The organism is Cognatishimia maritima, assembly GCF_900129685.1.
Classification (GTDB): Bacteria; Pseudomonadota; Alphaproteobacteria; order Rhodobacterales; family Rhodobacteraceae; genus Cognatishimia; species Cognatishimia maritima.
Genome location: NZ_FQWM01000009.1, coordinates 56371 through 112590, shown reverse-complemented (window position 1 = coordinate 112590; position 56220 = coordinate 56371). Strand labels below are relative to the sequence as shown.

General features: G+C 56.1%; 56 protein-coding genes, 1 tRNA gene and 1 pseudogene (2 of these 58 cut by a window edge). 27 read left to right on the top strand and 31 right to left on the bottom strand.

All coding sequences use genetic code 11. The features are described 5' to 3' along the window. The 4 genes from BUA39_RS15640 to egtD form a co-directional block, all read left to right on the top strand. Positions 1 to 89, top strand: the end of a protein-coding gene (locus BUA39_RS15640) for a hypothetical protein (protein WP_072794158.1). 391 nt of this gene lie to the left of the window's left edge; the window shows 89 of its 480 coding nt (coding positions 392-480); its start codon lies off the left edge, out of view; the stop codon is at positions 87 to 89. 120 nt (positions 90 to 209) lie between these two features. Beyond that, positions 210 to 611, top strand: a complete 402-nt coding sequence (locus BUA39_RS15635; RefSeq protein WP_072794157.1) for a DUF427 domain-containing protein — start codon at positions 210 to 212, stop codon at positions 609 to 611. Further along, positions 608 to 1870 (top strand): ergothioneine biosynthesis protein EgtB, encoded by a 1263-nt coding sequence (egtB, locus tag BUA39_RS15630; protein ID WP_072794156.1) that lies wholly within the window; start codon positions 608 to 610, stop codon positions 1868 to 1870. The genes BUA39_RS15635 and egtB overlap by 4 nt, the downstream gene beginning before the upstream one ends. Beyond that, entirely contained in the window at positions 1870 to 2829 is a 960-nt protein-coding gene (egtD, locus tag BUA39_RS15625) for an L-histidine N(alpha)-methyltransferase (protein WP_110721863.1), read from the top strand. Before egtB ends, egtD begins: the two co-directional genes overlap by 1 nt. Before the next feature lie 300 nt (positions 2830 to 3129). On the opposite strand, the gene BUA39_RS15620 is transcribed toward egtD, so the two are convergent. The 3 genes from BUA39_RS15620 to BUA39_RS15610 all read right to left on the bottom strand — a co-directional run bounded on the left by BUA39_RS15620 (position 3130) and on the right by BUA39_RS15610 (position 6793). Continuing rightward, positions 3130 to 4209 carry an L-dopachrome tautomerase-related protein gene (locus BUA39_RS15620; RefSeq protein WP_072794155.1) on the bottom strand — a complete coding sequence of 360 codons (1080 nt, stop codon included), beginning with the start codon at positions 4207 to 4209 and terminating at the stop codon, positions 3130 to 3132. Positions 4210 to 4259: 50 nt separating this feature from the next. Continuing rightward, positions 4260 to 5693, bottom strand: a complete 1434-nt coding sequence (locus BUA39_RS15615) for an NAD-dependent succinate-semialdehyde dehydrogenase (protein ID WP_072794154.1) — start codon at positions 5691 to 5693, stop codon at positions 4260 to 4262. 149 nt (positions 5694 to 5842) lie between these two features. Continuing rightward, a complete protein-coding gene (locus BUA39_RS15610; RefSeq protein ID WP_072794153.1) occupies positions 5843 to 6793 on the bottom strand; it encodes a LysR family transcriptional regulator in 951 nt (316 codons plus the stop codon). Positions 6794 to 6887: 94 nt separating this feature from the next. Here BUA39_RS15610 and BUA39_RS15605 point away from each other — a divergent pair, with 94 nt between their 5' ends. From BUA39_RS15605 to BUA39_RS15595, 3 genes are read left to right on the top strand one after another with little or no spacing between them, the layout of a single operon-like run. Further along, entirely contained in the window at positions 6888 to 7580 is a 693-nt protein-coding gene (locus BUA39_RS15605) for an RraA family protein (RefSeq protein WP_072794152.1), read from the top strand. Position 7581: 1 nt separating this feature from the next. Beyond that, positions 7582 to 8247, top strand: coding sequence for an RraA family protein (locus BUA39_RS15600; RefSeq protein WP_072794151.1), 666 nt, complete (start codon positions 7582 to 7584; stop codon positions 8245 to 8247). Between the two features lie 4 nt (positions 8248 to 8251). Continuing rightward, on the top strand, positions 8252 to 8938 hold the full coding sequence (locus BUA39_RS15595) for a 4-carboxy-4-hydroxy-2-oxoadipate aldolase/oxaloacetate decarboxylase (RefSeq protein ID WP_072794150.1): 687 nt from the start codon (positions 8252 to 8254) through the stop codon (positions 8936 to 8938). Positions 8939 to 9115: 177 nt separating this feature from the next. On the opposite strand, the gene BUA39_RS15590 is transcribed toward BUA39_RS15595, so the two are convergent. Next, a complete protein-coding gene (locus tag BUA39_RS15590) occupies positions 9116 to 10096 on the bottom strand; it encodes a haloalkane dehalogenase (RefSeq protein ID WP_084605039.1) in 981 nt (326 codons plus the stop codon). Between the two features lie 79 nt (positions 10097 to 10175). Continuing rightward, the gene (locus BUA39_RS15585) at positions 10176 to 10490 is read right to left on the bottom strand and encodes a hypothetical protein (protein ID WP_072794149.1); all 315 of its coding nucleotides are present in this window, start codon (positions 10488 to 10490) and stop codon (positions 10176 to 10178) included. A gap of 164 nt (positions 10491 to 10654) precedes the next feature. Here BUA39_RS15585 and BUA39_RS15580 point away from each other — a divergent pair, with 164 nt between their 5' ends. Further along, entirely contained in the window at positions 10655 to 11575 is a 921-nt protein-coding gene (locus BUA39_RS15580) for a LysR family transcriptional regulator (RefSeq protein ID WP_165610541.1), read from the top strand. Between the two features lie 19 nt (positions 11576 to 11594). Here the strand turns inward: BUA39_RS15580 and BUA39_RS15575 are convergent, their stop codons facing one another. Further along, complete coding sequence (locus BUA39_RS15575) at positions 11595 to 12515, bottom strand: LysR family transcriptional regulator (protein ID WP_072794147.1); 921 nt, start codon at positions 12513 to 12515, stop codon at positions 11595 to 11597. A 100-nt stretch (positions 12516 to 12615) separates the two neighbouring features. Here BUA39_RS15575 and BUA39_RS15570 point away from each other — a divergent pair, with 100 nt between their 5' ends. Beyond that, positions 12616 to 13698 carry an alkene reductase gene (locus BUA39_RS15570; RefSeq protein ID WP_072794146.1) on the top strand — a complete coding sequence of 361 codons (1083 nt, stop codon included), beginning with the start codon at positions 12616 to 12618 and terminating at the stop codon, positions 13696 to 13698. Positions 13699 to 13792: 94 nt separating this feature from the next. Beyond that, positions 13793 to 14080 carry a hypothetical protein gene (locus BUA39_RS15565; RefSeq protein ID WP_072794145.1) on the top strand — a complete coding sequence of 96 codons (288 nt, stop codon included), beginning with the start codon at positions 13793 to 13795 and terminating at the stop codon, positions 14078 to 14080. A gap of 355 nt (positions 14081 to 14435) precedes the next feature. Here BUA39_RS15565 and BUA39_RS15560 read toward each other — a convergent pair whose 3' ends face one another. Next, positions 14436 to 15059, bottom strand: a complete 624-nt coding sequence (locus tag BUA39_RS15560; protein WP_072794144.1) for an FMN-dependent NADH-azoreductase — start codon at positions 15057 to 15059, stop codon at positions 14436 to 14438. 115 nt (positions 15060 to 15174) lie between these two features. On the opposite strand from BUA39_RS15560, the gene BUA39_RS15555 reads away from it, so the two are divergent. Both BUA39_RS15555 and BUA39_RS15550 read left to right on the top strand, forming a co-directional pair. Next, positions 15175 to 15480: an antibiotic biosynthesis monooxygenase family protein gene (locus BUA39_RS15555; protein ID WP_072794143.1), complete on the top strand. Its 306-nt coding sequence runs from the start codon at positions 15175 to 15177 to the stop codon at positions 15478 to 15480. A 6-nt stretch (positions 15481 to 15486) separates the two neighbouring features. Beyond that, on the top strand, positions 15487 to 16173 hold the full coding sequence (locus BUA39_RS15550; RefSeq protein WP_072794142.1) for a helix-turn-helix transcriptional regulator: 687 nt from the start codon (positions 15487 to 15489) through the stop codon (positions 16171 to 16173). A 532-nt stretch (positions 16174 to 16705) separates the two neighbouring features. Here the strand turns inward: BUA39_RS15550 and BUA39_RS15545 are convergent. From BUA39_RS15545 to BUA39_RS15535, 3 genes are read right to left on the bottom strand one after another with little or no spacing between them, the layout of a single operon-like run. Next, on the bottom strand, positions 16706 to 18217 hold the full coding sequence (locus BUA39_RS15545) for a tripartite tricarboxylate transporter permease (RefSeq protein ID WP_072794141.1): 1512 nt from the start codon (positions 18215 to 18217) through the stop codon (positions 16706 to 16708). 1 nt (position 18218) lies between these two features. Then, positions 18219 to 18701, bottom strand: a complete 483-nt coding sequence (locus tag BUA39_RS15540; protein ID WP_072794140.1) for a tripartite tricarboxylate transporter TctB family protein — start codon at positions 18699 to 18701, stop codon at positions 18219 to 18221. A gap of 60 nt (positions 18702 to 18761) precedes the next feature. Further along, entirely contained in the window at positions 18762 to 19745 is a 984-nt protein-coding gene (locus BUA39_RS15535; protein WP_072794139.1) for a tripartite tricarboxylate transporter substrate binding protein, read from the bottom strand. Positions 19746 to 19853: 108 nt separating this feature from the next. Between BUA39_RS15535 and BUA39_RS15530 the strand changes: the two genes are divergently transcribed. From BUA39_RS15530 to BUA39_RS15520, 3 genes are read left to right on the top strand one after another with little or no spacing between them, the layout of a single operon-like run. Beyond that, entirely contained in the window at positions 19854 to 20522 is a 669-nt protein-coding gene (locus BUA39_RS15530) for a response regulator transcription factor (RefSeq protein WP_072794138.1), read from the top strand. Positions 20523 to 20556: 34 nt separating this feature from the next. Continuing rightward, positions 20557 to 21864: a sensor histidine kinase gene (locus BUA39_RS15525; protein WP_242648616.1), complete on the top strand. Its 1308-nt coding sequence runs from the start codon at positions 20557 to 20559 to the stop codon at positions 21862 to 21864. Beyond that, complete coding sequence (locus BUA39_RS15520) at positions 21843 to 22850, top strand: ABC transporter substrate-binding protein (RefSeq protein WP_072794136.1); 1008 nt, start codon at positions 21843 to 21845, stop codon at positions 22848 to 22850. Before BUA39_RS15525 ends, BUA39_RS15520 begins: the two co-directional genes overlap by 22 nt. 147 nt (positions 22851 to 22997) lie before the next feature. Here the strand turns inward: BUA39_RS15520 and BUA39_RS17010 are convergent. From BUA39_RS17010 to hmgA, 4 genes and pseudogenes are all read right to left on the bottom strand, one after another. Beyond that, positions 22998 to 23123 (bottom strand): annotated as a pseudogene (locus BUA39_RS17010) (integrase); the annotation flags it as partial. Positions 23124 to 23978: 855 nt separating this feature from the next. Continuing rightward, positions 23979 to 24054, bottom strand: a tRNA-Thr gene (locus BUA39_RS15510). A 121-nt stretch (positions 24055 to 24175) separates the two neighbouring features. Beyond that, complete coding sequence (fahA, locus tag BUA39_RS15505; RefSeq protein WP_072794135.1) at positions 24176 to 25435, bottom strand: fumarylacetoacetase; 1260 nt, start codon at positions 25433 to 25435, stop codon at positions 24176 to 24178. Between the two features lie 23 nt (positions 25436 to 25458). Beyond that, positions 25459 to 26820, bottom strand: coding sequence for a homogentisate 1,2-dioxygenase (hmgA, locus tag BUA39_RS15500; RefSeq protein ID WP_072794134.1), 1362 nt, complete (start codon positions 26818 to 26820; stop codon positions 25459 to 25461). Between the two features lie 144 nt (positions 26821 to 26964). Here hmgA and BUA39_RS15495 point away from each other — a divergent pair, with 144 nt between their 5' ends. The 3 genes from BUA39_RS15495 to BUA39_RS15485 all read left to right on the top strand — a co-directional run bounded on the left by BUA39_RS15495 (position 26965) and on the right by BUA39_RS15485 (position 29251). Further along, positions 26965 to 27420, top strand: coding sequence for a MarR family winged helix-turn-helix transcriptional regulator (locus BUA39_RS15495; protein ID WP_072794133.1), 456 nt, complete (start codon positions 26965 to 26967; stop codon positions 27418 to 27420). Next, positions 27404 to 28021 carry a maleylacetoacetate isomerase gene (maiA, locus tag BUA39_RS15490; RefSeq protein WP_072794132.1) on the top strand — a complete coding sequence of 206 codons (618 nt, stop codon included), beginning with the start codon at positions 27404 to 27406 and terminating at the stop codon, positions 28019 to 28021. Before BUA39_RS15495 ends, maiA begins: the two co-directional genes overlap by 17 nt. A 255-nt stretch (positions 28022 to 28276) precedes the next feature. Further along, positions 28277 to 29251: an NAD(P)H-binding protein gene (locus BUA39_RS15485; RefSeq protein ID WP_072794131.1), complete on the top strand. Its 975-nt coding sequence runs from the start codon at positions 28277 to 28279 to the stop codon at positions 29249 to 29251. A gap of 42 nt (positions 29252 to 29293) precedes the next feature. On the opposite strand, the gene BUA39_RS15480 is transcribed toward BUA39_RS15485, so the two are convergent. Genes BUA39_RS15480 through BUA39_RS15465 form a run of 4 tightly spaced genes read right to left on the bottom strand, consistent with a single transcriptional unit; the run spans position 29294 to position 31911 of the window. Beyond that, entirely contained in the window at positions 29294 to 29956 is a 663-nt protein-coding gene (locus BUA39_RS15480) for a MotE family protein (RefSeq protein ID WP_072794130.1), read from the bottom strand. 14 nt (positions 29957 to 29970) lie between these two features. After that, positions 29971 to 30333: a hypothetical protein gene (locus tag BUA39_RS15475; protein WP_072794129.1), complete on the bottom strand. Its 363-nt coding sequence runs from the start codon at positions 30331 to 30333 to the stop codon at positions 29971 to 29973. Further along, a complete protein-coding gene (locus BUA39_RS15470; RefSeq protein ID WP_072794128.1) occupies positions 30314 to 31267 on the bottom strand; it encodes a flagellar motor switch protein FliM in 954 nt (317 codons plus the stop codon). Before BUA39_RS15470 ends, BUA39_RS15475 begins: the two co-directional genes overlap by 20 nt. Positions 31268 to 31275: 8 nt before the next feature. After that, a complete protein-coding gene (locus tag BUA39_RS15465; RefSeq protein WP_072794127.1) occupies positions 31276 to 31911 on the bottom strand; it encodes a flagellar basal body-associated FliL family protein in 636 nt (211 codons plus the stop codon). A 148-nt stretch (positions 31912 to 32059) separates the two neighbouring features. On the opposite strand from BUA39_RS15465, the gene fliF reads away from it, so the two are divergent. The 5 genes from fliF (at position 32060) to BUA39_RS15440 (ending at position 36857) form a co-directional block, all read left to right on the top strand. Further along, positions 32060 to 33850, top strand: a complete 1791-nt coding sequence (gene fliF, locus BUA39_RS15460; protein ID WP_072794126.1) for a flagellar basal-body MS-ring/collar protein FliF — start codon at positions 32060 to 32062, stop codon at positions 33848 to 33850. Beyond that, entirely contained in the window at positions 33847 to 34509 is a 663-nt protein-coding gene (locus tag BUA39_RS15455) for a FliH/SctL family protein (RefSeq protein ID WP_084605035.1), read from the top strand. The genes fliF and BUA39_RS15455 overlap by 4 nt, the downstream gene beginning before the upstream one ends. A gap of 3 nt (positions 34510 to 34512) precedes the next feature. Beyond that, on the top strand, positions 34513 to 34890 hold the full coding sequence (gene fliN, locus BUA39_RS15450; RefSeq protein WP_072794124.1) for a flagellar motor switch protein FliN: 378 nt from the start codon (positions 34513 to 34515) through the stop codon (positions 34888 to 34890). A 7-nt stretch (positions 34891 to 34897) separates the two neighbouring features. Then, positions 34898 to 35719 carry a flagellar type III secretion system pore protein FliP gene (fliP, locus tag BUA39_RS15445; RefSeq protein WP_072794123.1) on the top strand — a complete coding sequence of 274 codons (822 nt, stop codon included), beginning with the start codon at positions 34898 to 34900 and terminating at the stop codon, positions 35717 to 35719. Positions 35720 to 35834: 115 nt separating this feature from the next. Beyond that, positions 35835 to 36857, top strand: a complete 1023-nt coding sequence (locus tag BUA39_RS15440) for a flagellar motor switch protein FliG (protein WP_072794122.1) — start codon at positions 35835 to 35837, stop codon at positions 36855 to 36857. Here the strand turns inward: BUA39_RS15440 and BUA39_RS15435 are convergent, their stop codons facing one another. From BUA39_RS15435 to BUA39_RS15425, 3 genes are read right to left on the bottom strand one after another with little or no spacing between them, the layout of a single operon-like run. Beyond that, positions 36858 to 37682, bottom strand: a complete 825-nt coding sequence (locus BUA39_RS15435) for a DUF1217 domain-containing protein (RefSeq protein WP_072794121.1) — start codon at positions 37680 to 37682, stop codon at positions 36858 to 36860. 8 nt (positions 37683 to 37690) lie between these two features. Beyond that, on the bottom strand, positions 37691 to 38113 hold the full coding sequence (locus BUA39_RS15430; RefSeq protein ID WP_072794120.1) for a flagellar biosynthesis repressor FlbT: 423 nt from the start codon (positions 38111 to 38113) through the stop codon (positions 37691 to 37693). Positions 38114 to 38116: 3 nt separating this feature from the next. Then, positions 38117 to 38515: a flagellar biosynthesis regulator FlaF gene (locus BUA39_RS15425; RefSeq protein WP_072794119.1), complete on the bottom strand. Its 399-nt coding sequence runs from the start codon at positions 38513 to 38515 to the stop codon at positions 38117 to 38119. A 315-nt stretch (positions 38516 to 38830) separates the two neighbouring features. Here BUA39_RS15425 and BUA39_RS15420 point away from each other — a divergent pair, with 315 nt between their 5' ends. Next, complete coding sequence (locus BUA39_RS15420) at positions 38831 to 39898, top strand: response regulator (RefSeq protein WP_072794118.1); 1068 nt, start codon at positions 38831 to 38833, stop codon at positions 39896 to 39898. Here BUA39_RS15420 and dld read toward each other — a convergent pair. The 7 genes from dld to BUA39_RS15385 all read right to left on the bottom strand — a co-directional run bounded on the left by dld (position 39895) and on the right by BUA39_RS15385 (position 50060). Continuing rightward, entirely contained in the window at positions 39895 to 41580 is a 1686-nt protein-coding gene (gene dld / locus BUA39_RS15415; RefSeq protein ID WP_072794117.1) for a D-lactate dehydrogenase, read from the bottom strand. The two genes, BUA39_RS15420 and dld, sit on opposite strands and share 4 nt — an antisense overlap. Positions 41581 to 41748: 168 nt before the next feature. Further along, positions 41749 to 43965, bottom strand: a complete 2217-nt coding sequence (locus tag BUA39_RS15410; RefSeq protein ID WP_072794116.1) for an NADP-dependent isocitrate dehydrogenase — start codon at positions 43963 to 43965, stop codon at positions 41749 to 41751. A gap of 199 nt (positions 43966 to 44164) precedes the next feature. After that, a complete protein-coding gene (locus BUA39_RS15405) occupies positions 44165 to 44647 on the bottom strand; it encodes a VOC family protein (protein ID WP_072794115.1) in 483 nt (160 codons plus the stop codon). 28 nt (positions 44648 to 44675) lie between these two features. Next, positions 44676 to 45047 (bottom strand): DUF1428 domain-containing protein, encoded by a 372-nt coding sequence (locus BUA39_RS15400; protein WP_072794114.1) that lies wholly within the window; start codon positions 45045 to 45047, stop codon positions 44676 to 44678. A gap of 64 nt (positions 45048 to 45111) precedes the next feature. After that, a complete protein-coding gene (locus BUA39_RS15395) occupies positions 45112 to 47016 on the bottom strand; it encodes an elongation factor G (protein WP_072794113.1) in 1905 nt (634 codons plus the stop codon). Positions 47017 to 47198: 182 nt separating this feature from the next. Further along, positions 47199 to 48293: a helix-turn-helix domain-containing protein gene (locus BUA39_RS15390; protein WP_072794112.1), complete on the bottom strand. Its 1095-nt coding sequence runs from the start codon at positions 48291 to 48293 to the stop codon at positions 47199 to 47201. A gap of 99 nt (positions 48294 to 48392) precedes the next feature. After that, positions 48393 to 50060 carry a BCCT family transporter gene (locus BUA39_RS15385; protein WP_072794111.1) on the bottom strand — a complete coding sequence of 556 codons (1668 nt, stop codon included), beginning with the start codon at positions 50058 to 50060 and terminating at the stop codon, positions 48393 to 48395. A gap of 207 nt (positions 50061 to 50267) precedes the next feature. On the opposite strand from BUA39_RS15385, the gene BUA39_RS15380 reads away from it, so the two are divergent. Next, on the top strand, positions 50268 to 51218 hold the full coding sequence (locus tag BUA39_RS15380; protein ID WP_072794110.1) for a LysR family transcriptional regulator: 951 nt from the start codon (positions 50268 to 50270) through the stop codon (positions 51216 to 51218). Here BUA39_RS15380 and BUA39_RS15375 read toward each other — a convergent pair. Further along, the gene (locus BUA39_RS15375; protein ID WP_072794187.1) at positions 51196 to 52194 is read right to left on the bottom strand and encodes a LacI family DNA-binding transcriptional regulator; all 999 of its coding nucleotides are present in this window, start codon (positions 52192 to 52194) and stop codon (positions 51196 to 51198) included. The two genes, BUA39_RS15380 and BUA39_RS15375, sit on opposite strands and share 23 nt — an antisense overlap. Before the next feature lie 174 nt (positions 52195 to 52368). Here BUA39_RS15375 and gap point away from each other — a divergent pair, with 174 nt between their 5' ends. Further along, positions 52369 to 53370: a type I glyceraldehyde-3-phosphate dehydrogenase gene (gene gap / locus BUA39_RS15370; RefSeq protein ID WP_072794109.1), complete on the top strand. Its 1002-nt coding sequence runs from the start codon at positions 52369 to 52371 to the stop codon at positions 53368 to 53370. Between the two features lie 240 nt (positions 53371 to 53610). Next, entirely contained in the window at positions 53611 to 55032 is a 1422-nt protein-coding gene (locus BUA39_RS15365; RefSeq protein WP_131814609.1) for an FAD/NAD(P)-binding protein, read from the top strand. A gap of 82 nt (positions 55033 to 55114) precedes the next feature. On the opposite strand, the gene BUA39_RS15360 is transcribed toward BUA39_RS15365, so the two are convergent. Then, the gene (locus BUA39_RS15360; RefSeq protein WP_072794107.1) at positions 55115 to 55750 is read right to left on the bottom strand and encodes a ChrR family anti-sigma-E factor; all 636 of its coding nucleotides are present in this window, start codon (positions 55748 to 55750) and stop codon (positions 55115 to 55117) included. After that, positions 55743 to 56220: the 3' portion of a sigma-70 family RNA polymerase sigma factor gene (locus BUA39_RS15355; protein WP_242648622.1), read on the bottom strand. Its footprint extends 59 nt past the window's final position; 478 of the gene's 537 nt are visible here — the last part of the coding sequence; the start codon falls outside the window, past its right edge; the stop codon is at positions 55743 to 55745. Before BUA39_RS15355 ends, BUA39_RS15360 begins: the two co-directional genes overlap by 8 nt.

Sequence of the window (56220 nt, the reverse complement as noted above, 5' to 3'; positions counted from 1 at the left end):
AGACGACGATTTGGTCCGGGGTAGCCTTCGCCATTCTGGGTACCGGGCTTTCGGTCGTTGCCATTCTTCCGAACGGCGAACGGACATGAATAGACCCGCCCGTTCTGACCGACCAAACGCTCATTGCCTAGGCTTTCACTGCGCTAGTCATTTGAAGGGATCAGTCGTGCCGCTTGGGAAAACCAACTTCAAGACACAGAGGAAACGCCATGTCTCACCCAGATATCACGCTTGCAGAAGATACGATACATAATCCATCTGAGCCGCGACATTACATGAGTGTTGAGAGTGTATCAAAACACATCTCGATACGGTGTGGAGAGGTGACCCTTGCGGACACCAGCAATGCGCTGCGTCTTTTAGAGATTGGACGACACATGTATGCGCCGGTCATCTACGTCCCCAAAGGCGACGTCGCATGCGCGCTCGAAGTCACAGCTCGTGAAAGCCACTGCCCCTTGAAGGGTGATTGCAGCTGGTTCTCAGTAAACGTTGCAGATGGCGAGGACATCGCGTGGAGCTACGAATCCCCTTTTCCGTTTGCAGCAGTAATTGCGGGCTATGTGGCTTTTGATGCCGAAAGGGTCACGATCGAGGAAAGCCCTAAATGAACCAGACACTGACCGCAGCTTCTCCGAACAATTTGATTGATCTCTTTCAAAGGACCCGCGCGCGAACGGATGCTCTTGTCGCGCCGCTGTGTCCCGAAGATATGATGCTGCAGAGCATGGAAGATGCGTCACCTGCGAAATGGCATCTGGCGCATACCACGTGGTTTTTCGAGGAGTTCATTCTGAAGCCACACGAGCCGGGCTACACCTCACTTGATGACAGGTTCGCGTTTCTTTTCAATTCCTACTACGTGCAGGCAGGCCCTCGTCACGCTCGTGACAAGCGCGGGCTGGTCTCGCGCCCTGATGGGCAGGCTGTTCGGGACTACCGCTCCCATGTAGAAGACAGCCTTGCCGCCCTGTTGAGCCGCAACCGGGAGGATGCCGACGAAATCGCGAGGTTGGTGGAACTGGGTTGCCACCACGAGATGCAGCATCAAGAGTTACTGGTCACGGACTTGCTTCATGGTCTCAGCTTCAACCCTTTGATGCCCACCTACAAAGACCCCGAGCCCGTTCAGGTAACCGAGGAAGTTCCTCTGACATACACCCGCCACCCAGGCGGAATGGACGAGATTGGTCACGCAGGCAATGGCTTCGCCTACGACTGCGAAGGTCCTCGTCACAAGCTGTACCTGCAAGACTTCGATATGGCGGACCGTCCGGTCACGAACGCCGATTGGATCGCGTTCATGGAGGATGGCGGGTACCGTGATGCGCGCCATTGGCTGATGGAAGGACACGCCGTTGCAACGCGCGAGGGGTGGCAGCACCCGCTCTATTGGTGGCGCCAGGATGACGAATGGTGGACCTACACATTGCGAGGTCCTCAGCCCGTGGCGCTGAACGCCCCAGTTGTTCATGTCAGTTACTACGAAGCCGAGGCCTTTGCGCGTTGGGCCGGTGCACGTCTGCCCACAGAAGCAGAGCACGAGATTGCCTTCCGAGATGTCCCAATTGAAGGGAATTTGATGGGGGAGGCTAAGGACACCGGCGCACTTCGCCCGCTCCCAGGTCAAGGGGTGTGGGGCGACGTCTGGGAATGGACGTCATCCGACTTCGCGCCCTATCCGGGATTTCGAGCGCCGGAGGGAGCCTTGGGCGAATACAACGGGAAATTCATGGTCAATCAGAGGGTTTTGCGTGGCGGTTCCTGTGCAACGCCGCGCGAACAGATGCGCCCGACATATCGTACATTTTTCTACCCGCACCAGCGTTGGCAAATGCTTGGGCTACGTCTGGCGAAGGACGTGGTGTGATGGACGGCGAATTTGATACCGGAACGGGGCTGAACGCTGGTCTAACTAACTTGGAGCTTGTCGCGGACGCGCTGGAAAGCCTGTCGCAATCCCTGAAAACGTTGCACCCAAAGTGGCTCTACGATGCCCGCGGTAGTTCACTCTTTGAGGAAATTACAGAGCTTGAAGAATACTACCTGACCCGAACAGAAACAGAGATCCTTCGCAGACACAGTTCCGATCTTGCCGCTCATGTCCCAGAGGGCGGAGCGCTTGTCGAACTCGGTGCGGGTGCATCAGTTAAGACGCGGATCCTCTTGGACGCTTGCGAAGGACTTGCTGCCTACGTTCCGACAGACATTTCTGCGCGGTTTTTGCAAGAGACGGCTGACGCGCTTGCGTTGGACTATCCAGGTCTATTGATTGCGCCAGTGGCAGGCGATTTTCTGAAACCGATCCTCTTGCCGGACTCTGTTGCCACGCTGCAAAAAACGTTGTTTTTCCCCGGTTCGACCCTTGGTAATCTCGATCCAGCTGTCGCCAAAGATTTGCTCAAGACCGCGCGTACCTTGTCATATGCTGGCGCCTTTATCCTTGGGATCGACCTTTTGAAAGAGGTCGAAACGTTGAAGGCCGCCTATGACGACACGAAGGGCGTTACGGCTGAATTCATTTCGAACATCCTGGTTCGTCTGAACCGCGAAGCCGAGGCAGATTTTGATCCAACGACCCTCCGCTACGAGGTGCAATGGAACGAAACGGACGCCCAAATTGAGATGCGCCTCATTTCGATCATTGCCCAAGAGGTCTCAGTTGGGGGACACCCGATCTGGTTCGAAAAAAACGAGCCTATCCTGGTCAGCGTCTCTAGGAAGTACACTTTAGATCGGCTGAGGGAACTCGTGATCGGAGCGGGCTGGTCGATCCACCGGATATTTACAGACGACGCCGAGCAGTTTGCAGTGGTTGTTTTGCGGTAACGTTGACCCGATGACGGACATCAAAGATGTCTTGTAGATTTTCGTCGAGAGAGTCGAAAGAAACGGCGGCTATGATGCCGTCTTTGATGGCTTGAAAGCACAGTATTCGCCGCCGAAAATTTGTAGACGTTCGAGATGAAAGATGGCTTGCGGGGTTGATGTGGCCACTCGCCAATGGAAATGACCCAATGCACACTACAGGCATTGGGTCATTTGATTCAGTTGTACGAGTTTCCGCACGACCACGTTGTTCAGTTCGTTCGGCTCGCCAAATTCCGCGACGGTCCGGGGACGCAAACGTTAGCGCCCGCTGATCGCCTCTTCGAGTGACTGAAACCGTACGATACTGTAGGCTCCGCTGGATTTGTCTACGCCGTTGTTCAGGACTGGAGAGCGCTGAAGTTGGTTTACGGTGGCATAGACGTAACCATCATGTCCCACAGCAAACCCATCCGGCCACGAAAGGCGCTCGTCAGATTGGTGCAGTACCTCGTATGTGCCATCCGCCTTGGTCACACCGATCGCGTTGTCCGTGATCGCAGTGATGTAGACATTTCCAGCGGCATCGACGGAAATCCCATCCGAGATGGCCTTGTCACCGTAGCGCTCGACACGTGCCTCCAAGTCAGAGTCGGAAAGCGAGGGGTCAAGTAAGTCACGTGTCCGAACGCGGTAGAGTGACTCGCTGGTCATTGGACCAAAATAAACCCAGGTGTTGGTTGGATCGACCGTTATCGGGTTGATGCCAACTCGCGCAGGCTGTCCGCCGAAGATGAGTTCTTTACCGTCGACCATCATGGGCAGGTCTTCGGGCAAGGTGAATCTGGACCCCTCCAGAACACGGCGGGCCTGTCCGGTTTTTGTGTCGAGAACCACAATAGCCGAGTTTTGTCCATCTCCGGTGTCGGCGATATAGATGGCCCCATGGTCTTTATCTACGGCGAGATCGTTGAGAAAAGAGGTCGGACGAGTCGCAGGCTGACCAAGGCTGTACACCGCATGAAGTGTTTCAGACTTTGTATCCCAACCGACAACGCGACCGACGTGATCTTCGCGTTGCCCGTCCAGCATCCAAAGAATTCCAGATCGATCAACCTGCAACCCAAGCACACCGTTCAGACCCAATCCTTTGCCATTGGGCGCGCGAGCCCAATCCTCATCGGGATATGGTCGCGTAGAGCCGTCGGCGAAAACTTCGGCCATCCGTAAATCGAGCCCATAGAACTCGTGCACCGAGATAAAAACCCGGCCTTCAGGACCTACGGCGATGTTTCCCGGAGGGATCTCTCGCCCCAATTCGACATAAGTCTCTAACTCACCAGCAAAAAGCTGGGTCCCAGACGCTACCAACAGGCACGCTGCGATTGTTTGCTTCAACATTTTCCTCTCCCTTTCCCCAGCTGATGGGGCCTCCAATAGGTGTTGCCGATTCAGAACTGCGCTGGTGATTGGGACACGAATTTGGTGGCAAGGTAGCTCTGAAGCCCCTCGATCCCGCCTTCGGACCCATGCCCGCTGTCTTTCAATCCGCCGAACGGCGTCTCGGCGGAAATGATCGCGTAGGTGTTCAGGCCAATTGCGCCGGCTTCCACTTCGTCGCCAATCTGCACAATTCTGTCCGCGTCTTTGGTAAAGGCATAGGCTGCCAGCCCATAACTCAATCGGTTCGCCTTCTCGATCGCTTGATCAGTGTTCTCGAATGGGCTGATCACGGCTAATGGCCCAAACGGTTCTTCATTCATGGCCGCCGCGTCATCGGAGACATCGGTCAGGATACTCGGCTGCCAAAAGAACCCGGCGTTCTTGATACGCGCGCCACCAAGCGCCAATTTTGCACCACTGTCGGTTGCTTGGGTGATCAACCGCTCCATGGTCGTTATCCTACGGTCATTCGCCAGCGGACCCATCTGCACCGTTTCGTTGCTGCCATCGCCAATCGTCAGTGCGCGCGCCGTCTCGGTGAACTTTTCGGTGAACCGATCAAAGGCGCTTTCTTGCACATAAAATCTGGTTGGCGACACACAGACCTGACCCGCATTTCGGTACTTGTTGCGTGCGGCAAGCTCTGCGACTGCGTCAACATCCACATCGTCAAAGACAAGCACCGGTGCGTGCCCGCCAAGCTCCATCGTGGTGCGGATCGAACGCTTTGCCGCAAGCTCGCCAAGGTGTTTTCCGACCGACGTCGGCCCGGTGAATGAAAGCTTCCGCACCTCAGGGGAATCCAGAAGATAGGTCGAGATCATGCTGGGCACGCCATACACCACATTCAGCACCCCACGTGGCAGGCCGGAGTCGTGCAACGCCTGCGTCAGCGCTTGTGCCGTCAGTGGCGTTTCCTCGGACGGTTTGATGATACAGGTGCACCCGGCGGCCAGGCTTCCGGCAATTTTCCGCATCGGCGCCGTCGCCGGAAAATTCCAAGGCGAGAATGCCGCAACAATTCCGACCGGCTCCTGAATAACCGATTGACGCCACCCCGGCGCGCGGGACGGCATCAGGCGCCCGTAAGAACGCCGCGCTTCTTCGGCAAACCAATCGAGAAGATCGGCGGCAGCGAGCACTTCGGCGCGCGCATCAGCAATGATTTTGCCTTGCTCCAATGTCAGAAGCTGCGCGATTTCTTCCTGGCGCTCGCGAATTAGGCTCGCGGCCCGCCGAAGATAGCTGCCGCGCTCAATCGGGCTTGTCCGCCGCCAACCCGGCAAGGCATCCGCAGCAGCGCTCAGCGCCAAATCCAGATCTGCAGTTGTTGCCACGGGCACCTTTGCGATTTCCAACCCGTTGGCTGGATTGAGCAATGGCAGGGCTTCGCGCCCGTCCAGCTTTTGCCACTGCCCTGCGATGTACTGATTTACATCCATTTTCGTCTCCTGACCTTCACGATTTCATCGCCAAACTCGGCGTTCAGATCGTAAGCTAGGAGCCGCAGTCGCATAACTCCAAGGCAATTATCGCCTAGCAGAAATGCTCGAGGGGTATGGATTGTATATAGTATTGGCAGATGCGTCCGTCAGTCCGGGATTTCCAGTTCAAAACCCCATTTGGCGGGTTCTTGCTGCAGGATTTCATGCGCGACGTGAACAACAGCGGCCTCGACAGCTTGCGCTGCTTTTGACAATGGGCGGTCAAAGGAAGTTGCAATCACTAATTTGCGGCGCATCGCGGGGTTTTTGATGGGTGCGGCGATCAATTGTCCGGCCTCCAATTCCCTGCGGAACAACGGCTTTGGCAAGATGGTCAACCCGAAACCGGAATGCACCAGCTCCTTGATCATCAGGACAGAATCGACCTCGATTGCCGAAGTAACCCGCGCTCCGGCCGCCAAGAACGCATCCTCGACAGTCGAGCGCAAGCCGTGTTTTGCGGTTGGCAGGATAAGATTGATCTTAGCGGCTTCGGCTGCGGATACGGCGCCATTTGTGGCCAAATGTTTGGGCCAGACCGCAGCGGATCCGATCAGAAACATCTCGTCGGTAGCAAAGGGTTTGGCGCGGATGTGGCTAGGGTTGATTGTTTTGGCATTCAGAATAGCAAGATCAACGTTGCCGGTTGATAGCCAATCTTGAACAAATCCCGAATAGCTTTCCTTCAGTTCCAGATCAATGTCCGGGTAGGCCGACGAACAGTAACGCATTAAATTTGGGGCAATTAGGACACCAAAGGAGGGCGGCAGACCAAGCGCAACACGTCCTTCGATCTGCCCGGCGCGAGACATAACCTGACTCTTGGCAAGTCTCAGGGAATCGAACACCGCATCCGACGCGCGGATAAGCTCTTCTCCCGCCTCGGTCAGGGTAACGCCTCGTCCATTCCGCTCTAGAAGGTCGACGCCCAACTCTTCTTCAAGCCCACGGATGGTGCGGCTGACCGCCGGCTGCGCCACGTTGAGGTATTCGGACGCCTTCGTGATCGAGCCATGCTCGGCGACATAGGCAAAGTATCGCAATTGTCGTAGATCCATTCATGCTCTGAAAGCATAACTGCAAGATCGGATCAACCATTTTTTGATACCGCATTGGCGGTCATCCTACGCAAAACGCAGGAGACCGAAATCGATGGATGATTTGACACCACTTCAAGAAATTGGGACGCCGACAATCTCGGACGCCCTGGAGGCGCTCGGGCTTCAGGGCGCGACAATCGGGATAACCCCCGCCTGGCCGTTCGGCAAAAGGGTCGTTGGGCGCGCCGTCACCGTCGGGCTAACCGCAGCGGGCGAAACGCCTCCAAGCAGCCATCTGGGCGTGAACGCGATTTCCGGGGCAAAGAAGGGATCGGTTTTGGTGATCGACAATGGAGGCCGGACGGATGTGTCAAGTTTTGGCGGAATTCTGGCCACGGCCGCCTCACTGAATGGTCTGGAGGGCGTCGTTATCGACGGCGCCTGTCGCGACATCGACGATTACGTTGGGCTGGACTTCCCCGTTTTTGCAAGAGGCAGCGTCGTTGCCACGGCACGGCGCAGGGTGATGGAACTGTCTACCAACAAACTTGTTCAGCTTGGCGGCCGTCAAGTCCGGCCAGACGATGTGATCGTCGGGGACAGGAGCGGGGTCGTTGTCGTTCCAAAGGAACATCTTGCAGCGGTCATCAGCAAGTCCTGCGAACTTGAAGCTCGAGAACAACAAATGGTTGCCGATCTCAGGGGCGGGATGGATCTGGCGGAGGTCGATGCAAAATACAGCTACGAGCAAATGCTCACCACCGATGCCAATGACGATACCCATTCAACCAGAGAGGACGATTGACATGACAAGCTTGGAAAACCGTATCAAGCCATTGGGCACGTCAACGATCTCAGATGCGTTGGACAAACTGGGCCTCGAAGGTGGGGTTTATGACATCAATCCGCTTTTTCCCGGCCAGCTGATCTGTGGGCCGGCCTTTACCGTGCGGTATGTCGCGCGTGGGACAAGTGGTGGGACCGTTGGCGATTTCATTGATGACGTTGCACCGGGTTCTGTCGTCGTGATCGACAATCAGGGGCGCACGGATTGTACGGTCTGGGGCGACATTATGAGCCGGTACGCTCACAAGGCGGGCATCGAAGGCACTGTCATCGATGGCGTGTGCCGTGATATCTCAGGGATCGGAGCAAGCGGACTGGCGGTGTATTCGCGTGGGTTTACGATGATCACCGGCAAGGACCGTGTCGCGATGGAACAGGTTCAGGTGCCGGTGTCACTGTCCGGTGTCCGCGTCCAGCCCGGAGATCTGATCTACGGTGATGACACCGGCGTTGTCGTTATTCCGCTGGCACATGCCGAAAGGGTCGTAGAAGCGGCCGAGCGCATCGCAGAGCGCGAGCAGATAATCAGCGAGATGGTCGATCAGGGCGTGCCGTTGCGCGAGGCGCGATCAAAAGCAGAGTATCACGCCCTTCAAAGCGCTGAGATCAAGCCGGTTGGAGCGTGACACAATGCCGACGGTCGTAACAGATATTCAACGCACAGGGCCAAAATTGCGTGACGCATTTGGCCAACTGGGCGTGGCAACCATCCACGAGGCCCAGAACCGGACAGGGCTGCTCTCAAGCGATATTCGCCCGATCCATCCTCAAGATGCAATTGTCGGGTCGGCAGTGACATGTTCTGTCGCGCCCGGAGACAACTGGATGATTCATTTTGCTATTGAACAGTGCCAAGAGGGTGACATCCTTGTCGTCGCGCCAACAAGCCCATGCACCGATGGGTTCATCGGCGAATTGCTGGCCGAAGCAATGAAATACCGTGGTGTCCGAGGTTTGGTCATCGACGCCGGAGTCAGAGATACCGCAGACCTCAGAGAGATCGGGTTTCCCGTTTGGGCACGCGCGATTTCGGCTCAGGGCACGGTCAAACAGACGTTAGGGGATGTGAACCTACCGCTGGTTTGCGGCGGCCAGCTGATCTCTCCCGGCGATCTGGTCGCTGCCGACAGCGATGGTATCGTTGTAGTAGCGCAGCAGAAATGCGAAATGGTTCTAGCGGAGGCGACCAAGCGACACCGGGATGAGATTCAGAAGAGAAGAGAAATTGTTGCGGGGGCAAGCACGCTGGATCTGTATGATTTGCGCCAAAGGGCGGTTGAGTCAGGCTTGGAATTCATTCCGCAGGTAAATCTCTGAGTTCCGAAATTCAGACGGCCTTCCAAACGTTGACCAAGGTTCACACACATCTCTGACGATGCATAATTGGCGGAGAAATCTCATAACCGCTGCACCTCGTCAGGTCGGAACCAAAACACATGCACGTTCTCAAAATCACTTTTGCCGGGCGAGAAGTAGTCCCGCCCGGCAAGAAGTTTAGTTTCTGCGAAGCCAATCAGAGATCGCCCGGCCAATTGCTTCTGGCTGATCTTCCTGAATGAAGTGAAGCCCCTGGCCGATATAGACGGCCTCCAAGTCGCCGATTAGATTGCTATAGAACGGGACCGCCTGCGGTGGGACAAGCACGCCGGGCTCTGCGTAAGTCAAGAGTACCGGCATCTCAGTCTCGGCCATGAACTTCTGGATGTCCTCCATCAATTCTACGTTTCGAGCAGGCTCTCCGCCGATCGGTACCTCGCGGGGCCACATCCATGTGGGCAAACGGCTTTCGACCGTTTCGTATGGGGCGCCATAAGCTTCTTGCGCCTCTGCGCCGAGTGATCGGTTAATCATCATGGGTAGGATACCCTCGACAAAGAAGTTGTCTTCCATGACCATTTTGTAGCCTTGCTCTTGGTCCCTCAGTGCACGGAACATGCCTCCCATGTCTTCGCCCATCGCCTCGTAGCTTGGCTGCGGCATAGCCGGTGGCAGGACGCCCTCCATGAAGGCAAGGCGGTTGACTTTGCCGGGGTGACGCATTGCGAAGTCCCAGGCAAGCGCAGCCCCCCAGTCGTGTCCAACCAGCGTGATCCCGCTCAGGTCCATTTCGTCGATGAATGCCTCGAGGTATTTTGCGTGGTCGTCAAACGAATAGGTGATCGTAGGCTTTCCAGAGCCTCCCATACCAATTAGGTCAACGGCAATTGCGCGGTGCGTGTCAGAGACATGCGGGATAATGTTGCGCCACAGATAGCTTGAAGTGGGGTTTCCATGGATGAAAAGGACCGGGTCGCCGTCTCCCGCCTCAAGATAAGTCATGGAAGAATCCAGGACGTCGACAGCCTGCGGCGACAACGCCAATTCCTCTGAGACATTTGGCAAGGGTAGCTTCGCATCCTGGCCGAACACGACCAAGGGAGTTGCTGCAAGAGCTGCCGCTCCGGCGAGCGAAAGAATATTCTGCTTGAATTTCATGTTGTGGTGTTCCTTCTGGTGGCTGTGCCGCAGATATCGAATGTCCAGAACTCTGAGTATCTACGACGATCCGGCTCACTTAGAGACGGCGGGTGGTGAGGATGATTGAGGCGTTTCCCAGATCGAAGATCGCGTCCCTCTCTTCGATGTGAGACTGGTATTCTGGGTCAGCGCCCATTTTCTTCATCGCACTCTCGGGATCTTCGGTCTCGAAGATGTTCACAAGATTTGCCTCTTGGTTTCCGCGGAGAATTCCCTGCACTTCAAAAGGGACATCGACCCGACGCAGGCCATTCCGCTCCATGGCTGGCCGCACCTTGTCAAAGTAGGCGGTTGCGTCATCCACGGTCTTGCCGCTTTTGATGGGAAGAATGTCGAACAAGACAAAGGTCATGATTTCGGCTCCATATTTTCTGTTCCTTGGTCTGCCTGCATTTCGCGATCCGTCGGTTAAGCACGAAGCCTAGCCGTTCGCGTGGTTTCTTGCGCAAGCAATGGAAAGTTATTAGGATCACCAATGCGACACAATTTGCCTAAATGATACATAGTGGTGCACCAGTGAGACAAATCGATTGGGACGATCTAAGGCTTTTTCTATTATTCATCCGAGGTGGTTCTACGCGCGCAGCGGCTGACTCACTGGGTGTCAGCCACTCGACGGTTGCCCGTAGGCTCGATGCATTGGGCGTTCGTGTCGGAACGCAACTTTTTAAGCGCATATCCGGTCGCGTGGAAATGACACAGACGGGTCAGGATGTGTTCGACACGGCTGTCGCCATTGAAGAGCAGTTGATTTCACTTGATCGGCGCGCTTTTGGAATGAACCGGGACTTGGCAGGCACGGTCACGCTTTCGGCGGGAGACGTTCTATCGGTGCCTCCCTTCCTCGAAGTCCTAGAGGACTTCCGACTTTCTCACCCTAAGGTGGATCTCCGCCTAATCACCAGCGCATCGTTGTCAGATCTTGATCGACGCGACGCGGACCTTGCCCTGCGCTTTGGCGACAGCCCTGATGAACATCTTGTTGGTCGACGACTTACCCAAACCGCCCGGGCAATCTACGCTTCAAAATCTTATCTTGAGCGCACCGAGCGCGATCCGAATGGTCAACACGCCGGCTGGATCAGCTTTAGCCCCGCTGGATCGCGGGAAAGTTGGAAGAAAAGCACCCCATTCGCAAAACTCAAAACCAACTTGAGATCAAGCGACATGCGAACGCAACAAGTCGCATGCCGCGCCGGGACAGGACTGGCCTTACTGCCTTGCGTGTTGTGCGACCCGGACCCGGGCTTGCTCCGCATCACCGATCCCGAGTTCGTTCCGCGCCAAGATCTTTGGCTGTTGCGACATGCGGACACTCGCAACAACGCGCGGGTCCGCGCACTAAGTGAACATCTTGCGCAGGCCGTGACCGCGATGTCAGGCCTACTAAGAGGCGAAACCGCTGAGACGTATCGCTCATGGGTCACTGACCTGTAGGATAAACCCGGGTCAGTTTTTATGTCTTGGCTTTAAGAGTGGCCACAAAAAGCTTCTCCTCTTCTTCAAAGTTGGCTGCTGCGACCGATAGACGGTCGAGCAATAGGCGAACACGGTTAGGAACAAAGTCGCGGTTGGCGCGCACAGCATACACCGACATCTCACGCCGCCAGAAAGGCGCTAGGATGGGAATAATCTCACCTGTCGACAACAGATCACCGAACCCTTTGTTCGCCATATATGCAATTCCCATTCCGCGACGACATGCCTCGGCAATCGCGGGCCCAGCATTGAGCCGCAGACTTGGAGAAATCACAACATTTAGTGGCGTTTCGCCTTCCTCAAAAGTCCAGCCATTACCGCGAACACCGATGCATCTGTGACTTGTCAATTCTAACGGGTGCTGAGGGATACCATGTCGGTCAAGATATTCCGGCGATGCACCAGCTACGAACTGGCGTCGCGCCAGCGGCAACGCGACAAGCGAACTGTCTCGTAAAGGACCGCTCCTGAGAGCGACGTCATACCCTTCCCTCACAAGGTCCACTTGGCGCGCTTCATAGTCGACCTGAATTTCAAGATCCGGAAACTCTTTTGAAATATCGAGAATCGTCGGCGTTATGACTGCGTCGGCAAACGACCCAGCCAGTGCCGCGACGCGCAACCTGCCAGACATTGCCTTTGTGCCATGTGCTGCTTCCGCCAAGGCCTCTTCGATTTCCTGATGCAGTGGCTCGACCCTGTCACGCAGCATCTCACCTGATTGTGTAAGATGCACTGTCCTCGTGCTGCGCTCCAGCAACCGGACACCCAATTCGCCTTCAAGACGCGCAACCTGTCGGCTGACATGCGCGACCGATACTCCTATCGACCGTGCAGCTCGGGAGAACCCCCCTGTCCGCGCGACCGACAAAAACTCTTTTAAGCCTTCGGCTTTCATTATTACCATCCTGCAAAGATAATTTTACAATATCGATAATTATAACATTAAACTGAGATGTCTAGATCAAGCTGGAAGCAACGATAGGAGAGCTTTCAGAATGACTTCGAATCTTTTTCAGCCAATTAAAGTTGGCAAGATGACACTTCCGAACCGGGTCATCATGGCGCCAATGACACGTGGTCGCAGTGGTGCAGACGGTGTCCCTACAGCGACGGTCGCGGAATACTACGGGCAACGCGCAAGCGCCGGTTTGATCATCACAGAAGCAACAGCGATCAACGCGCGCGGTGACGGCTGGCCCGGCGCACCGGGAATCTACAACGACAAACAACAAGCGGGATGGTCGCTGGTTGCCGACGCCGTTCACAAGAACAACGGCCGCATTTTTATGCAGATTTGGCACATGGGCCGGAGCGTTCTGAGCGAGAACATTGATGGAATGGCGCCGCTTGCACCGTCTGCCGTGGCGGCAGAGGGACAGATCCCCAACAGCCAAGGTGTGCCGACCGACTTCGATGTTCCAAAGGAAATGACGTCCGAAGAGATCTCGCAAACCGTATCTGACTTCGTCGATGCTGCACAGCGGGCTGTCGACGCAGGCATTGACGGCGTCGAAATCCACGCTGCCAACAACTTTCTTATCGACGCATTTCTTCGCGACGGGACTAACAAGCGGACGGACGCGTATGGAGGCTCAATCGAAAATCGGACACGGTTCCTGCTTGAGGTTGTCGACGCCGTTGCGGAGAAAATTGGAAGCGACCGGGTCGGCGTCCGTTTCTCGCCGACAAATGGCGTCTTTGGGATCGCAGATAGCAACCCCGGCGCGCTTTTCAGCTACGCCGCAAGCCAATTGTCTTCCCGCAACCTAGCGTACCTCCATCTGCTGGAACCGCTGGGTGAGGGAGAGCACCCGATGAAGACTGACGTCCCAAGCGTTAGCCATCTGATCCGGGAAGCTTATAAAGGCGTCCTGATCCAAAACGGCGGTCAAACGCCGGAGTCAGCATCTGCCCTTATCGAAAGCGGGCAAGCGGAGGCCGTCGCCTTTGGTGTTCCCTTCATTGCCAATCCGGACCTCGTTTCCAGATATCAGAGCGGCGCAGAGCTCGCCGCTCCTAATCCGGATACTTTCTACACTCCGGGACCAGAAGGCTACACCGACTACGCGCCTCTGTAGCGTGCCCCAAAAGCGCCGGCAGTCCATTCTTGGGGCTGCCGGTACGTTCAAATGACAACAGACATTATTCTCAAGAAAAGAAAGTGAGTTCGACATGGCTTCCCTCTTGGAATTCGTATCCGGATTCTTGATCATGAACTCGATGGCGCATCTCATCATTGGCTTGACTGGCGCGCGCTTCCTGTCCCTCTTCGGATACTCTGCTACGGCGAACATCGCCTATTCGATCGGGTGTATGGTCGCCGGGCTCGCAATACTATTTGTTCGCCAAGACCCTAGTGCCGTTGTCTCCAATGGTTTGGTCTTGGGCTGCGTATCATTATGGGTCATTTTTCTGCTCACCGGTCGGTTCTTTTTCGCGATCTTCGCAAACGATCGCTGAAGGCCAGACGCATTCCATCCCATTGCAACGTTCCCCTCAACGTGGCGCTCGGCAGTTGATCCTATGCTGGCACAAATGGATACACGCGTGCCCTTATTGGCCAAAATCCGTGCCGTCGCTTCGCCCAGGCCGGAATCGTCAACCGATTGCCCTGCGCCGCAGTTGCCTATTGGAGCCAATTGACGCGCGCGCTGGTCCACAAGATTGTGGACAGCGTTTCATCGCCGACGATATCTGCCAACTGCGCCCGCATCGAACGGCGACTCTTGATGGTTTCGGGAATGGCATGTCCAGCAATGAGCGCTAAGGATCCGCCATTTCCGAGGAGTTCCTTACCCGCCAGACGATAACAAAGCTAAGTCCACTTTCGTGCGAGCGCCTCTGCCTCAAGTTTTGCCGCCTTCATTGCCGCGTCGGCGGCTTCAACAGACGCAAACATCATCGGGCGGGCCGAGATAAAATCAATCTCCGTCACACCCAGAAACCCTAGGATTGCAGCAGTATGTGGTGTCAATGAGTCCAAACCAAAAAACGGTTCACCGACACCATACCCCCCTCCCGCGGCGCTAAGAACCGCAACCTTTTTGTCGCCAAGCAGGCCCTTCATCCCATTGGCATCCGCAACAAAGGTCAGCCCGTTCCGCGAGATGTGGTCGAAGAATGCCTTTAGCGTTGAAGGCATGCCGAAATTATAGATTGGCGTTCCAATGACGATAACATCAGAACGCAATACCCGTTCAGCCAAAGCGTCTGAATCGGCAATGGCTTCTCTCATCTCCGGCGTGTGTTCGGTCGCAGATATTGAAACTGCAGCAGCCTCCATTGCGCCAAAGTGGCGGGGCGTCTGTTTTACGAGATCGAGCCGATCTACAGACAATTCGGAGCATCGCTGGCTTAGCTCAGAAACAAAAAAGGCAGACAAAGCGCGAGAGTGGGAGCCATCTTCGCGCGCAGAGGCATCAACGTGTAGGAGTTTCATTTTTTTCCTCGACAATTCTTACTGATTGCCTGTGTGACGCAACACAACTGACATAACCTGTCAGTTTGGGGTGCCTATAAAAAACCCTCTGAGACACCGTTTAGGAAACCAAAAAATGGCAAACCATATTGTAGAAACTGTGACCTTCAAACTCGTCGAGGGCGCAGATTCAGATGCCTTCGTCATCGCCGCCAATGCGATGACGAATTGGATCGAAACACAGCCCGGCTTCATTCGACGCCGCCTGTCCTGCACGGAGGATGGGACTTGGATAGAACATATCGAATGGGCCGATATGGAAGCCGCTCTCGGTGCCGCTAAGGGGATTGGGACAGAGTCCGGCAATGCGGAATTTCTCAAGGCGATTGATGGATCGAGTGTGGCGATGAGCCATTCCCGGCTTGAAGTTAGTCTAGGCTAGAACGCGTTGCGACGCGCTGAAAGACTTGCAGAAATCGTGGAGATCGTTCGTGATGGACGGCTCCACACTGCGCGCGACCTTGCGGAATCTCTCGAAGTCTCTGATCGAACAATCTACAGGGATATGGACACGCTCGCCGCCTCTGGGGTTCCTATAGAGGGGGAGCGCGGCGTCGGCTACTTGCTACGAGAGCCCGTTTTTCTACCTCCCCTGGCTCTTTCTTCGACCGAGTTGGAAGCCCTTAGTCTTGGCATGGCCATCGTGCGCGAGGCTGCAGACCCGGAATTGCAAGAAGCCGCAATGACTCTTTTGGGGAAGGTCGAAGGACATGCATCAATCCGCAGACGCTCGCCCAAATCTTGGGGCTTCGGTGTTTACGCATTCGAACAAGCGAAACCAGGCTTTGTTCACATGCCGCTCATTAGGCGAGCGGTCCAAGAACGTCTGAAACTCAGAATCACCTACGTCTCGTTGGCAGGCGACAAATCTGAGCGGATCATCCGTCCCCTCCAGACGGACTATTGGGGCCGAGTTTGGACCTGTTCCGCATGGTGCGAGCTTAGAAACGCCTTCCGTGCTTTCAGGATTGACCGGATTAGCGGTTGTTTTGACACCAATGAGCACTTCGATGTCGAACACGGGAAGACAATTGAAGATTACCTGGAAAAAATCGCGAAAACGTTTGAGAACTAGAGATAGGACCCAGTCCCGGCGATAAAGGCCTAGGACAGTTCCTTAGTTCTGTCTGTCCACCGGGTTTTGGCCGGACCACATTTGGCGGAAGGCCATCGTGATCCAAAGTACGCTTGTCGGCCGCAGATTTCACTTGATCATTTGAAACACGCTTGGTCCACTCGGTAATGCTCGGCATTCTGGCGCTGGGATAGCAACGAACGTCTGCTGCCGAAAACTTGGCAACTGCTTTTTTGCACCCGCAGCGAATGATTGGTTTCTGCCGATTCTGTTGAAAAACAACTTGTTGCTTAAGCAGCATTTCCTCGCATGTGCAGCGCAGCAGAATTGACCGAGGCGGCCACTGAGAAGGGCAAGATTTGAGTATTCCCAAACCTCCCTTTCGCCCCGTGAGGATCAAGCAATCGGGTCGCAGACAAACTCAGACTTCATACCAACGAGATTGGAAGTCTACGAGCTCACTTCCGATAGTGAATTCCCGGCGGATGAGTTGGTAGCACTCCAACTCTAAACTCGACCGCATCAAGGATGCTCAGTCGCCGTCGGCAACGCCTTGTGCTCGGGCTTTTGCGCGGCGTGCGCGGTAGCTTGGCAGCAGGATCAGGATGGCCGCGATGACGAGCAATCCCAGCGTCATCGGACGTTCCCAGATAAAGGACACGCCGTCATAAAGCTGCATCGAGCGCGAGAAGTTGTTTTCCAGCATGCCGCCCAGAATGAAACCGATCAGCAGCGGTGCCAGCGGATAGTCGGCGAATTTGAGCGCGGTTGCGAAGACGCCAAATCCAACAAGAATGAGCAACTCGGTCGCGTTATTCTGCCCGATATATGCGCCCATCAAGGTAAAGAACAAAATGAATGGGATCAGGAAGTTGCGCGGGATTGACAGCACCTTTGCGATATAAGGGATCAGCGGCAAGTTCAGGATCAAAAGTACAAGGTTGCCAATGAACATCGACATGATCACCGCCCAAAAAATCTGAGGCTCGTCGATCATCAGGCGTGGGCCGGGTGACACGTTGAGGGCAATCAGTGCCCCCAGCAGGATGGCGGTGGTGCCAGAGCCGGGGATGCCGAGTGTCAGCAACGGCACAAACGATCCAGTGCAGGCAGCGTTGTTGGCTGTTTCTGGGGCAGCGAGCCCCTTGATAGAACCTTTGCCAAACTCTTCTTGCTCGGCCTTCGGGGCAATGTTGCGTTCCACTGCATAGCCCAAGAAGCTGGCGATGGTTGCGCCCGCGCCGGGCAGAACACCGATAAAGAAGCCTTGTATGGACTGGCGACCAATGACCGGCGCGATGGAACGCGCCTCGGAACGCGTGATGCGCAGGTCCTTGATCTCGCCGTCGGCAGTTCCTGCCACTTTGGGTTTCAGAACCAGAAACAGCGCTTCGGGCAGGGCGAACATTGCCATGGCCAGCGTGATGAAACCAAAGCCGGATTGCAGGTCCATGATGCCAGCCGTAAAGCGTGGCAGGTTGAACAATGCACCTTCGCCAACGGTGGCCATGATCAGTCCAAGAACGGTCATCACTATGGCTTTGGCAACCTGACCTGTGCCTGCAAAGGCAGCAATGGCAGACAGGCCAACAACCATTAGGGCAAAGTACTCAGCGGAATGAAAGAGCAGCGCCACAGACGACAGCATCGGCGCGAAAATCATCAACAACAGAGCACCGATGGTGCCACCGGCAAAGCTCGCGACGGCGGCGATGGTCAGCGCCTTGCCTGCCTTGCCTTGTCTGGCCATCGGATAGCCATCAAAACTTGACGCGACAGTACCGGCAACGCCGGGCGCATTCAGCAGAATGGACGAGGTAGAGCCGCCGAAGATTGCACCGTAGTAAACACCGGCGAGTAAGATCAAAGCGGCGGATGGGTCGCCCATGGATATGGCGATAGGGATCATAATGGCGATGATTGACATCGGACCCAGTCCGGGCAGCATTCCGATGAATGTTCCAATTAGGCAACCTGCGATGACCATCAGCAGGTTTTGCAACGACATTGCGGTCTGAAGACCGATCAGAAGTCCTTCTAACATATCAACCTCCGAAAATGCCGGGCAGCGGGCGCATGTAGATGCCCAGTACCTCTTGCACCAAATACCAGACAATCATCGTCGCGATGACAGCAACCGAGATCATCAGGATCCATTTGCGTTCACCCAAAACGAATGAGCCAAAAAACAAAAACGCGGTGGTCGAGATGATGAAACCCACCGGGCGCAGACAGAGCGCGTAAGCGACCATCAGCGCCAGAAGCACAATCGCCTGACCCAACTTGTATTCGTGCAAGCGGCGGTAATCGATTTCGGCTTCTTTGGGTTCGGATTTTTCAATGCCGGACAGTATCACCAGACACGCGCCAATCGCGAGAACCGACAGAACTTTGGGGAATGTGCTTGGCCAGATCGGGTTGCGCTTCATGAATGGCGCAAGGCTTGCGTCCATCGTGAACCATGCGGTGTACCCGTAAACAAGACAGATTCCGAGCAATATCAATGCTATCCAGCGATCAAGCGCCATGTCCTACCCCCCTAGTCAAAAATGGCAGAGCGGTGAAACGCTCTGCCAGAATGGATTTCCTTAAAGGAAGCCCAGTTTCTTCATCAGATCGCCGATGACTTTTTCCTGATCTTCCAGGAAGGCTTTGAAGTCGTCGCCTGGGTTGTGGATGTTGACCCAACCGTTGCGTGCGCGGACTTCTTCCCACTCGGGGGTGTCGTACATCTTGGCAATTGCTTCCTGATAGGCTGCTGTTTTCTCAGCCGACAGACCCGGTGCGCCAAAGAACCCACGCCAGTTTACAAAGGTCATGTCGATGCCTTGCTCTTTCATAGTCATTGCGTCCGCTGCCGCTGGAACACGCGCGTCTGCGGTTATGCCAATGATTTTGACTTCGCCTGCATTGGCCAGATCAATCGCTTCGGACAGACCGGTGGAAAGCGCTGCGATTTCACCCGAAAGCAGGGCTGCCATGGCTTTGCCGCCTGCGTCGTATGGGATGTATTTCACGTCAAGCGCATCTTTGCCTGCCGCTTCCATCGCCATTGCAGCAACCAAGTGGTCCATGCCGCCCGGAACCGAGCCACCGCCAATCGCGGTCGCCGAAGGGTCGGCGTCATAGGCCGCAATCAGGTCGCTCATGTTGTTAATCGGGCTGTCTTTGCCAACAACCATTGCTGCATAGTCACCAATGGTGCCTGCAACCAAGGTCAGATCACGGAAGCTCTGTGGGAATACACCGGTCAGCGAGCGGATCACGATTGGGGTCGAATTGACCATCAACGTGCCTTCATTGCTGTCGGCGTTTTCGATCAGGTAACCAATGGCTTTGCCGCCGCCGCCGCCAGACATGTTTTCGTAGGACGCGGACCCAACAAGACCGGATTTTGTCAGGGCTTCCCCTGTACCACGTGCGGTTCCGTCCCAACCGCCACCTGCACCACCGGGGATCAGAAAGTGAATGCTGTCAACAACCTGATGGCCACCAGCGGCAACCGGTCCAGCAAAACCAAAAGCGGCTACAGCCGCGATCAGAGCGCGACGGCCCATTTTGAAATTCGTCATATTGTCCTCCCATTTGACAACTGTCCGCAAGGCGGCTCAGTTAAGGAGGCATAATGCACATCAACCTGACACTAACCTGTCACCAAGACAAAAACGTTTCTGGGTAGAATGAAATTCCTTCTAATCGAAGACAACCGAGACCTTGCCAGCGCGATAATATCGCGGATGCGGTTGGACGGACATGTTATTGATCATGCAGAGAAATTATCGGATGCAGCAGCCTTCGTTGAGACCGGGGAGTATGATCTGATCCTGTTGGATATTATGCTGCCTGATGGCGACGGGCGCGACTTCCTGCAACAGCATCGCGCCAGCGACTTGGACACCCCAGTGATCGTGCTCACGGCGCGAAGCCAGGTGTCAGATCGAATCGGATCACTTGATCTGGGGGCCGACGACTATGTCACCAAACCCTTCGATCATGCCGAATTGGAGGCCCGTTGCCGCGCCGTCCTACGTCGCAAATCAGGCAATTCCAAAACGACGGTCGAGATTGGTGGCGTCGTGTTCGACCCCGTGGCAGGCCACCTGACCGTTGGGGGCGAAGCCGTTACGATGCGCAATCGCGAGTTGCGTCTGCTTGAACTGTTCCTCAACGCGCCCGGTCAAATTTTTCCCAAGACCAAGTTAGCTGATCGATTATTTTCCTACGATGAAGATGTCTCGGAAAACGCGATTGAAGTGTACATTGCACGCCTGCGCAAACACTTATCGGCCTCGAACCTCAGGATCATCACCTTGCGCGGCCTTGGCTACCGGTTGGACCGTGATGAATAGCGTTGCAACATCGGGATCGCTCAGGAACCGGCTGATGCTAACATTGATCGGCGGCGCTGCAGTGCTCGCTTTGCTGTTGTTCTTTACTGTTCGCAACTATGCCGTACAGGTGGCGCAACAAGGTCAAGACAGCATCCTTGAAGCTTCGGCTAAATCCATGCTCGACGCTGCCACGATCCGGGATGGTGTGGTAGAGCTTGACTTGCCCTACTCAGCCTTTTCGATCCTCAGCACCGCTGCTGACGATCGCGTATTTTATGCCATCTTACAGGACGGGAATTTCCTGTCTGGCTATGAGGACCTGACATTCTCTGACAGTCAAACCTTCCAGAGCGACTACATTCGCGGCTCGGGTGTTCGAAAAATCAGCGCAAGCCGCACCTTGATCGGCGCCAATCGCAGAACGGAACTCCAAATCGTTGTTGCCCAGACAAAAGATGCGCTTTCCGAAACCCTTGACCGAATTTCACGCAATACAGCGCTCTTGGGCATCGGCTTTTTTGTACTGGCGGTGGCTCTGTCCTTTTGGGCCACGTCAACCACCATTGGCCAACTTGGCAAGCTGACAACCTCCGTCACGCGAAGGGGACCGCAGGACCTGAGCCCATTTGCAAAACCCGTGCCTAGGGAAATGGTACCCTTGGTAAGCTCGCTGAACTCGCTGATGGGGCGGCTCGATCAATCGTTAAGCCAGTCGGAAGACTTCATTGCGGAAGCCGCCCATCGGGTTCGAACGCCGCTGGCGACGGTTCGGTCGTATGCAGAAGCGACGTTGCAGCGCGTCGACAAAGAAGAGAACCGCGAGGCAATGCGCTCGATGGTGAAAGCCATCGACGAAAGCTCGCGCGCTGCGGGCCAATTGCTGGATCATGCGATGATCACTTTCCGGGCAGACCATCTTGAACGGGACGAGATCGACCTCGTCGATCTGGTGACAGACCTGGTTCAGCGAATGACGCCGATTGCGGAAATGAAAGACCTTTCACTTAAGGTGCTGGGGGTTCCGCGCGCTCCCTATTCAGGCGATCCAGTCCTGATCCAGAACGCCGTGCGCAACCTTATCGATAATGCGATGAAGTATGGGCCAGCAGAGAGCTCCATCGAGATCACCGTTTCCGCAAACCCAAGGCCACGGATTACGGTTTGCGATCACGGCTCCGGGTTCCCATCGAGCGAGATCGGAACTTTGACCACCCGTTTTCAGCGCGGGGCAAATGCGAAAGACACAATTGGCTCGGGCCTCGGGCTGACCATCGCACAGGACGTTGCAATGGCCCATGGCGGCGGGATCGAACTAGAAAACCAGCCGGAGGGCGGCGCGTGCGTAACCTTATCGTTTTAGCTCTGGTCTTTCTCTGTCATGCCGGATGGGCACAGGATTGGGAAGATCAGCAAATCTTCAAAGAGGCACAAGCGACAGCGACCCTGCGTATCATCTCAAGTACGGACACGGATTTGTTTGCTCCACTGATCGAGGCTTTCGTCTCGCGAAACCCAGATATCGCCATCGAGTATCTAGTTACCGGCACGGCGGATCTCGACCGACGGTTTCGGAGAACACCCGACGCTTTCGACATTGCTATCTCCAGCGCCATGGACTTGCAGTTTAGACTTACGAATGACGGATACGCCCTAGAGCTGGATGGCGTTTCGCACCCAGCTTGGGCGCAATGGCGGCGAAGCTTGTTTGCATTTACCTCAGAACCAGCCGCGATAGTCATCAATCGAGCAGCTTTCGACGGGCAGCCAATCCCACAAACCCGGCAAGAGTTGATCGAAGCCTTGCGCGCGCGACCGGAGGTGTTTCGTGGCCGCGTCGGAACCTATGACGTCCGCCAGTCCGGGCTAGGCTATCTTTTCGCAACACAGGACGCGCGGGCGTCTGAGACATTTTGGCGGCTAATGGAAGTGATGGGCGGGCTTGATGCCCGACTTTACTGTTGTTCGGGCGATATGATTGATGATCTCACCAATGGGACGATCGCTGTCGCCTATAACGTGCTGGGAAGCTACGCCGAAGCGCGCGCAGAAAGCCAGGATGTTTTCGAAATCATACTGCCCTCTGACTTTCCAACTACAATGATGCGGACAGCCTTGGTCTCCAAGGAAACCGGTGAACCGGAGGCAGCCCAGCGGTTCATTCAGTTTCTTGTCACATATCAATTCGAGCCAACGGACGTAACTCGCACGCTGCCACCGCTTCACGATAGAGAGAATGGCACCGAACGCGCAACCATTGCGCTGGAACCCACTTTGATGACATTTCTTGATGCTCTGAAGCGAGATAAGTTTCTTACAGAATGGGAAAACGCGCTGATCCAAAACTAAGGTCTTTCGAGCGCCTTGCGATTTCCCGCTTCCGGACATTAGTTGATCTTGCAGCATCGGCTATTTGGCTCGCAATTCGTTTTCGCACTGCGTTATTTTAGGTCTTTTCTGAGTTGGCGAACGGCTAGCACCCTTGGCCAACATTGTTTAAATGTCGATGCGCTCTGCAATACTCAGAGCATCTTCCAATTCGACGCCAAGGTAGCGCATTGTGCTATCAACCTTCGTATGGCCAGGCAAAAGTTGAACAGCACGAAGGTTGCCAGTCTTACGGCTTTGGAGTAGCCCCCTGAAAGGGGTCCACCAACTGGGATAAATTTGTCCCGCAAATTGGAGGATCAACAAGGTCTAGAAATCGAGCTTCGGTATCAGAATGCAGTGCCAGAATTGTATGAGAATGAGGTAGCTGAACAAAGCTTGAAGCGTACTCTCTAGTTCCTGAGAAGCCGACAAAAGACATCATAAATGGATGGAGCTTTCTTCGGCTTTTGAACTTATGCCTCGATACCGTTTTGTTGAGAATATGATTGTAAACCCTAGGAATAGAAGCTGATACGTATTCTAGGATTTTCTCTATGGAGATTATGTATCCATTAATTGGTGGCTTGTGGTGGCAATTAACGTAGTAGAACCTTTGTCTTTGGATACTTGTTTTGGAAGTTTGGTTTGATCTCTTTTGCTTAAGTTCGAAGGTATCCTTGAGACCTTTGTTTATTGTTTCTCTTGGTGCTGTAGCTCTCTTAGTTTTCATATTTTGGGTTTCATTAGGTAGTAAAAATTAATGGCATCTCTGGATCACTCAGAGTTACCTCAAATGCCTTTGCTGGCTGGGAATCTAGAAACGGATTCTTCGTTGCATCAATGTGCCTTCTAGACTCAGAATTTGACTGGGATTTGCTGGCCTAATTCTAAATCTATATATGCAAAAATACCCCAAAAACGGGTATCAAAATTAAAAATATTTAATTTTTTCAGGAGGTTAGATAAATCAATATATCAAACTTTTGCACAGAAGTACATCTGATTAGCTCATCAAAGTAACAAGCAGAACTCACGGTTGTCTATAACTTTGAGTTACACAACGTCAAATTGCCAAAGTCGACGTAAGTATTTGATTTTAGGATTTTGTGGTGCCCCCACACGGACTCGAACCGCGGACCTACTGATTACAAATCAGTTGCTCTACCAGCTGAGCTATAGGGGCACTGAGGGGTCATTTAGACCAAGCTTTCGGCGGGCGCAAGATAGGTTTTTACGCAACCGTGCTGATTTTTTCACAGCAAAACACCCCGATCAAATGTCGGGGTGCCCTGATCGTTTGCAGCCTATTTCGCGAAGTCCGGGATCGCGGGTGCGGGTAGGATCTTACCAGTCACTTCCCCGAAACCGACCTTGAAGCCATCCCCCGATGCTGCGCCGCGCAGGGTCAGCGTGTCGCCGTCTTCGATGAAGCTGCGGGATTCGCCGGTGTCCAGCGTCAGGGGCTCTTTGCCACCCCAGCTGAGTTCCAGCAATGAACCACGGTTTTCCTTTTCCGGGCCAGAGATCGTGCCCGATCCAAGCAAGTCACCTACCCGCATCGAACAACCCGATGTTGTGTGATGGCACAGTTGCTGCGCGGCGGAATAATACATCTCGTTGTAGTTGGTGCGCGCGATGATGGATTCAGAACCACCTTCCGGGGTCAGGCCAACTTCGAGATCAATGTCATAGAGCATCGGGCCTGGCTCTTTCAGGTACGGCAGTAGCGGGCGTTCGCGCTCTGGCGTCGACGTGCGGAACGGCTCGAGTGCGGCGCGGGTTACGATCCATGGGCTGATCGAGGTCGCTGTAGCTTTGGCTTGGAATGGACCAAGCGGCTGGTATTCCCAGGCCTGAATGTCGCGCGCGGACCAGTCATTCAGCAGCACGTAACCAAAGATATTGTCGTCCGCTTGTTGCACCGAAATCATGCCGTCAGAGGGTTGGCCGACGATGGCGCCCATTTCCAGTTCGATGTCAAAACGCGCGCAGGGGCCAAAACGAGGCAACTCGTCGTTTGGTCCTTTCAACTGGCCGTTCGGGCGCACGACGTCGGTGCCAGAAACCACCACAGAAGAGGCGCGGCCATTGTAGCCGATTGGGATTGAGAGCCAGTTCGGCGGCAGGGCGTTTTCAGGGCCACGGAACATGGTGCCCACGTTGAAGGCATGGTTTTTGCCTGCATAGAAGTCGGTGTATTCGGCCACCACAAACGGCATGTGCATGGTGGCATCCTCTTGCGCCACCAGATGCGTGGCGAGATCCGCTTGGCCCGCGGCCCCTTCCGCCAATGCCGCTTGTAATTCAGAGCGCAGGGCGGCCCAAACCGCAGGGCCCGCCGCCATCACATCGTTCCAAGCGCCGTTTTGCAGCAATGGACCGCCGTCAAGAGGCAGCTTGCCCGCCGCTTCGAGCGCCGTGAGGTCAAGGATTTGATCCCCAATGGCCACGCCGCACCGCGCTGCGCCGCCATCGGTGGAAAACACCCCGTAGGGCAAGTTGTTCAGAGGAAAATCGGTGGTTGCAGAGTTCGCGCTCGCAACCCAGCTTTTGAGCAAAGTCATGGTCGGTCCTTATTATCTTGGCCTTATCGTTTCCAGTTGCCTTCAGGCGTGCCATCGAAGTGTTTCTCGAGGCTCTCCCAGCAATCAATATAGTCATCCTGCAGCGGGGCTTCTTTGGCGGCGAATTCCGTCAGGTGCTGCGGGAAACGGGTTTCGAACATGAAGGACATGGTGTTGTCCAACTTCTCTGGCCCAAGGTTGCTGTGCGTTGCCTTGTCGAAGGCGGTTTTGTCTGGCCCGTGCGGCAGCATCATATTGTGCAGGCTGATCCCGCCCGGCGCAAAGCCGTCTGGCTTCGCATCATATTCGCCATAGATATTGCCCATCAACTCGGACATGACGTTCTTGTGGTACCAAGGCGGACGGAACGTGTCTTCCATCGTCATCCAACGTTCGCGGAATAGAACGAAGTCGATGTTCGCTGTGCCCGGCACGCCGGATGGCGCGGTCAGGACGGTAAAGATAGACGGGTCGGGGTGATCAAACAGGATTGCGCCAATTGGGCAGTAATCCCGTAGGTCGTATTTACACGGCGCGTAGTTGCCGTGCCATGCCACAACATCCAGAGGCGAATGGCCAATGAACGTCTCGTGGAACTGACCCTGCCATTTGATCACCACGCGAGATTTTACCTCGCGATCTTCAAAGGCAGCGACCGGAGTCTTAAAGTCACGACGGTTCGCCATGCAGTTTGCGCCAATTGGCCCACGGCCCGGCAGTTCCAGTTTCTGTCCGTAGTTTTCGCAGACAAAGCCGCGCGCCGGTTTGCCGTCAGGCAGTTCAACACGATAGACCAGCCCGCGTGGCAGAATGGCGATCTCTTTTGGTTCAATGTCGATCACACCCAGTTCGGTGCAGAACCGCAGGCGGCCTTCTTGTGGCACCACCAACAATTCTGAATCAGCCGAAAAGAAATACTCGTCCACCATGCTTTCGGTGACCAGATAGACATGGGTTGCCATGCCCGCCTGTGTATAGACATCGCCTGCCGTGGTGACCGTGCGCATGCCGGTGACCCAAGTCAGCACTTCGCCTGAATGCGGGATCGGGTCCCAGCGGTATTGGCCCAGGGAAATCACGTCATCCAGCACGTGCGGGGCGGACTTCCAATAGGGCACGTCGATCTTTTCAAATCGTCCGACGTGTTTCACAGAGGGACGAATACGATAGCACCAAGTGCGTTCGTTCTGATGGCTCGGCGCGGTGAAGGCGGTGCCCGAAAGCTGTTCTCCATAGAGACCATAAGCGCATTTCTGCGGGCTGTTCATGCCCTGCGGCAACGCACCGGGCAGGGCCTCGGTTTCAAAATCATTGCCGAATCCCGGCATATAGCCCGGCGTCGTTCCCATAGTGTTTGTGGAACTGGTCAATCCGGTTTCAGTCATCGCAATCCTCCCTGGATGGCACAAAAGCCAGCACGCTTTGTCTTGCCCCCTAAGATCGTTGTAAATGAAACGATGTCAAGAAATTTGTTGCAACTGAAACGAATTTGAGGGCAATTTGGAGGTACCAACGCGGAGTTGATAGCGATGACACAGGACCTACCGGGCTTTGATCTGGAACATTATGTGCCCTACCAGTTCTCGGTGATTTCGGCGCAACTTAGCGCCAATCTCGCTGCGCTGTACCGGGATCGTTTTGGGATCAGCGTGGCCGAATGGCGCATTCTGGTGAACCTCGCCTATTCCGACAGCCGCACGGTGCGCGACATTCAGCAGCGCGTGCGTTTGGATAAGGCCAAGGTCAGCCGTGCCGTGGTGCAGCTGGAATCGCGTGGCTTGCTGACCAAGGAAATTGACGGCACCGACCGCCGCTTGCTGCATCTGGAACTGACGGACGCCGGTCGCCAGATGGTTTGCGAATTAGTACCCTTGGCCAATAAATTCCAAGACCAAGTCGCGCAGAAACTGTCCCTCGACATCGCCGACCTGCAATCGCAACTTGCCCACCTAATGAAGGAGCTCTCTGATGGCGAAACTTTATGATTACTGGCGCTCGTCAGCCAGCTACCGCGTGCGCATCGCCCTTGGTCTTGCGGAACTGGATTACGACACAGAGGTCGTGAATCTGCTGGAAGGTCAGCACCTGAAAGACAGCCACCTTGCGCGCAACCCGCAGGGCCTGGTTCCGGCGCTAGACATTGATGGCTACACGATGACCCAGTCGCTGGCGATCATCCAATACCTGGATGAGACCCTAAAGCTGGGTCTGCTGCCCAACCTGCCAATAGAGCGCGCCCAAGTCCGCGCCCTGTCTTACGCGATTGCCATGGAAATTCACCCGGTCTGCAACCTGCATGTGGTGGACTATGCGGTGTCGGAATCCGGCGGGCAAATCGACAAAGAGCAATGGATGCAGCATTTCATCGACAAAGGTCTGCGCGCCTATGAGGCGATGATCGGCGATGGCACATACAGCTACGGTGACACTGTCACTTTGGCTGACATCTGCCTTGTTCCACAGCTTTACAACGCCGATCGTTGGGGGGTGGATTTGACGGATATGCCAAAAATTCGCCGCGCGCGGGCGGCGCTTGAGGCGATCCCGGCATTTGCCAACGCGCATCCTGATAAGTGCAATAGATAACAGAGGGCCACGCCCGACCCTGGGTGGGCGCACAAAACGATCAGTCGATTCAATTGGTGGCAAAATTCGAAACCGACCTTTGTGCCGAAACCGCGCAATACGCCCTCCCGGGGGGAGGGTCGGGCGTGGCCCGGGCTTGCAGCCCGCGCCTTTTACGCAAGGAAACGGCACTTTATCTGACGCTTTCCTCATCTTTCGCCGCTTGGAGACAGGGCACTCTGCCTTCTGAAATCGCCCTGTCAGAAAGCCTGCCCAATGACCACAAAAACCGTCCTCATTACCTCCGCCACAGGCCGTATTGGCAAAGAACTTGTCGCGCGGCTGGCGCAAAACCCAGATATCAAGGTCCGCGCCTGCTACTTCAGCGAGTCCAAAGCCGACAGCCTAAAAGCGCTTGGCGCGGATGAAGTGGTCAAGTTTGACTTGTCCGACCCCTCCACTTGGGACGCTGCGCTTGAGGACGTGACCGCCGTCTATTCAGCATCACTTGACCCGATGCTCGAAGGCCACCTGAATTTCAGCAAAGAGCTGGGTCGGCGCAAAGACCAGATCAAACACGTCGTGCGCGTTTCCTGCATGGGAGCTGACACCAACACGGCCTCCTATATTGCCGACCAACACGCCTCTCGTGACGGCGCAGCGATCCCGCTGATGCTGCAGCACTACTGGTGGGGCGAAAAGGCACTGATCGACGAAGGGCTGAACGTCACCGCCCTGCGCAACAACTTCTTTATGAACCACCTGCTGAAAACCGATTGCGACACCATTGCCGCCGAAGGCTGGTTCTCCAACCCACTTGGCGACATGCGCAACTCCTTCGTGGCCACCCGCGACATCGCCGAAGCCGCCGCCGTTGTCCTGACAGAAGGCCCCGACCGCCACGCCAATAAATTCTACGACATCACCGGCCCTGCCCCGCAATCGATGGCCGAAATCGCTGCCGATCTGGGGCGAGCTATGGGCAAAGAAATCACCTATCGCCCGCAGTCCATGGTCGATTTCGAAAATGACTTCGGTGCCACCCGCGCGGAGTTCTTTGAATACCTCACCAACGGTTTCTACACCCGCTGCAGCCCAGATTTCTACAATCTGACCGGCCACAAACCGACCAGCTATTACGACTACCTGACCACCAAAGGCGCGTCAGGCGAAACCGGTCTGGAAGAACTGTGGCAGGGCAACCTTTGGAAGAAAGGCGAAGACGCCATGAAAGACGCGGCAAAGCTGTGAGGTAGGGCCAAATGGAAACGGGCGGCCCGCGCCCGTTTCACATCAGTTCAACCGGATGCCAACCAAATCCTGATCGCCCGGCAGCTGGCTACGTTCTAGAATGATCTTGGACACCGCCCGCGCGCGCACCGGGGTCATTTTGGCCATGATCGGTGCCGCGGTGCGCGGGTTCATCGTGCCCAGCACCATGATCGTCACCTCGATGTCCATCTCATCCATGATACCTGCGGCCTCTGCGGGCTTCATGTTCTTATAGAAACTAATTAGGCGTTCCAGATCATCGGTTTGCTGGGCTTCCACCCGCGCCAGAAGGTCCTCGATCGAGGTTTTCAATTCGGTCAGCGCGGCCTTTTCGATGCCCAGCTTTTCCTTTGCCAGCGCCACTTCGGCTTCACGCAAATCCAGGGCGGCGCGTTGCTCGTCCATCAGACGGCGCTCCTTGGCGAGGTTGCGCAAGACCTCCTCTGGGGTCTCACACAGTCCAATCTCATCCCCCAGTCCAACGACAACAGGGGGTGGCGCTTCGGCCGGGACCGGGCCGGTTTCCTCGGGCGCGGCTTCCTCACCCGCGGCGAGCACAATTGGCGCAGTTGGCGGTGGCAGGTCCGCGCCCGATGTCAAATCCGGGAAGGACACCGCGGCCTTCGCAAAGGCCGTGGCCACCAGACCACCGATCAACAATTTGCCAACGAGGAACTTCGCCATGGATTAGGCCTGCCTTATGCTCGGGATTCAGAACGAGAGGTTTCAAAGAAGCGCCGCACCAAGTCTTGCTTGTTCCGGACCACGCGTGCGCCGGGGATTTTCTGAGCGGGCTGGCGACGTGTTGCGAACATCGGTTCATCGTCTTCGAACAGATCTTCCATCGCCGCCTCGGGCTGCTGCGGTTCTTCAAGGTTCAGCTTTAACTGATTCACAGAGTCTTCGGTCTTATCAACCGCCATCGAGAACTCTTTCACCAGCGGCTCCATCTCTTTCAGCGCAGCCATCAAAACCTGCACCTTCCGAGAGACATACCAGCCATAGCCGATGGCCCCAAAGAGCAGGGCGATGATGAATATATCAGTAAGGGTCGCGGCCATTTTCCGTCTCCTCTTCGACTTCGATCTGGCGGGTGATACGGAGCGCCGTATTCCCATTGTTGCGTTTGCCCATCAGGGCTTTGAACATTTCCGTTTCAGCACAGACCACCGTGGCTTCGTGATCGTCTTCGATCCAAAGGTTGATGGTTTCGCCCGGCTTCCAATTCATAACCTGCTGGATCGGCACAGCGACTTCGGTCAGCACCGCCTCAAGCTCCACGTTTGAACGCTCGATCTGGCCAGCAAGCTGTTCTTTCCACGGGTTGCCATCCTCAGACGGTTCACCAAAGTGGATCTTGCCCAGCTTGGGGCGAATGGGTTCCAGCGCGTCATACGGGATGACAACATCCACATTGCCGGTGCGCCCAGCCAGAACCACCGCGATCCGCATGCGCACACAAAGGTTGGCGGGCTGCGTGACAGAAGCAGAGTCGGGGTCGGTCTCAATCCGGTCCAACTCAAGATCGACATCTCCGACCATGGCGAGGCAGCGCCGCAATTCTTGTGCAATTGTATTACCAAGCCGCGCGCCAAATCCCTTTTCGATGCCGGTGAACGTGTCAGAATGCCGCTCGATCTCGCCCTTCGGGTCCCCGCCCAGCATCAATTCCATCGCGGTCAGCGCAAAGGTGGCATCCATCGCGATCAGGATTTCCCCATCAAGGTTCTGCGCTGCAACCACACCCAGTAATGCTGGCAGGTGCAGCGACTCACTGGCCTGCGCCATCGGCAGATAATCCAGTGAATTCAGGGAGGCCTCACACAGTACACCCGTCAAATCGGGGATCACCATAGATATGGAATCCGCAAGACGTTCCCCGATGATGTCGAGCATGGGCAGACGCTCGAACGAGAAATCCGACATGCGGATGATCTCATCGATCACATTGCCGCTCTGGGCCGCAATTTCGTCCTGTGTCATGGTCTGGCTCATCGTCGCCCCTACTGCACGATCAGATCGCTGATCAGAATTTCTTGCGGCAGGTCATTGCCCGCTGCCGCCCGCGCCCGTTTTAACAGTTCCGACTTTACGTTCAGAATGCCCGCCATGCCGCGCACGTCCGCCTCGGTCAGGCTGCGAGCATAGCCATTGAACAGGTCGCGCATGAACGGCTGTCGGCTTTCCATCAGCGCACGCGCGCCGTCATCCGGGCGATAGACCAAGACCACCGTCAGCTTCAGGAAGGCATTGCGCGGCTGGCCCTGCGCATTGACGCTCGTGATATTGGTCAGGATCTCACCAAATTCGAGCATGCCTTCATCAACATCGACAACTTCTTCCTCACCGTCTTTGGCTTTCTCATCGCCTTCCGCATAGGGGTCATCCGACCCTTTGCCGCCACCGGCCTTGGCATAGTCTTCGCCGTCTTCCGGCGGCGCTTCGGTTTCTTCGACGTAGTCCGGTTCGTACTGTTTTGCGTCCTGCTGAAACGCCATTTGCGCTAAGAAAAAGCCGCCGCCCAAAGACGCCAGAGACAACACAACCGCCGCCAGCAAAAGCAATTTGCTGGACTTGCGCTTGGGCGCGTCGGCCCCGCCATCCGGGGAATCGCCAGTGTTTTCTGCGTCTTCGGCCATAGATTTCTCTTAATCCCTCAAGAACTATAATCCAATTTATTCTTAGGAAAAGCAAGTATAGACATGGATATTTACTTGGACTCCAAATATAGATTAGTATATTTTTAACCACAAGAAGAACACTTAATTCGACTCCTTCGGAGGTCACGTGCAGAATCTGATCAAAAACCTGATGGACCTGGGGCAAAAGCGCCTGATGATTCTTGGCGCGGTTGCGGTGGGGATGATCGCCGCGCTGATCCTGGGGTTGTCCGCCGTGACATCGCCGAACTACGCAACGCTGTACAAAAACCTGTCGCCTGCCACCGCCACCTCGGTTGAGGCCACGCTGGCCAACGCAGGGTTTGATGCACGGATGTCTGAAGATGGCCAGTCGGTCATGGTGCCTGCGAACCACTTGGCACGTGCCCGTATGGTGCTTGCAGAAACCGGCCTACCCATCGAAGGCGACCCGGGCTGGGAGCTGTTTGACGAAAACTCTGGCCTTGCGATGAACACCTTCATGCAGCGCGTCAATCGCCTGCGCGCGATGGAAGGCGAATTGGCGCGATCTATCCAAACGCTGGAAGGCGTGCAAAGCGCACGTGTGCATCTTGTTCTGCCCGAACGCGAAGCCTTTTCCCGTGAACGGCCCAACCCACGCGCGTCGGTCATTGTGCGCGCGGTGCCGGGCCGTGCGGTCAGCCGCAAGCAAGCCTCGGCCATCCGCAACCTTGTTGCCTCATCCGTTGCGGAACTTGAATTGGGCCGCGTGACGGTCCTGTCGGCCAGCGGCGAAGTTATCCTTGCCGAGGCGTCGGAAGGTGATGGTCAGGTCACACTGCAAAGCACCAAATCCTCGATCGAGGAGCGCTTGGCGCAAGAAGTTCAAAACATGCTGACCGCCCGCGTTGGCGCCGGCAACGCCCGCGTGCGTGTAAACGTCGAATTGACCAACAGCCGCGAAGTTGTGGTGGAACACAGCTTTAACCCCGATCAGCAGGTTGTGCGGTCAACCAAAAGCGACACCGAAGAACGCCTTGGCAGTGAAAACGCGGGCGGCGGTGTGGGCGTTGAAAACAACATCCCGGCCGCGCTGCAAGACGGCGCAGGTGGGGCCAACAGCACCAGCCAATCGCGCACAGGCGAGACCGTCGAATATGAAATCGGCAACACCCGCCGCGAAGTCATCCGCGAAGCCGGCGAAGTCAAACGCATCTCTGTCGCGGTGCTGGTCAACGGCATCTACAACGTTCAGGACAGCGAAGTCATCTATCAAGAACGCGAGGTGGCCGAGATTGAGCGCCTGACCGAACTGGTGAAAACTGCCGTCGGGTTTGACAGCGCGCGTGGCGATGATGTTTCGGTCGATAGCCTGCGGTTTATGGACTATTCGATGGAAGTCGGCGACCCGATCAGCATGTCCATCGGCGATCAGATCACACAGAACATCGTGTCGATCCTGCAAGGCCTACTGGGCTTGGTCGTGGTTGCTTTAGTGATGATCCTTGGCGTGCGCCCTGCCCTGCGCACCCTACTTGAAAAGCCAAAACCTGCACTCCCCGCTGCTGAAAAAGCCGCCGCTCTGACCGGCCCAGATGGGGAACCCGTGCCCGCCGCCAATGCAAGCTCAGAGCTCCTGCCACCAAATGGCGACCCTGCACGCCCTCAAACAGAGGCCAATGCGCACGCTCTGCCCAAAAACACATCAGACACACAAAAGCCAAAACAGAATCGCGATCCTTTGAAACCGCTTGATCTGGACACCCACGCGCCGGGCATGACCAGCATCTTTGATCTGGATGACGACGACGGCCCGCATGAATACATCGAAACGCTGGGCGTGCGCGGCAACCTGATTAAGGCGCGTGTCGAAGCGATCCAGAGCATGGCGGAAGAAAAACCAGAAGACGTGCTGCGCGTGCTGCGGACCTGGCTCAGAACAGAGGCCGAAGCATGATGGCCCTAACCCTGCGCGATTTTGATGCCGAAAACGACCGCCACGCCAAAGGCGCCGCCAATGCATCGGACGCGCCGCTTTACTCCTTCACCGAAGAGGAACTCGGCAAGTTGATGTCCGAGGCACGCCAACAGGGCGAAGCGCAGGGGCACGCCGAAGGTCTGGCAGAGGGCCGCCGCGAAGCGCAGGCCGAAATTCAGGCGCAAGCTGTCGCCGCCACCCAAGCCCTACGGGACCAACTCGCCGTCTTCGTGTCCCAAGACACCGAACGCCGCGCCGAGTTGGAGCGCGACCTGATCGATATGGTGCTTGAAATCGCCGAACGTGTGGTGCCGGATTTCATCAAGCTGCACTCTGCAGAACAGGTTCAGACTCGTCTGGCAGAGGCGATCAGCAAAGGTGCGCGGCACGCGGAACTTGAAATCCGCGTTTCGCCCGAGACCGAAGCGCTTTTGGCGCAAAACATTGCACAAATCACCCCGCCCGATCAGCCCGTCGCCCCAAAGCTGATGGCGGATACGACGCTCAGGAACGGCGAGGCCAAGATGACTTGGGAAAACGGCCTGATGACCTACAGCCTTGATCGCGTCTGCGATGAGATCCTGAAGGCGCTGCGCCATGCCTCTGAGCAAATGAAACACCAAACCCAAAAGGTCTAAGCCATGTCAGACGAGACCCCTACCCCGGATCAAGACCCCAAAGACCCACAAGACACCGTGTCCTCCGTCGCCCTCGAAGACGGCATGGACGCAGCAACTTTGGAAAAGGCACTCGCCGATGGCAAGGGCCGCAACATCGACGCGCTTTATAACGTCAAACTGGACGTGCGCGTGGTGCTGGGCCGTAGCCGGATGTCCATCTCGGACCTCTTGGACCTGACTCGTGGCTCGGTGATTGAATTGGACCGCAAAGTGGGCGACCCGATTGACATTATGATCAACGACCGCATGGTCGCGCGCGGCGATCTGGTGAAGGTCAACGGCGATTTCATCGGCGTGGCGCTGCGGGAAATCGTCAAAGATTTCATCCCCGGCAACTGACCCAGACATGCCCGTTTCGATGACATTCCTAAGCCGATCCGCCCTGATCGGCCTCGGCCTCGCCATCCTGGCTGGCCCTGCATTGGCGCAAGACGCCGATGTTGGCAGCCTGCTGCGCGATCTGTCATCGACCTTTGGCGACACCGAACCCGGAAGCGATGCAGGCGCAAGCCTCTCTGGCCGCCTGATCCAGATGTTCGCCCTGATCACCGTGCTTTCCGTGGCACCGGGGCTATTGGTTGTGATGACCAGCTTCACCCGCTTTGTGATCGTCTTTTCCATGCTGCGGTCTGCCCTTGGCCTAAACCAGACGCCGCCCAATATGGTCCTGAACGCCATGGCGCTGTTTATGACCTATTTCGTGATGGAGCCGGTTTTTAACGATGCCTATGAATCTGGCCTGCGTCCGCTGATCCAGAACTCCATCACCGAAGAACAGGCTGTCACCGCCATCGCCGACCCCTTCCGCGCGTTTATGTTCGCAAACACCCGCGAGAAAGATATGGCGCTGTTCCGGGATATCGCGGGCGATGCAGACGAAACCGCATCAATCGAAGGCCCCGAAGATGTCTCTTGGCGCGTTCTTGTGCCCAGCTTTATGATCTCGGAATTGCGCCGCGCCTTCACCATTGGCTTTCTACTGTATCTGCCCTTTATCGCGATTGACCTGATCGTGGCTTCGATCTTGATGAGCGCAGGTATGATGATGTTGCCGCCTGTCATCGTCTCCTTGCCGTTCAAAGTGATCTTCTTTGTGCTGATTGATGGCTGGTACATGCTGGCCGGGTCGCTGATGGAGTCCTATCTGCCCTACGCCGGGGGCGGATAGCGGACACAGCGCGCAAACGATTTACTAAATTTTAAAGGTTATTGTTGCATCGCAAGAATAGATTACGTTATTCTTGAACAACTATCCTTGAAACCCCTCCGATCGGGGCAAGACCATGAACCAATTCGCTTCCTTTAGACGTGCAAAGCGCCTGACCGGGCCGGAGAAATCCGCGATCCTGTTTTTGTGCTTGGGCGAGGAACGCGGCAGCGCCTTGATGCAGCAATTGGACAGCGGCGAAATTTCCAAAATCACCCGCGCCATTTCCGCAATGGGAGAGGTTCAGGCCGAGATCGTCGAAGAAGTCATGCGCGAATTCGGGCAGAAGATTTCAAGTTACGGCGGGATCACCGGCTCTGTCGAAGCGGCACGCGGCTTGCTTAAGGGCTTCTTGCCAGAGGACCGCGTTGACGAGATCTTAAAAGAGATCGAAGGTTCCAACACCGGCGATCTTTGGAAAGACCTTTCGCTGCTCGATGAAAAGATGCTGGCCGATCACCTGCGCAAGGAACACAACCAGACGGTCGCCGTCATCCTGTCACGCATCACGCCCGACGCGGTTGCCAAGGTCCTGCCACTGCTCGGCGAAGAACGCTCCATCGACTTGGTGGAACGCATGGTCAATATGGAAGCCCTGCCGACAGAGGCGATCCGTGCCATCGAAGAAAGCCTGCGCCATGAGGTTTTGGCCAAAGCCGGTCAGAACGCCGAGGCAGAGGCAGAGAAACAGTTGGTGAAAGTCTTTAACAAGCTGGATTCCAAACTGTTTGGCACGCTCTCTCGCGGTCTGGAAGAAAAGATGCCCGATAAGCTACGGGCCATAAAACAGAAGATGTTTGTCTTTGATGACCTCGTTCAACTGCACGCCAGCGCGCTGGCGAAAGTCATGCGCGAAGTCTCTGGCAACAACCTCCCGCTGGCCCTGCGCGGTGCCGAAAAAGAAGTGCGTGAACATTTCCTAAAATCGCTACCGGCTCGGTCGCGTGACATGCTGGTGGATGAGATGAAAGCCATGGGCGCTGTCAAATCCCGCGATGTGAAAGCCGCGCAATCTGAGATGGTAGAGGTCGCGCTGCGTCTTGCGGCATCCGGCGATATTGAACTGCCTGAAAACGATGACGACGATATGATCGAATGATCAGCGGTAGATCGCTGAACTTTGGAAGTTGATCGGCGGGATATCGATGGTGATCGGCACAAATTGCCCACCAAAAGAAGAACTTAGCAAGGAAACCGCCACACTGTTGGTCGTAAACTGCGGCGGGTTCAGCACATCGGAAATCGCCACGTATTTGGTGATCAGACCCTGAACAACCTCGGGGTCTTTCAGCTTCTCGATATCAAAGCGTTCTTCAAAAATACGCTCTTGCTGCTCAAGCTCCAGCGCGGCCATCTCTTTCGGCAGGCCAAGCGCCGTCCGAAAGAATTCACCCATTTCCTTGTCCTTCAGGACATCAAGCCACTTGTCGATCTCGCCGACTTTTTCACGCAGCTCCAACACCGTGCCGACCGTGTTGTTCTGTTCTGCGTTCTCATTGCGAAAAACGGTGTTGAAGTAATTATCAACGATGCTTTCTTGCCAGGCCACATTGGAAAAATCTGGCGTCTGCGGGCCGGCCTCTGTGGTAAAGCCAAGCGCATCATGCAGATCTCTCAGGTTGGCATTGGTCAGACGATTTACCAGCGATTCATCATCGCTTGGATCGCTTTCCAGAACCTTTCGGATCATCGCCTTGCCAAAGATCTGATCCTCCAGATCAAAGGCGCGCATCACAAAGGAATAGACTTCGAAATCCTGCACAAATTCTTCGGGCGTGGTGATCGACGCGATGCGTTCACGAAACGCATCTGCCGTCCGTTCATGCACGGCTTCGTTGCGCAGGGTGTCGATCTGACGGTCCCGCGTCGCATCAATCAGGTTCAGCGCAAGCTGACTGCCCAGTCCGGTGATGCTGAGAACCATGTCGCCCCCTACTCCGCCGCCGTCGTTTCGGCGTCTTTGCTCTGGAGCATTTCCAGCAGGCGGGCTTCGTATTTGATCAGCGGCCGTAAAGCGCGCATGGCTTTATAGAAGTCGCGGCCAGACACGTGGTTGGCGGCTTCAAAAATATGGCCGCCAATTTCTTCGTGGAAGATCGGGACCAGCTTCGCCAGGTCTTTCTGAATGACCGGCACCAGTTCATCGCGAATATCAGGGCGCAGCAAACAGGACTGAATAAAGTAATAGACGTTCTTAACTGGCGTCCCCGCCTCGGATTCGTCCAACAAATCAACGCCGCGCACAATGTCGGCATGATTTTCAATGGTGAGCAGCTGCCGCCGGTCCGCATTGCGGATCACGCAGCCATTCACCACGATTTTTTCGTTTGGTTTCAGAGTCAGACGTAGCGCCAAGCTCTACTCCATCACGTGCATCGGATTGCCTTCCAGGCCCCGCAGGATGCTGCGGTTGATATCCAGAAGGGGGCGCACTTTCTGTTCGCCTTTCAGCACACCCTGAGTATGAGAATCCACCCAAAGTGCCAGAGAAATCAACCCTGCTTTTAAATCTGGTGCCAAAGCGTTGCCCGGATCAGCAAGGTCATTGCGCAATGCCATCCAAACACGCTGATTGTACCAGAGGGTCTCTCTGAGACCATCTGCCAACAAAGTCAGCTTGTCCAAAGACTCTTCGGCCTGATCAAACGCCAGTGATTTTGACTCCAGTTCCGCGGTCACGGTTGACAGGACGCGCCTCTCAATCTGCCGCGGTGACTCCGTTTCGGAGATTGTCCGCTTATACGCAGCTATGCTCATGTCTAGTTTCTTTCGAACTATTGTTTTTTCTGCCTCACAAGAACTAGAGTATCGAATTGAGGTTAAAGCAGGATTAATCCTTTAGGTGATTTTGTCAATTTTCAACTCAATTCTAGGTTTTGTTTCAGAATTGAAACCAAACTGTTGCTCTACCCATAGGTTATTGGCCCCTTTTTGACCTTAATTCGCCCCTTTCCTGCCAAACTCCCTGAATATTTAACTTTTTTGACGCCCTATGCCTTGCGAGGGCCGCCTTGGTGCAGAAGCACAGTATTTGAACACTCGTTTCGGTTGCAGCCGGAGAGGAAGCCAGACATGCGTATTTTGGCCGTTGATGACGATCAAGACATCCGTGACCTGCTGTCTACCGCGATCTCCGCAGAGACAGACCACAAGGTTTGGACGGCTGAAACCGGCAAGGATGCTTTGGATATTATAAAGACAGCGCGCCAGCCTTTTGATTGCTTCTTGCTGGATATCCAAATGCCCGAGATGGACGGTATCGAACTTTGTTCAGCGCTGCGCGGCATGTCGGAATACAGCCAGACCCCAATTCTGATGCTGACCGCGATGCAGCAGAAAAAGTTCGTCGACCGCGCCTTCAAAGCAGGCGCCACGGATTACATTTCCAAACCCTTTGAATTTCTGGAACTGTTCAGCCGTCTGAATGTGGCCGAACAGATCGTCGAGGCCCGCGAACGCACAGCGCGCCGCAAAGCCGAATTGCTAGCTTTGAAGGATGACCTCGCACGCAGCTACGAACACAGCCTGTCTGAACCCGTCGAAATCCTCGGCGTTGAACGCATCGTGGGCTATGTTTCGTTTGAAAATTACCTGCTGCAGCTGTCGCGCATGAAAATGCTGACGACCAGCGTGTTTGCCCTAAAAATCCTGAACGTCGAAAAGGTGTTCCGCAATCTGTCGCGCTCGGCATTCCGGACACTACTGTCGGACATTGCGCAGTTGCTTGGACAGACCTATTCGGCGGAAAGCGACCTGATCACCTATCGCGGCAACGGTGTGTTCGCTTGCGCCACCAGCAGCCGCCGCAGCTTCTCTCAGTTTGAACTGGAGAAAGCCCTTAATAAGAAGATCCGCGACCTAGCGGCGACCCGTATGGCAGGGGTCACAGTGCAGATCTGTTCCGGGGAACCCGTCTCTCTCATCTCTCTCACGCGGGCCGGAACGTTGTCGAGTCTTCAGAATGCTGTCTCCCGCGCAGAAGCCCGGGCAGACAGCTATTCTGAAATCCTTCATATGTCCTCGCGTCTTGTGAACAAGACCGCGCGGGCGCAAGGGATGCAGCGTGAGCGTCAGGCGTATCAAAGCCTGCTCAACGATGCGATCCAGGAAAAAGACCTGCTGAAAACCTCGCAGCTTTAAGCCACTTCTCCATAGTGTTTGTCCCGGCTCATCTTGCCGATGCCCGGATTCAAACTATTGGTCGGATCGCAGCACTTATAATGCGCAGCAAGGTCCGGTTTGGCCGCATAAAGATGCCCGACATTATGTTCCGCCGGATACTCCGCCCCGCGTTGATCCAGCAGCTTTAACATCTCAGCCTTCAAAGCCTTGGGATCGACGCCTTTTTTCACAATGTAGTCCTGATGCAGCACATGGCACATGAAATGACCGTAATAAAGCCGGTGTGAAATCTTGTCGGCAATCTCGGGCGGCAGTTCCTCGGACCAGTCTCGATCATTCCGGCGCAGCGCCACATCCAGCGCAAGGATGTCTTCGACCTCAGAGGCATGAATGGCCATATAGCGCACCGCCGCCCCGGCCGCTGCGAAGCGATGCAGGCCCGCCAGTTTCGCCTCGCGATCATCACAGGCAAAAAAGTCGCCGTCGCGATCGGCAAAGAGATCAGAGAGGTAGCTTTCAGCCTCAGCAATACCCCCGTCCCGCATTTTCAGGATCAGGTGGTGCTGGTAGCGATCCCGGGACTGCATCATGCGCTTGGGCAAAACCCGTGGTGTGATCCGCGCCAAAAGCTGCATGCAGCGATCGGTCAGCGTCCCCAAACCGACCTTCCGCAGCCGCGCATCCATCGCGCCTTTCAAGGCAAAGAAGGTCGGCAGCCGGTCCGTCCCCAGCCAGTCGATCATCATCACCGTGTCTTTGCCGTAGCGTTCCGAGATATCAAATACCTCGCGTTCCATATATTCAGCGGACACGGGTAGCGTCTCAAATGCGCTAAGGATATGACGGCGCAATTCGGTCAGGTCATCGACCGCATTGGTGCCGATATAGAATGTCTTCTGGGCGGGCGGCTTTTCATAGGTATCCAGCCGCACGGCAAAGACCGCGAGCTTCCCGGCACAGCCCGCGCTTTCGTACAGCCGCCGTTTATCGGCATTAAAGCGGGCGGGAGTCTCGGCATCCACCTGCCGCACCTCGCTGGCGTAATCCGTCGATGAGGCCTTGCGGTTGCCCATATCCGGCGTGCTGTCGTAGTCGCCGCTTTCAAGCCGCGTCAGCATCTCTTCGGGTGTGTCCCCCAGATCGATCCCTAGATGGTTCACCAGGTGCAGCTGCCCATCCGCATCAATCTGCGCATACATCGACAGTTCGGTGTAACTCGGGCCCCGCTCGACCAGCGATCCGCCAGAGTTATTACAGACCCCACCAACTATTGACGCGCCGATGCAGGACGACCCAATGACCGAATGCGGTTCGCGCCCCAAGGGGGCCAGCAGCTTCTCCAACGCAAAAAGGGTCGAGCCGGGAAAGGACAAGACCTGCGCGCCGCCATGCAGCAGTGCCAACTTGTCCATGCGGCGGGTGTTGATCAGCACCACGTCGCGGCCATAAGACCCTTTTGGTGTGGACCCTTCGGTCAGCCCGGTATTGGCCGCCTGTAAGATCACGATCTTATCTGCCGCCACGCAGGCCTCCAGCACGCGCCACAACTCCAGTAACGTCCCGGGCTGCACCACACACAGCGCCTCACCCTCCCCAGAGCGAAACCCGCGCCGGAACCGTTCCGTTGCCCGCGCCCCGGTCAGAACATGTTTCTTACCGACATGTTCCCGAAACGCCTTAATCAGATCAGCATTTTGCATCTGCGCACCACGTGAAATTGGTATAACTTTTTTACCAATACATGCATTTCGCGATACCAATCAAGACGCGAAAGGTCGCATACCCAGTCTTACGGAGGGCGCCTTCCAACAAAAAAGCGCCCCATGTTCGCACATGGAGCGCCCTGCATTGTTCATGTTGAAACCGGCTTAGCCGATGATCTCGTTCAAGGTCGCGGATGGGCGCATCACGGCTGCGGTCTTGGCTGGATCGGTTTTGAAGTACCCGCCCAGATCAACCGGCTTGCCTTGCACCGCCACCAGCTCGGCCACGATCTTGGCTTCATTGGCCGCCAGCGCCTCGGCGATGGGTTCGAAGTGGGTTGCCAGCTCCGCATCCTCGGTCTGGCGCGCCAGCGCCTCGGCCCAGTAGCGCGCAAACCAGTAGTGGCTGTCGCGGTTGTCAGGCTCACCAACTTTACGGGATGGCGACTTGTTGTTGTCCAGGATGCCCTGCGTCGCTTCCTCGGCAGCGCGGCCCAGAATGCCCGCTTTCGCATTGCCTTGGCTATCCGCAAGGAAGTTCAGGCTTTCACCCAGTGCACAGAATTCACCCATGGAGTCCCACCGCAGGTGGTTTTCTTCCATCAGCTGCTGAACGTGTTTCGGCGCAGAACCACCGGCACCGGTTTCAAACAGACCGCCGCCGTTCATCAGCTTCACAATCGACAGCATTTTGGCCGAGGTGCCCAGTTCCAGAATTGGGAACAGGTCGGTCAGATAGTCGCGCAGCACGTTACCGGTAATGGCGATGCTGTCTTTGCCAGAGGTGATGGTTTTCAGGGTCTGCGCCGTCGCTTCACGTGGGGCCATGATCTGGAATTTATCAGCCACGCCCGCCGCCTCAAGCGCCGGTGTGACATAGGCAATCAGCTGCGCGTCATGGGCGCGGTTTGCGTCCAGCCAGAAGATCGCTTCAGAGCCGGTCAGACGCTGACGATCCATCGCCAGTTCGATCCAGTTCTCAATCGGTGCTTTCTTCGCGGTGCAGGACCGCCAGATATCACCCGCCTCAACGCTGTGGCTGTGCAGGGTCTCGCCATTGGCCAGAACAATGCGGATCACACCGTCTGCCTGTGCTTCGAAAGTGGTGGGGTGAGAGCCGTATTCCTCGGCCTTTTGCGCCATCAGGCCCACGTTGGCCACAGCGCCCGCGGTGGTCACATCCAGCGCGCCGTTTTCTTTGAAGAAGTTGATGGTTTCGTCATAGACGGTGGAATAGCAGCGGTCCGGGATCACGCAGTTGGTGTCGCCCTTGGTGCCGTTTTCATCCCAGCCCTTGCCGCCGGCGCGGATCACCGCAGGCATCGAGGCATCGATGATCACATCGGATGGCACGTGCAGGTTGGTGATGCCTTTGTCGCTGTCGACCATATACATCGACGGACGGTCCAGCGCTGCGATCTCTGCTTTGATCTCTGCCGCGTTGGCCATCGTGTCAATCGCCGCCAGAACGTCACCCAGACCGGCATTCGGAGACCCACCGGCCGCTTTGATCGCGTCACCGTATGTGTCCCAAACTGGGCCCAACCATGCCTTGACTGCGTGACCAAAGATAATCGGGTCAGAGACCTTCATCATGGTCGCCTTCATGTGCAGGCTGAACATGGTGCCATCGGCTTTGGTGTCTTCAATCGCCTCTGCAAGGAAGGCAGCCAGCGATTTCGCAGACATGAATGTCGCGTCCGCCACGGTGCCCTCTGCCAAAGGCCATGCCTCTTTCAAAACAGTGACCGCGCCATCTGCGCCCACAAATTCGATCTTCGCATCACCCGCCTGCGCCGCAGTGATGGTTGCAGAAACCTCGTTGGCGTAAAAGTCATCGGCTGGCATAGAGCTGACTTTGGTTTTGCTGTCAGCGGACCAGGTGCCCATGGAATGCGGGTTGTTCTGCGCGTAGTTTTTCACAGCTTTCGCCGCGCGACGGTCAGAGTTGCCCTCGCGCAGGACCGGGTTCACGGCAGACCCCTTGATGCTGTCATAACGCGCGCGGATGGCTTTTTCTTCGTCGCTTGCGGGTGCTTCCGGGTAGTCTGGCAGCGCATAGCCTTTGGCTTGCAGTTCTTTGATCGCAGCCACCAACTGCGGCACAGAAGCAGAGATGTTTGGCAGTTTGATCACATTGGCCTCTGGTGTTTTCACCAGCACACCCAAAGCCGCCAGATCATCTGACTGGCGTTGTTCTTCGGTCAGCACCTCTGGGAAGGTCGAAATGATGCGGCCTGCCAAGGAAATGTCCTTGGTGCCAACGTCCAGATCAGCCGCCGCCGCAAAGGCGCGCACGATCGGCAAAAGAGACGCGGAGGCCAACTCCGGCGCTTCGTCTACAATTGTATACAATACGTCTGGTTTCGATGTGTCGGTCATGAAATTTTCGCCTTTCACCGTTCCTGGATGGGTTTGCGAAGCTTGGCATCTTTGCCAGATTCGCACGTTCTGGGGTCTTTTAGCCCCTCAACCTTGCGTCAAGCTGTCGCCGCAAGGGCACAAAGGGACTCGATTGCCGCCCTTTTAGATCAGGTCGCCGCAGCAATCAATGCGCACTTCGCACCTGCGGCAATGAAGGTCAGTCGCCTCGATGTGCGGCTTCGATGGCGGCAATGTCGATCTTGCCCATTTCCAGCATCGCATCAAAGGCCCGCTTGGCTTCCTCCCCACCCGCAGCCATAGCATCGTTCAAGGCTTGCGGCGTGATTTGCCAAGAAACGCCCCACTTGTCTTTGCACCAGCCACAGACACTTTCTTGGCCGCCATTTTGAACAATGGCCTCCCAATAGTGATCTGTTTCCTGCTGATCTTTGGTGATGACCTGAAAGGAAAAGGCTTCGCCGTGCTGAAAATGCGCCCCACCATTGACGCCAATGCAGGGGATACCCAGCACCGTGAATTCCACGGTCAGCACATCGCCTGCCTTGCCCGACGGATAATCGCTTGGCGCGGTCTGAACGGTTTCAACAAAACTGTCAGGGAAAAGGCCCGCATAAAACCGCGCCGCCGCTTCGGCGTCCTTGTTCAGCATCAAGCAAATGCGCCCCTTCGGCATGCCCATTCCCCGCGTTGAATGTCAGCCTAGCGCGCTAGGTGTTTGGCATCGTGCCGCATTGCAGCATCGGCGCAAAGCCTCCATAAATCATGCGCTTGCCGTCAAAAGGCATTACCATCAAGGTATTTTGAATCTCTCCTTCCTCTCCCAGTTTTGCCCAGCCCGCATCACGGGTTTCCTTGTCAGGCCAAACCGTCCAGGCAAATACGACGGTTTCATCGTCTTTGGCTTTTACGGACATTGAAAAAGAGGTCACTTCGCCCTCGGGCACATCATCTCCCCAGCACTCCCACATGGCCACCGCGCCGTTCTGCTGAAAGATAGGCCAGATTTTTTGTGCATATTTCTTGTAGGCGTCCTTCTGGTCATTCGGGACCGCCGCGATAAATCCATCAATATAAGACATGTTCCAAGTCGCTCCTTTATTAAAACTAATGACGGTCGTTTCGTTTGTTTGGGCGCAGGCCCAACTATGCGAAAACCGCGCCCCTTTCGTAGACTTCAGTGTAATGATCGAACTTTGTATCAAACCACCCTGTCCCGCGCGCAGCAGAGGCCAAAGCATTATGCAACTCGTCCTGCGCCGCCATCGGCAAAAGCGCCTCAAAGACATCCCAGCCTGCCGCGAACTCATGCGCTTCAAAGCCAAGGATTTGCCCCTTCAACCCGGTGACGACCGGAACCAAACTGCCTGAAATCACCGAAGGCACGTGAATGCGCACCTTCATAATCGGTTGCAAAACAACCGTCCCGGCCTCGACAACAGCGGCGCGCACCGCCGCTTTCCCGGCCATGCGGAAGGCAAAATCTGAACTGTCGACGGCATGGTGTTTGCCGTCCTGCAAAGTGACCGCAACGTCGACCACCGGGTAGCCATTGGGTCCGACTTCCAGCGCCTCAATCGCACCGGCTTGGACAGAGGGAATGTAGGTTTTGGGCACGGTGCCGCCCTTGACGGTGTCATCAAATTCAAAGCCCGCGCCCCGCGATCGGGGCTGGAGCCGGATCTGCACATCCGCGAACTGCCCGGCACCACCGGATTGCTTGCGATGTCGGTGGGAGAAATTGACCTGCCGCAGCACAGTTTCGCGCAGCGCGGGCGGCACAGGAGACTCATCAACTGCAATGCCAAAGAGGTCTTTCAACGCGCCTTGAAGTCTCTTCATATGCAAAGGGCCCTGTGCCGCAAGCACTGCGTTGCCGCTGCTGGCATCAACCTCAACCCGCATGGCCGGGTCGATCTCTTGCAGCCGCTCAAGCGCCCCTGACAGCCGCGCCTCATCGCGTTCATGGGTCGGGGCAATCACCCGGCGATACCGTGGCGTATGAGCGTCGGCCCACCCGGGCAAGACCAAGCGCGTGTCTTTTGAATAGCTAAAGCCCAAGGCCAATTGATCGGATTTCACCGCCAGGCCCAAACCACCCTCGGGCACCTGATCCCCGCCCCCGGCCAAATCTGTCAGCCCACCTAGCGTCTCGCCACCCACCTTGCTGCCAACGGCAAGCGGCCCCGCCAAGGCGCGCAGCAGGACTGCCTTGCCCAGATGTTTCACCTGATCCGCCAATACGCCAACCGCCACGGCTTGTTCGCCTTTAGAAAGCCGCGCGCGGGCAACAGAAACCGCCGGCGCTTCGTGGCGCAAAGATTTCATCAGCCGCAAAACCCCGTTGCCGTGTTCCGCCGCGCCCAGCAACGTGGGCACAAGATCATGGTGCTGTAGGGTCTGGGTAGCAATCTCGTAAATATCATCGGGCAAGGGCTGCTTGTCTTCGATCAGCTGCTCCAACAACGCGTCGTCAAAATCCGCGAGTGTCTCCAGCAACTCTGTGCGAGCCTCGGCCTCGCGATCCAGCGCCTCGGGCGGGATTTCCGCCAAAGCAGACCGCTGCCCTTCTTGATAGCGCCACGCACGTTCAGAGATCAGATCAACCGCGCCAACAATTTCACCACTCTCCCGCAGCGGCACCTGCCGCAAAACGATGTGGTGATTGCAATAGGTCTGCAGGGCCGCGGCGATCTCGCTGATCCGGCTTTGTGCCGCATCCACCTTATTGACGAAGATGATGCTGGGGACATCTGACTCTTCTAACAGGCGCATATAAGGTGCAACGAGATCCGCCGCGTCTGCATCTGCCGACACGCAGAGGACAGCAGCATCCGCTGCGGCCACCGTGGGACCTGCGTGCGACAGATTCTCGGTGCCGCCATCCATGTCGATGACGGCCCAATCTTCATTCAAAAAACAAAAAGGGGTGGCTGTGCCCACCCCCGCAACAGTCATTGGCTTTCCGGCTGGCCCCTCTAGTGACGCCAATGCCTTTGCCAGGGTGGTTTTCCCCGATTGTGACGGCCCGATAATCGTAACGACGCGCATTCTTGTCCCTCCCCAGCGGTTTGACCCGCCCGAATGGAACCATGCGCTTGCCCGCGTCTACGCCCTGCCTCTGAGATCAACGACCAATCCTGCGCGGCCTATCGCGTCGCGTTGGCGGAGAGTCGTCTTAAGTCAATTGTTGGACAGGAATCCCCATCCGTCAAGTCACCTGCAAAGCAGGCCTAAAGCAGCGCCGTCCAAAACCGATAGCGTTGTTGGCCCGTGACCTCCCTAAGCAACCCGCGCTCTTCAAAGAGTTTCAGGTTGCGCCGCGCCGACATCGGCGCGCAATTGGCCAGCCGCGCCGCCAGTTCTGCCGAGAACACTGGAAAGCGCAGGGCGGTCTCAACCAAACTGGGCGGGGTGCGTCCCGACAGGTCCGCTGTCGCCTCCTTTGCCCGCGCGCGCCAAGTCAGCAAACGTTCAACTTCCAACAGGGCGGCCAAGGCCCCTTGTTCGGCCGCGCGGTAGAAGGACCGCACCGCATCTTCGGGCGTTGAGGCACGCATGTGTAACGCCGCCATGCCTTCGGGCATCGGCAGAAACGGCGCCTGCCCCCCTGCCCCGATCAACACTGCCGCCGCCATCGGCTCCAGCGCTTCATCGGGCGCGGTGATCTGCATCCTTCGCCACAGAAACAGCCCGCAGGCTGCACGGGTCAAAGGGTGCAAGCCGCCCATCGGCTGCATCAGCCGCACCCAGTCCTCGCCCGCGTGATCCAATTCTTCGCCCAAAGCGCGATCATCATTGGGCAGCTCTTGCATCTGCGCCACTTTCTGGCGTCCTAAAAAGGCGCGCAGCCCGTCGTCCATCGGCTGGCCATGGCGCATGCCAATCAAACGCCGCACCGCCCAAGAGGCGCGTTCCAGATCGCGGGTTTCTTCTTGGGAGCTGATCCGAAGCGCCCGAAAAAGCGCGATCTGTTCCGGCTTCACCCAAACCCCCTCGCTGCGCAGAATGGCCGCGACGCTTTGCAGGGCAATCCGTTCCACCACATCCGAGGGCAAAGCCGCCAGCCGTGCGCCATAGCGCGCCACGGCCTCAGCGGCGGCAACCAGCGCTTTGTACTCGGCACGCTCTGCGCGGTCCCAATCGGTGACTGCGGGCGGCGGTTTCTGGCGGGCAAAAATCAGGGGGCTTTCACCGGGGGCAAAATCCTCGGGCGGTCCGGGCAGAAACCACAGGTCTTCCTCGGGGGTTTCTTCGGCATCATAAACAGACGGCGGCAGAACGCCGTCGTCATAATCGTCGTCTTTATTATTCGGATCAGACCCCATGGCACAAACCTAGGCCAGTTCCGCCAAAACTCGAAATCATTTCCCCACAAAAAAACCGGGCGCAGAACGCCCGGCTTTCATACTTTGCTTTGGGTCAGCTTATTCCGCCGGAGCGCCGACGCTTTCAGGTGCAGTGGACGCAACGCCCGCCTGTTCCCGTTTGCCGTCGTTCCAAATGGCTTTGACCAGTGCGAAACATTGCAACACCATCACAACCGAGAACGGGAAGGCCCCGATCACCATCGCGGTGGTAATGGCCTTGTGACCGCCCGCAATCAGCAGCGCTGCCACAACCGCACCCAGGGCAATACCCCAGAAGTAGATATGTGGACGTGCTTTCGGGCCTTCGTCACCTGCCGCGTTGATGGTGTTCACGATCAGAACCGCAGAGTCAGCCGTTGTGACCAGATAGGTCATCAGCAGGACAACGATGATCACAGACATGATCCAGCTTAGCGCATCGCTCAGCATGAATTGGATCATCGCAAAGATCTTGTCGCCGTCCGGTGCACCGGCGATGCTACCGTTTGCGCCGCCGTTCAGTTCCAGATCGATGGCCGTACCACCGGCCCATGTGAACCAAACGAAACACATGATGGAAGGAACGATCATCGCGCCAAGAACGAACTCACGGATGGTGCGACCTTTGGAGATACGTGCCAAGAAAAGGCCCACGAATGGCGCAAAGGCCACCCACCATGCCCAGTAGAACACAGACCACGCACCCTGCCAGCCTTCCAGCTTGGTTGCGACAGAGCCTTCAACACCATCAGTGCGCCAGACGCGGAACAACAGGTCAGGCAGTGCGATGATGTAGTCCCAGATGCCGACAACCAGCGCCTGCAGACCAAAGAAGGTCGAGCCGAACAGCAGGAAGAAGGACAGTAGGAAGATCGACAGACCCATGTTCAGGTTGGACAGCCACTTGATGCCTTTACCAACACCAGACAGCGCCGACGCAGTGGACGCTGCCATGATCGCAAGGATCGCAACCACGATACCAATCGTGTTCGCCGTGCCTGCTTCGTTTGTCAGACCGCCAACGCCGATCCGGGTCAGACCCGCAACGAACTGCTCCACACCAAAGCCCAGCGTTTGCGCCACACCCAGAATGGTTGCAACAACCGCAACGATGTCGATCACGTGACCCAGAGGGCCAGACAGAGCTTTACCGAACAACGGAGTCAGCGACGACCGCATGGTCAGTGGCAGACCACGACGGTAGCAGAAGTATGCCAGCGCCAGACCGGCAATCGCGTAACATGCCCAAGCGCCAAAGCCCCAGTGCAGGAAGGACCATTTGTAAGCGTTGCGGATGTTTTCGGCGGACGACCCTTCGACCATACCCTGGATGACTTCAGGGTTGTTGCCGAAGTGATACATCGGTTCTGCAACAGCCCAGGTCAGCATGCCGACACCGATACCGGCACCAAACATCATCGAGAACCAGCTGAAGTTCGAGAACTCTGGCCGATCTCCTTCGACACCCAATCTCAACCGTCCGGCAGCAGGCCAAAGGGCGAGGACGATACAAAGGATCACGAATAGAGCGACGATCCAGATGTACCAATAGGCGGTGTTTGCCAAGATGAACCCGTTGATCGTGTTCAAGATCCGACCAGCAGACTCTGGGAACACGACGGCCCAGATCACAAGCGTGGCAATGATGATCTTGGAAATCACCGCAACGTTTTTACTGAACCCGGCATAGAATCCGCTATCTGCGGTTTCAATGTGCAGGTCCATTAATGGGGGTTTAATAGACATAGATACCTCACTGTCATTTTGTTTCGGACCAGCATTCAATCGCCCCGACCTCCCCAGGCCCGCGATATGTCGTTGACTCAGCCAACGTCGATGTTGTTAAGGCGTCCGAAACCTCAAGAGACGTTGGTCCCTTGATTTTACTTGCTGTTTCAAGTTTGATAATTAACAACATTCCCTCCATTGGTTTCACACCAAGGAAACCTAGAATTGGTCAAACGCGCAGTTTTATCGTCTCTAAGCGACATCGACATACGTTTATTGCGTATATTTCTGACCGTCACTGAATGCGGTGGCTTTGCGGCTTCAGAGCTTGAACTGAACATTGGCCGCTCCACGATCTCCAAACATATCGCCGATCTGGAAACGCGAATCGGCCTTATTTTGTGTAATCGTGGCCCTGCCGGCTTCTCTTTGACCGAGGAAGGTGAGCAAGTTATTGCCGCCACGCGCCGCCTCTTGTCGCGCATCGATGAATTTCAAAACGAGATCGACAATGTGCATGCCACGCTGACGGGCACCCTGCGCATTGGCATCTTTGATCAATCCTCAACCAACCCCGCGGCCAAGATACATCATGCCATTCAATTGTTTGACAACCGCGCACCAGAAGTTGATCTGGAGATTGTGCTAGAACGGCCAAGCGCCTTGGAGTCCCGCATCGTGCTCGGCTCTCTAGAAACGGCAATTGTGCCAATGTACAAACTGGCGCCCTCTTTCAACTATCTGCCGCTCTATTCCGAACAGATGACGCTCTATTGCGGAGAGACCCACCCGCTTTATGGCAGCGATCCGTCTACCTGTGCAAAGTCGCTGAACCTCGGCCAGTACAAATACGCGGGCTACGGCTTCAACTCGCCAAACATGATCGCAGGGCGTGGTCTGGGCCTCACGCGTGCTGCTCGCGTCAAAGAAGAAGAGGCGCTCTCGTTGCTAATCCAGTCAGGCCGCTACATCGGCTATCTGGCAGATCATGTTGCCGAAACATTTCTGAAAACGGGCAAGGTCTGGGCAATTTCGCCGAAGGACACGCGCTATAGTACCGACTACGGCGCGATCACCCGCAAACAATTGCGGCCTGACCGCAAAACGGAAGTTTTCCTGAAATGCCTGCAAGAGGCGCATGGGACAGACAGCGCTAAAGGCTCTCTCCTAGCGTGATCTGCGGCTGCATCTGTTCGGTGACCCAAGGTACATCTTCGCAGGGACCCGCAAGGATGATCTCTGCCGCGCGCACTCCAATCTCGCGGCGACAGGCATCTGTCGTTGCAAGCCGCAAAGGCAGCCCTTCAAGGATCTGCAGATTGTTGAAGCCCGCCAAAGCAATGTCTTTGGGTGGCGTCAGCCCGGCTGCCAGACAATGCATATAACCACCAACACTCATCACATCGCTGGAATAATAAAGACACTCCAAATCCGGCGAGCGCGACAGCACTTGTTCGGTCAGCTGTCGACCACGTTGAATAGAGGAATCTCCCGGAAATTTCTCGGCGTCATGCAAAGACAGCCCCGCCTCGGCAAGGCCCATCTCAAACCCTTCAAGCCGTTTCATCGCGCGGAAATCCTGTGGCATCTTGGTGCCGATAAAGCCAATCTTGCGAAACCCACGGTCGACAATAACCCGCGCCATCTCGCGCCCGGCATCCAAATGCGAGATCCCGACACAATGCCCAACGGGCGTCCCATCGGTATCCATCACCTCTACCACCGGGCAATGGGCATTGCGCAGCATATTGCGGGTGGTTTCCGTGTGCTCCAGCCCCGCAACCACCAAACCCGAAGGCCGCCAGCTGAGCATTTCGCGGATGACGCTTTCTTCTTCCTCAAGGTCATAGCCCGAGACCCCAACCACCGGTTTCAAATCACTGTCGCGCAGCACTGAAGAAATGCCCGAGAGGACCTCTGGGAAGACATAGCTGTTCAAAGAGGGCACAACGACGGCCACCAGATTGACCGATTGCGAGGACAAAGACCCGGCAATGCGGTTGGGCACATAACCGATGGACCGCGCCGCCGCCTCAACCCTCTGGCGGGTTTTTTCGGACACGTCGGGTGCCCCCCGCAGGGCGCGGCTGGCGGTCATTTCACTGACACCCACCAGTTCCGCCACATCTTTCAAATTCAACCGCTTCGTCATGCGCGCATCGTCAATGACCCGCCTCCCAACTGCAAGCACCATTCTCTCTGCCACTGGAAATAACATGCGCGCGGGATAGAGACTTGCATTTTTACGTCGTTATCGATAACGGTTGCGCCAACGTTACCGCTAACAATTTGACTGGCGGCAAGAAACAAGATCGGAGACATCGGGATGACCCTGAATATCGCAATCAACGGATTTGGCCGCATTGGCCGCAACGTGCTGCGCGCCATCGTGGAGCAAGGTGTCGAGGACGTAAAAGTCGTCGCTATCAACGATTTGGCCCCAGCCGAAACGCTGGCACACCTGCTGAAATTCGACTCTGTTCATGGCCGTTTGAATGCCGACGTGCAGGTAGATGGCGACGACATGGTTGTGAACGGCCAAAAGATCAAACTGACCGCGATTCGGAACCCCGAAGAGCTGCCATGGGACGGCGTCGACATCGCGTATGAATGCACCGGCATCTTCACCACCCGTGACGGCGCGGCGAAACACCTGAAAAACGGTTCCAAGCGCGTGCTGATCTCTGCCCCTGGCAAAGAGGTCGACCGCACCGTTGTCTTCGGCGTGAACGACAAAGACCTGACCGCAGACGATGTGATCGTTTCCAACGCATCTTGCACCACCAACTGCTTGGCACCCGTTGCCAAAGTTCTGGATGACACCTTCGGCATCAAAACCGGCTACATGACCACGATCCACGCCTACACAGGCGATCAGCCAACCCACGACGCTGCGCACAAAGACCTCTACCGTGCCCGCGCCGCCGCGCTGTCGATGATCCCAACCTCCACCGGCGCCGCCCGCGCGATCTCCGAAGTGCTGCCACATCTGAAAGGCCGCTTGGAAGGGTCTGCCATTCGCGTGCCAACCGCAAACGTCTCTTTGGTTGACCTGTCGTTCGTGCCAGAAAAACCAGCAACCGTTGAAGCGATCAATGCAGCGATCAAAGAAGCCGCAGAAGGCCCGATGAAAGGCGTCCTCGGCTACGAAGAGCGCCCGCTGGTCTCCATCGACTTCAACCACGATGCGCATTCGTCGACCTTCGCGGCCCCACAAACATCCGTGACCTCCGAAGGTCTGGTGCGTGTGGTCAGCTGGTATGACAACGAATGGGGCTTCTCCTGCCGCATGGTCAACACCGGCCGCGCCATGGGTACGCTTCTGTAAGAACCTTCAAAACGTTTGCCGACGAAGCCCGCGAGACTGTCTTGCGGGCTTTTTGCATACAAATTAGACACCGACCCGTTTCAGACGCGGAAAACACATAAATCGTCGGTCGTCGCATTTCCTTTCGTGAAATTTTTCCTATTTTTTTCACAGCGACAGAATCAGGCAATTTGCAACGCCGTGGTCGCCACTCCGGTTTTGGCAGCCGATGCGCTGCCCCTCAAAAAAGATGGACGAAGAATGATCGACACTGCGCGCGCCAAAACACATGCAAAGACCCATTTGATCGTCGGGGACGGCACAACCGCCGTAGCCTTCCTGGAAAAATGCGCGCTGGAGTCAGGCGACCGGTTGATCCTTCTTGGGAAAAATATTGCAGAACTCGGGCGCGGCGCGGCCTACGCCAAAGGCGAGGCAGGCACGCCTTGGCGCTATGCCTATTTGCTAAATTCGCCCGCCGATGACATTGATCGAGAGTTCGCGCGATGGCTTTCCGACAATTGGCAGAGCATTCAAAGCACAATGGCTGACCGCACTCCGAATTGGCTTGCATCCGCACAGCCGCTTGTTGATGCGGGCAATATCCACGGTCTGAATGCACCGCGTGAATTCTATGGCGACTTTATGGTCGAACACACGGAAAAAGTGCTGGCCGCGCTACGCATCAAGGGCGTTCAGGTCGAGCTGATCAATGATGAAGCCACGGCAATTGATACCTCTGATGCCGGTAATTTGGTGCAGACTAACGCCAATGGTGTCATCTACGCCGACTCAGCCGACATCGCTCCGGGCGGCCCCTCGACCCTACGCATCGAAGGTGACGAAGGCGCTTTTGCAGTGCCAAATGTCTTTGGCTTTGAGGCCCAGATCGCAGAGCACATCAAAGCGGGTCGAGAAATCTTTTGCATCGGTGGCAACGCCGCCATGCTGGACGTGCTGCGCCTGTGCCAAAGTTTGCTGCCCGATGCCGACGTCAAATTGGCCTTTTGCGCACCCGATGGCGAAGTCCCTGCGGCACTCATTCCGCGCTTGCCGCGCAAACTCACTATTCCAAGCTTTAGCAAGGGGCACGCAACGGCAGAAAGCTTCCTCAAGGAAGTGCGCCGTGAAATTGACGCGGCCTTGGCACGTGGCGATGAAATGCGCGAAATCCGTGCGGGCTTTCGCGCGCATTTCCTTGAGAACCCGTTATCGGCATACATCACAAACGCCAACGAGGCCCGTATCGTGCCAGCCACGCTTCGTTTCTGGCTGCGCGGCGGCACCCGCGACACCATTCAAGACCTGCACGGCTTTATAAAATCTGGGCAGGCGCGCATCGTGACCGGTCTGGTGCAGAAGGTCGAACATGGCGCAGATGGTGCTACGGTACATGTCATCGACGCGAGCGGCGCAGTCACACAGGACGAAACGGGTTTCGTCATCAATACCGCCGGCGCAGGACCAAACTCCCGTTATGACCCCTTGACCGAAGACATGCTTTCCAAGGGTTTGATCCACAATTGTCCGATCAGCAAAGGCTTGAAAGTTGGGGCTGGGCTACGCACTGCACTCCCGTCTGTGCGCCACTTGTCCCCTGCGACCACTGTCATCGGCGACGAGGTGATGGCAATGCCTCTTTATGACGTGCACATGCTACGCCACTTTGTCGCCAAGGCCTAAGCAAGGCTGCACCGACAAGACAAATAGAAACCCCCGCCTTCAACGCGGGGGCATCATGTTGCTCGGTTTTCGGCTGACAAACTCAGATGCGGAATATCGGCTGAAACAGCCTTGGCATCCATTTGCTGAACCGCAACGGCGCACCGGTTGCCGCAAGGCATATGCAGGCCTCGCCGGGGTCGGCGTGCGGCGTGTGCTCCAGATCGTCATCCGCGATCTCCAGATCCCCGACACCAAACCGGCCCGTCGCGTCGCTAAAGCTGCCCTGCAAGACCAATGTCAGTTCCAGCCCATTATGACTGTGCTCTGGCACCGCTTCGCCGCCGGGGATGTAGAGCAAACGGACAGAGCCCTCTTTGCTGTCTTCCAAAATCGACTGGCGCACGCCAAACCCCAAAGACTTCCACTTGGGCGGCTGCCCCTTCAGGGCCTCCATCACAGGGCCAGGAAACACGCCGGATTTCTTGTAAACCACCTCTTTTGGTGCAGGCTCGTCCAGCCGCGCCAGAATACCCGCTTTCAAATCAGCAGACACAGCCACCGCGTCGCTGTCCAACATGACAGCAGCCCCCGCCACCTCATGCGCCGTCAGCCGCGCACGACAGTCATCGCACATGGAAATGTGGCTCGCCATCACCAAGGCGTAAGGGTGCGCCAGATTGCCTGCCGCATAGGCCGCCATCAGCGGGTCAGAAATATGATGCCGAATGTCAGTCATCCGCTCTCAGTTCCTTCAATTCATGCCGGAGTTTCTCAAGCCCCAGCCGGATGCGGGACTTGATGGTGCCTAACGGCAACCCGGTCTCCGCTTGTATTTCGCTATGAGAAAGCTCCCCAAGGTAGGCTTTCTCAACCATTTCCCGTTGTCCTGGCTTTAGCCGTGCCAAAGCCATGCGCAGGGTTTGGGCCTCTTGTTCCACCGCCATGATCTGACTGGCATCTTCCTGAGGCGACCCCCCGTCTTTCAATTCTTCTGAGAGCTCTTCCGGCATCGGGCGGCTCTCTTTGCGCAGCACATCAATCTGACGATTGCGTGCGATCTGATAAATCCAACTACTGACCTGCGCCCGGTGCGGATCAAACAGATGGGCCTTGCGCCACACGGTCAACATGACCTCCTGCACGATCTCTTCGGCTTGGGCCGCAGACACGCCGGACCGCATGACGAAACCCTTCAGGCGCGGTGCG

Excerpts from the sequence above, each read along its gene's own strand:
- BUA39_RS15525 (WP_242648616.1), top strand. The coding sequence starts at position 20,557 with ATGCTAACATTGATCGGCGGCGCTGCAGTGCTCGCTTTGCTGTTGTTC.
- BUA39_RS15465 (WP_072794127.1), bottom strand. The coding sequence starts at position 31,911 with ATGGCCGAAGACGCAGAAAACACTGGCGATTCCCCGGATGGCGGGGCC.
- BUA39_RS15615 (WP_072794154.1), bottom strand. The coding sequence starts at position 5,693 with ATGGATGTAAATCAGTACATCGCAGGGCAGTGGCAAAAGCTGGACGGG.
- BUA39_RS15565 (WP_072794145.1), top strand. The coding sequence starts at position 13,793 with ATGGCTTCCCTCTTGGAATTCGTATCCGGATTCTTGATCATGAACTCG.
- BUA39_RS15365 (WP_131814609.1), top strand. The coding sequence starts at position 53,611 with ATGATCGACACTGCGCGCGCCAAAACACATGCAAAGACCCATTTGATC.
- fliN (WP_072794124.1), top strand. The coding sequence starts at position 34,513 with ATGTCAGACGAGACCCCTACCCCGGATCAAGACCCCAAAGACCCACAA.
- BUA39_RS15530 (WP_072794138.1), top strand. The coding sequence starts at position 19,854 with ATGAAATTCCTTCTAATCGAAGACAACCGAGACCTTGCCAGCGCGATA.
- fliP (WP_072794123.1), top strand. The coding sequence starts at position 34,898 with ATGCCCGTTTCGATGACATTCCTAAGCCGATCCGCCCTGATCGGCCTC.
- BUA39_RS15395 (WP_072794113.1), bottom strand. The coding sequence starts at position 47,016 with ATGCGCGTCGTTACGATTATCGGGCCGTCACAATCGGGGAAAACCACC.
- BUA39_RS15555 (WP_072794143.1), top strand. The coding sequence starts at position 15,175 with ATGGCAAACCATATTGTAGAAACTGTGACCTTCAAACTCGTCGAGGGC.
- BUA39_RS15495 (WP_072794133.1), top strand. The coding sequence starts at position 26,965 with ATGACACAGGACCTACCGGGCTTTGATCTGGAACATTATGTGCCCTAC.
- egtB (WP_072794156.1), top strand. The coding sequence starts at position 608 with ATGAACCAGACACTGACCGCAGCTTCTCCGAACAATTTGATTGATCTC.
- BUA39_RS15440 (WP_072794122.1), top strand. The coding sequence starts at position 35,835 with ATGAACCAATTCGCTTCCTTTAGACGTGCAAAGCGCCTGACCGGGCCG.
- hmgA (WP_072794134.1), bottom strand. The coding sequence starts at position 26,820 with ATGACTGAAACCGGATTGACCAGTTCCACAAACACTATGGGAACGACG.
- BUA39_RS15620 (WP_072794155.1), bottom strand. The coding sequence starts at position 4,209 with ATGTTGAAGCAAACAATCGCAGCGTGCCTGTTGGTAGCGTCTGGGACC.
- BUA39_RS15405 (WP_072794115.1), bottom strand. The coding sequence starts at position 44,647 with ATGGGCATGCCGAAGGGGCGCATTTGCTTGATGCTGAACAAGGACGCC.
- BUA39_RS15585 (WP_072794149.1), bottom strand. The coding sequence starts at position 10,490 with ATGACCTTTGTCTTGTTCGACATTCTTCCCATCAAAAGCGGCAAGACC.
- BUA39_RS15425 (WP_072794119.1), bottom strand. The coding sequence starts at position 38,515 with ATGAGCATAGCTGCGTATAAGCGGACAATCTCCGAAACGGAGTCACCG.
- BUA39_RS15535 (WP_072794139.1), bottom strand. The coding sequence starts at position 19,745 with ATGACGAATTTCAAAATGGGCCGTCGCGCTCTGATCGCGGCTGTAGCC.
- BUA39_RS15545 (WP_072794141.1), bottom strand. The coding sequence starts at position 18,217 with ATGTTAGAAGGACTTCTGATCGGTCTTCAGACCGCAATGTCGTTGCAA.
- BUA39_RS15610 (WP_072794153.1), bottom strand. The coding sequence starts at position 6,793 with ATGGATCTACGACAATTGCGATACTTTGCCTATGTCGCCGAGCATGGC.
- BUA39_RS15590 (WP_084605039.1), bottom strand. The coding sequence starts at position 10,096 with ATGAAATTCAAGCAGAATATTCTTTCGCTCGCCGGAGCGGCAGCTCTT.
- BUA39_RS15635 (WP_072794157.1), top strand. The coding sequence starts at position 210 with ATGTCTCACCCAGATATCACGCTTGCAGAAGATACGATACATAATCCA.
- BUA39_RS15485 (WP_072794131.1), top strand. The coding sequence starts at position 28,277 with ATGACCACAAAAACCGTCCTCATTACCTCCGCCACAGGCCGTATTGGC.
- BUA39_RS15605 (WP_072794152.1), top strand. The coding sequence starts at position 6,888 with ATGGATGATTTGACACCACTTCAAGAAATTGGGACGCCGACAATCTCG.
- BUA39_RS15540 (WP_072794140.1), bottom strand. The coding sequence starts at position 18,701 with ATGGCGCTTGATCGCTGGATAGCATTGATATTGCTCGGAATCTGTCTT.
- dld (WP_072794117.1), bottom strand. The coding sequence starts at position 41,580 with ATGCAAAATGCTGATCTGATTAAGGCGTTTCGGGAACATGTCGGTAAG.
- BUA39_RS15410 (WP_072794116.1), bottom strand. The coding sequence starts at position 43,965 with ATGACCGACACATCGAAACCAGACGTATTGTATACAATTGTAGACGAA.
- BUA39_RS15570 (WP_072794146.1), top strand. The coding sequence starts at position 12,616 with ATGACTTCGAATCTTTTTCAGCCAATTAAAGTTGGCAAGATGACACTT.
- BUA39_RS15475 (WP_072794129.1), bottom strand. The coding sequence starts at position 30,333 with ATGGCCGCGACCCTTACTGATATATTCATCATCGCCCTGCTCTTTGGG.
- BUA39_RS15385 (WP_072794111.1), bottom strand. The coding sequence starts at position 50,060 with ATGTCTATTAAACCCCCATTAATGGACCTGCACATTGAAACCGCAGAT.
- BUA39_RS15595 (WP_072794150.1), top strand. The coding sequence starts at position 8,252 with ATGCCGACGGTCGTAACAGATATTCAACGCACAGGGCCAAAATTGCGT.
- BUA39_RS15600 (WP_072794151.1), top strand. The coding sequence starts at position 7,582 with ATGACAAGCTTGGAAAACCGTATCAAGCCATTGGGCACGTCAACGATC.
- gap (WP_072794109.1), top strand. The coding sequence starts at position 52,369 with ATGACCCTGAATATCGCAATCAACGGATTTGGCCGCATTGGCCGCAAC.
- BUA39_RS15375 (WP_072794187.1), bottom strand. The coding sequence starts at position 52,194 with ATGACGAAGCGGTTGAATTTGAAAGATGTGGCGGAACTGGTGGGTGTC.
- BUA39_RS15400 (WP_072794114.1), bottom strand. The coding sequence starts at position 45,047 with ATGTCTTATATTGATGGATTTATCGCGGCGGTCCCGAATGACCAGAAG.
- BUA39_RS15420 (WP_072794118.1), top strand. The coding sequence starts at position 38,831 with ATGCGTATTTTGGCCGTTGATGACGATCAAGACATCCGTGACCTGCTG.
- BUA39_RS15560 (WP_072794144.1), bottom strand. The coding sequence starts at position 15,059 with ATGAAACTCCTACACGTTGATGCCTCTGCGCGCGAAGATGGCTCCCAC.
- BUA39_RS15390 (WP_072794112.1), bottom strand. The coding sequence starts at position 48,293 with ATGGGGTCTGATCCGAATAATAAAGACGACGATTATGACGACGGCGTT.
- BUA39_RS15455 (WP_084605035.1), top strand. The coding sequence starts at position 33,847 with ATGATGGCCCTAACCCTGCGCGATTTTGATGCCGAAAACGACCGCCAC.
- BUA39_RS15470 (WP_072794128.1), bottom strand. The coding sequence starts at position 31,267 with ATGAGCCAGACCATGACACAGGACGAAATTGCGGCCCAGAGCGGCAAT.
- BUA39_RS15480 (WP_072794130.1), bottom strand. The coding sequence starts at position 29,956 with ATGGCGAAGTTCCTCGTTGGCAAATTGTTGATCGGTGGTCTGGTGGCC.
- BUA39_RS15435 (WP_072794121.1), bottom strand. The coding sequence starts at position 37,682 with ATGGTTCTCAGCATCACCGGACTGGGCAGTCAGCTTGCGCTGAACCTG.
- egtD (WP_110721863.1), top strand. The coding sequence starts at position 1,870 with ATGGACGGCGAATTTGATACCGGAACGGGGCTGAACGCTGGTCTAACT.
- BUA39_RS15575 (WP_072794147.1), bottom strand. The coding sequence starts at position 12,515 with ATGAAAGCCGAAGGCTTAAAAGAGTTTTTGTCGGTCGCGCGGACAGGG.
- maiA (WP_072794132.1), top strand. The coding sequence starts at position 27,404 with ATGGCGAAACTTTATGATTACTGGCGCTCGTCAGCCAGCTACCGCGTG.
- BUA39_RS15360 (WP_072794107.1), bottom strand. The coding sequence starts at position 55,750 with ATGACTGACATTCGGCATCATATTTCTGACCCGCTGATGGCGGCCTAT.
- fahA (WP_072794135.1), bottom strand. The coding sequence starts at position 25,435 with ATGACTTTGCTCAAAAGCTGGGTTGCGAGCGCGAACTCTGCAACCACC.